53 protein-coding genes, 1 tRNA gene, 2 rRNA genes and 1 pseudogene (2 of these 57 only partly in view) are annotated in these 55,996 nt (G+C 54.4%); 25 read left to right on the plus strand and 32 right to left on the minus strand.

Annotation, left to right across the window (positions count from 1 at the left end; translation table 11 throughout):
• The 4 genes from ACK4IR_RS00580 to ACK4IR_RS00595 all read left to right on the plus strand — a co-directional run.
• Positions 1-1,860 (plus strand): 23S ribosomal RNA (locus ACK4IR_RS00580); it begins 1,756 nt to the left of the window's first position.
• Positions 1,861-1,985: 125 nt separating this feature from the next.
• Positions 1,986-2,102, plus strand: a 5S ribosomal RNA gene (gene rrf / locus ACK4IR_RS00585).
• Between the two features lie 168 nt (positions 2,103-2,270).
• A complete protein-coding gene (locus ACK4IR_RS00590) occupies positions 2,271-3,605 on the plus strand; it encodes a S41 family peptidase (RefSeq protein ID WP_409871198.1) in 1,335 nt (444 codons plus the stop codon).
• Entirely contained in the window at positions 3,605-3,829 is a 225-nt protein-coding gene (locus ACK4IR_RS00595) for an ArsR/SmtB family transcription factor (RefSeq protein ID WP_409871201.1), read from the plus strand. The genes ACK4IR_RS00590 and ACK4IR_RS00595 overlap by 1 nt, the downstream gene beginning before the upstream one ends.
• A 149-nt stretch (positions 3,830-3,978) precedes the next feature.
• On the opposite strand, the gene ACK4IR_RS00600 is transcribed toward ACK4IR_RS00595, so the two are convergent.
• The 13 genes from ACK4IR_RS00600 to ACK4IR_RS00660 all read right to left on the minus strand — a co-directional run bounded on the left by ACK4IR_RS00600 (position 3,979) and on the right by ACK4IR_RS00660 (position 18,415).
• Positions 3,979-5,112 (minus strand): cob(I)yrinic acid a,c-diamide adenosyltransferase, encoded by a 1,134-nt coding sequence (locus ACK4IR_RS00600; protein ID WP_409871204.1) that lies wholly within the window; start codon positions 5,110-5,112, stop codon positions 3,979-3,981.
• 34 nt (positions 5,113-5,146) lie between these two features.
• Entirely contained in the window at positions 5,147-5,326 is a 180-nt protein-coding gene (locus tag ACK4IR_RS00605) for a hypothetical protein (RefSeq protein WP_409871207.1), read from the minus strand.
• A gap of 12 nt (positions 5,327-5,338) precedes the next feature.
• On the minus strand, positions 5,339-6,061 hold the full coding sequence (locus ACK4IR_RS00610; protein ID WP_409871210.1) for a Stp1/IreP family PP2C-type Ser/Thr phosphatase: 723 nt from the start codon (positions 6,059-6,061) through the stop codon (positions 5,339-5,341).
• A gap of 24 nt (positions 6,062-6,085) precedes the next feature.
• Positions 6,086-7,795 (minus strand): ABC1 kinase family protein, encoded by a 1,710-nt coding sequence (locus tag ACK4IR_RS00615; RefSeq protein WP_409871212.1) that lies wholly within the window; start codon positions 7,793-7,795, stop codon positions 6,086-6,088.
• 60 nt (positions 7,796-7,855) lie between these two features.
• Positions 7,856-9,082, minus strand: coding sequence for an MFS transporter (locus tag ACK4IR_RS00620; RefSeq protein ID WP_409871214.1), 1,227 nt, complete (start codon positions 9,080-9,082; stop codon positions 7,856-7,858).
• Positions 9,083-9,262: 180 nt separating this feature from the next.
• Positions 9,263-11,893, minus strand: coding sequence for a DNA mismatch repair protein MutS (gene mutS, locus ACK4IR_RS00625; protein WP_409871217.1), 2,631 nt, complete (start codon positions 11,891-11,893; stop codon positions 9,263-9,265).
• 75 nt (positions 11,894-11,968) lie between these two features.
• Complete coding sequence (locus tag ACK4IR_RS00630) at positions 11,969-12,358, minus strand: hypothetical protein (RefSeq protein ID WP_409871221.1); 390 nt, start codon at positions 12,356-12,358, stop codon at positions 11,969-11,971.
• Between the two features lie 63 nt (positions 12,359-12,421).
• Positions 12,422-13,825: a PP2C family protein-serine/threonine phosphatase gene (locus ACK4IR_RS00635; RefSeq protein ID WP_409871224.1), complete on the minus strand. Its 1,404-nt coding sequence runs from the start codon at positions 13,823-13,825 to the stop codon at positions 12,422-12,424.
• A gap of 91 nt (positions 13,826-13,916) precedes the next feature.
• Entirely contained in the window at positions 13,917-15,218 is a 1,302-nt protein-coding gene (locus ACK4IR_RS00640; RefSeq protein ID WP_409871226.1) for an MFS transporter, read from the minus strand.
• Positions 15,215-16,060 (minus strand): DNA repair protein RecO, encoded by an 846-nt coding sequence (gene recO / locus ACK4IR_RS00645; RefSeq protein ID WP_409871229.1) that lies wholly within the window; start codon positions 16,058-16,060, stop codon positions 15,215-15,217. The genes ACK4IR_RS00640 and recO overlap by 4 nt, the downstream gene beginning before the upstream one ends.
• Entirely contained in the window at positions 16,029-16,445 is a 417-nt protein-coding gene (locus ACK4IR_RS00650; protein ID WP_409871231.1) for a nucleotidyltransferase family protein, read from the minus strand. Before ACK4IR_RS00650 ends, recO begins: the two co-directional genes overlap by 32 nt.
• Positions 16,442-16,855, minus strand: coding sequence for an HI0074 family nucleotidyltransferase substrate-binding subunit (locus ACK4IR_RS00655; RefSeq protein WP_409871233.1), 414 nt, complete (start codon positions 16,853-16,855; stop codon positions 16,442-16,444). Before ACK4IR_RS00655 ends, ACK4IR_RS00650 begins: the two co-directional genes overlap by 4 nt.
• A gap of 33 nt (positions 16,856-16,888) precedes the next feature.
• Entirely contained in the window at positions 16,889-18,415 is a 1,527-nt protein-coding gene (locus ACK4IR_RS00660; protein WP_409871236.1) for a UbiD family decarboxylase, read from the minus strand.
• 64 nt (positions 18,416-18,479) lie between these two features.
• Here ACK4IR_RS00660 and lpxA point away from each other — a divergent pair, with 64 nt between their 5' ends.
• The 3 genes from lpxA to ACK4IR_RS00675 are packed head-to-tail and all read left to right on the plus strand — an operon-like array spanning position 18,480 to position 21,306.
• Positions 18,480-19,283, plus strand: a complete 804-nt coding sequence (lpxA, locus tag ACK4IR_RS00665) for an acyl-ACP--UDP-N-acetylglucosamine O-acyltransferase (RefSeq protein ID WP_409871238.1) — start codon at positions 18,480-18,482, stop codon at positions 19,281-19,283.
• Positions 19,284-19,337: 54 nt separating this feature from the next.
• Positions 19,338-19,871: a hypothetical protein gene (locus ACK4IR_RS00670; protein ID WP_409871241.1), complete on the plus strand. Its 534-nt coding sequence runs from the start codon at positions 19,338-19,340 to the stop codon at positions 19,869-19,871.
• Between the two features lie 7 nt (positions 19,872-19,878).
• Positions 19,879-21,306: a serine/threonine-protein kinase gene (locus ACK4IR_RS00675; RefSeq protein WP_409871244.1), complete on the plus strand. Its 1,428-nt coding sequence runs from the start codon at positions 19,879-19,881 to the stop codon at positions 21,304-21,306.
• Positions 21,307-21,313: 7 nt separating this feature from the next.
• Here ACK4IR_RS00675 and ACK4IR_RS00680 read toward each other — a convergent pair whose 3' ends face one another.
• Positions 21,314-22,006: a DUF1995 family protein gene (locus tag ACK4IR_RS00680; RefSeq protein ID WP_409871247.1), complete on the minus strand. Its 693-nt coding sequence runs from the start codon at positions 22,004-22,006 to the stop codon at positions 21,314-21,316.
• A 5-nt stretch (positions 22,007-22,011) separates the two neighbouring features.
• Entirely contained in the window at positions 22,012-22,341 is a 330-nt protein-coding gene (locus ACK4IR_RS00685; protein WP_409871250.1) for an Hpt domain-containing protein, read from the minus strand.
• 526 nt (positions 22,342-22,867) lie between these two features.
• On the opposite strand from ACK4IR_RS00685, the gene argC reads away from it, so the two are divergent.
• Positions 22,868-23,920, plus strand: coding sequence for an N-acetyl-gamma-glutamyl-phosphate reductase (argC, locus tag ACK4IR_RS00690; protein WP_409871253.1), 1,053 nt, complete (start codon positions 22,868-22,870; stop codon positions 23,918-23,920).
• A gap of 3 nt (positions 23,921-23,923) precedes the next feature.
• On the opposite strand, the gene ACK4IR_RS00695 is transcribed toward argC, so the two are convergent.
• From ACK4IR_RS00695 to hemH, 3 genes are all read right to left on the minus strand, one after another.
• Positions 23,924-24,094, minus strand: a complete 171-nt coding sequence (locus ACK4IR_RS00695; protein ID WP_409871255.1) for a hypothetical protein — start codon at positions 24,092-24,094, stop codon at positions 23,924-23,926.
• The gene (locus tag ACK4IR_RS00700) at positions 24,094-24,384 is read right to left on the minus strand and encodes a hypothetical protein (protein WP_409871258.1); all 291 of its coding nucleotides are present in this window, start codon (positions 24,382-24,384) and stop codon (positions 24,094-24,096) included. The genes ACK4IR_RS00695 and ACK4IR_RS00700 overlap by 1 nt, the downstream gene beginning before the upstream one ends.
• 82 nt (positions 24,385-24,466) lie before the next feature.
• Positions 24,467-25,633, minus strand: a complete 1,167-nt coding sequence (gene hemH / locus ACK4IR_RS00705) for a ferrochelatase (RefSeq protein ID WP_409871260.1) — start codon at positions 25,631-25,633, stop codon at positions 24,467-24,469.
• 120 nt (positions 25,634-25,753) lie between these two features.
• Between hemH and ACK4IR_RS00710 the strand changes: the two genes are divergently transcribed.
• The 3 genes from ACK4IR_RS00710 (at position 25,754) to ACK4IR_RS00720 (ending at position 27,887) form a co-directional block, all read left to right on the plus strand.
• Positions 25,754-27,340, plus strand: a complete 1,587-nt coding sequence (locus ACK4IR_RS00710; RefSeq protein ID WP_409871263.1) for an Hsp70 family protein — start codon at positions 25,754-25,756, stop codon at positions 27,338-27,340.
• A 15-nt stretch (positions 27,341-27,355) separates the two neighbouring features.
• The gene (locus ACK4IR_RS00715; protein WP_409871266.1) at positions 27,356-27,619 is read left to right on the plus strand and encodes a DUF3146 family protein; all 264 of its coding nucleotides are present in this window, start codon (positions 27,356-27,358) and stop codon (positions 27,617-27,619) included.
• 64 nt (positions 27,620-27,683) lie between these two features.
• Positions 27,684-27,887 (plus strand): hypothetical protein, encoded by a 204-nt coding sequence (locus ACK4IR_RS00720; protein WP_409871268.1) that lies wholly within the window; start codon positions 27,684-27,686, stop codon positions 27,885-27,887.
• Positions 27,888-28,069: 182 nt separating this feature from the next.
• On the opposite strand, the gene ACK4IR_RS00725 is transcribed toward ACK4IR_RS00720, so the two are convergent.
• Positions 28,070-29,053 (minus strand): bestrophin family protein, encoded by a 984-nt coding sequence (locus tag ACK4IR_RS00725; protein ID WP_409871270.1) that lies wholly within the window; start codon positions 29,051-29,053, stop codon positions 28,070-28,072.
• A gap of 186 nt (positions 29,054-29,239) precedes the next feature.
• Here ACK4IR_RS00725 and ACK4IR_RS00730 point away from each other — a divergent pair, with 186 nt between their 5' ends.
• The gene (locus ACK4IR_RS00730; protein WP_126987406.1) at positions 29,240-29,449 is read left to right on the plus strand and encodes a chlorophyll a/b-binding protein; all 210 of its coding nucleotides are present in this window, start codon (positions 29,240-29,242) and stop codon (positions 29,447-29,449) included.
• Between the two features lie 380 nt (positions 29,450-29,829).
• Here ACK4IR_RS00730 and ACK4IR_RS00735 read toward each other — a convergent pair whose 3' ends face one another.
• On the minus strand, positions 29,830-31,113 hold the full coding sequence (locus ACK4IR_RS00735; RefSeq protein WP_409871272.1) for a hypothetical protein: 1,284 nt from the start codon (positions 31,111-31,113) through the stop codon (positions 29,830-29,832).
• A 25-nt stretch (positions 31,114-31,138) separates the two neighbouring features.
• Positions 31,139-32,194, minus strand: a complete 1,056-nt coding sequence (galE, locus tag ACK4IR_RS00740) for a UDP-glucose 4-epimerase GalE (protein WP_409871275.1) — start codon at positions 32,192-32,194, stop codon at positions 31,139-31,141.
• Between the two features lie 44 nt (positions 32,195-32,238).
• On the opposite strand from galE, the gene prfC reads away from it, so the two are divergent.
• Together prfC and recR are read left to right on the plus strand one after the other, a co-directional pair.
• The gene (gene prfC / locus ACK4IR_RS00745) at positions 32,239-33,864 is read left to right on the plus strand and encodes a peptide chain release factor 3 (RefSeq protein WP_409871278.1); all 1,626 of its coding nucleotides are present in this window, start codon (positions 32,239-32,241) and stop codon (positions 33,862-33,864) included.
• Between the two features lie 7 nt (positions 33,865-33,871).
• Complete coding sequence (gene recR, locus ACK4IR_RS00750; RefSeq protein ID WP_409871281.1) at positions 33,872-34,480, plus strand: recombination mediator RecR; 609 nt, start codon at positions 33,872-33,874, stop codon at positions 34,478-34,480.
• Positions 34,481-34,646: 166 nt separating this feature from the next.
• Here recR and ACK4IR_RS00755 read toward each other — a convergent pair.
• The 3 genes and pseudogenes from ACK4IR_RS00755 to ACK4IR_RS00765 form a co-directional block, all read right to left on the minus strand.
• Positions 34,647-35,186 (minus strand): annotated as a pseudogene (locus ACK4IR_RS00755) (response regulator); the annotation flags it as partial.
• A gap of 348 nt (positions 35,187-35,534) precedes the next feature.
• On the minus strand, positions 35,535-35,741 hold the full coding sequence (locus ACK4IR_RS00760) for a hypothetical protein (RefSeq protein ID WP_409871284.1): 207 nt from the start codon (positions 35,739-35,741) through the stop codon (positions 35,535-35,537).
• Positions 35,742-35,998: 257 nt separating this feature from the next.
• A complete protein-coding gene (locus ACK4IR_RS00765; RefSeq protein WP_409871287.1) occupies positions 35,999-37,201 on the minus strand; it encodes a phosphoglycerate kinase in 1,203 nt (400 codons plus the stop codon).
• A gap of 154 nt (positions 37,202-37,355) precedes the next feature.
• Here ACK4IR_RS00765 and ACK4IR_RS00770 point away from each other — a divergent pair, with 154 nt between their 5' ends.
• Positions 37,356-37,745: a universal stress protein gene (locus ACK4IR_RS00770; RefSeq protein ID WP_409871290.1), complete on the plus strand. Its 390-nt coding sequence runs from the start codon at positions 37,356-37,358 to the stop codon at positions 37,743-37,745.
• Positions 37,746-37,846: 101 nt separating this feature from the next.
• Entirely contained in the window at positions 37,847-40,405 is a 2,559-nt protein-coding gene (locus ACK4IR_RS00775; RefSeq protein ID WP_409871293.1) for a DUF3536 domain-containing protein, read from the plus strand.
• A gap of 41 nt (positions 40,406-40,446) precedes the next feature.
• On the opposite strand, the gene ACK4IR_RS00780 is transcribed toward ACK4IR_RS00775, so the two are convergent.
• Positions 40,447-40,605 carry a hypothetical protein gene (locus ACK4IR_RS00780; protein ID WP_409871295.1) on the minus strand — a complete coding sequence of 53 codons (159 nt, stop codon included), beginning with the start codon at positions 40,603-40,605 and terminating at the stop codon, positions 40,447-40,449.
• 103 nt (positions 40,606-40,708) lie between these two features.
• Here ACK4IR_RS00780 and ACK4IR_RS00785 point away from each other — a divergent pair, with 103 nt between their 5' ends.
• Complete coding sequence (locus tag ACK4IR_RS00785; RefSeq protein WP_409871298.1) at positions 40,709-41,443, plus strand: DUF2993 domain-containing protein; 735 nt, start codon at positions 40,709-40,711, stop codon at positions 41,441-41,443.
• Here the strand turns inward: ACK4IR_RS00785 and ACK4IR_RS00790 are convergent.
• Positions 41,393-42,085, minus strand: coding sequence for a phosphoribosylanthranilate isomerase (locus ACK4IR_RS00790; RefSeq protein WP_409871301.1), 693 nt, complete (start codon positions 42,083-42,085; stop codon positions 41,393-41,395). The two genes, ACK4IR_RS00785 and ACK4IR_RS00790, sit on opposite strands and share 51 nt — an antisense overlap.
• 95 nt (positions 42,086-42,180) lie before the next feature.
• Between ACK4IR_RS00790 and psaK the strand changes: the two genes are divergently transcribed.
• Positions 42,181-42,432, plus strand: a complete 252-nt coding sequence (gene psaK / locus ACK4IR_RS00795) for a photosystem I reaction center subunit PsaK (protein WP_409871302.1) — start codon at positions 42,181-42,183, stop codon at positions 42,430-42,432.
• Here the strand turns inward: psaK and ACK4IR_RS00800 are convergent.
• The gene (locus ACK4IR_RS00800) at positions 42,409-43,362 is read right to left on the minus strand and encodes a serine hydrolase (protein WP_409871304.1); all 954 of its coding nucleotides are present in this window, start codon (positions 43,360-43,362) and stop codon (positions 42,409-42,411) included. The two genes, psaK and ACK4IR_RS00800, sit on opposite strands and share 24 nt — an antisense overlap.
• Positions 43,363-43,371: 9 nt before the next feature.
• Complete coding sequence (gene pyk, locus ACK4IR_RS00805; RefSeq protein ID WP_409871307.1) at positions 43,372-45,156, minus strand: pyruvate kinase; 1,785 nt, start codon at positions 45,154-45,156, stop codon at positions 43,372-43,374.
• Positions 45,157-45,341: 185 nt separating this feature from the next.
• Here pyk and ACK4IR_RS00810 point away from each other — a divergent pair, with 185 nt between their 5' ends.
• The 3 genes from ACK4IR_RS00810 (at position 45,342) to ACK4IR_RS00820 (ending at position 47,773) form a co-directional block, all read left to right on the plus strand.
• Positions 45,342-46,394, plus strand: coding sequence for a CobW family GTP-binding protein (locus ACK4IR_RS00810; protein WP_409871309.1), 1,053 nt, complete (start codon positions 45,342-45,344; stop codon positions 46,392-46,394).
• The gene (locus tag ACK4IR_RS00815) at positions 46,395-46,550 is read left to right on the plus strand and encodes a DUF2256 domain-containing protein (protein ID WP_409871310.1); all 156 of its coding nucleotides are present in this window, start codon (positions 46,395-46,397) and stop codon (positions 46,548-46,550) included.
• Between the two features lie 104 nt (positions 46,551-46,654).
• Positions 46,655-47,773 carry a geranylgeranyl reductase family protein gene (locus ACK4IR_RS00820; protein WP_409871313.1) on the plus strand — a complete coding sequence of 373 codons (1,119 nt, stop codon included), beginning with the start codon at positions 46,655-46,657 and terminating at the stop codon, positions 47,771-47,773.
• Here ACK4IR_RS00820 and ACK4IR_RS00825 read toward each other — a convergent pair.
• Positions 47,770-49,734, minus strand: a complete 1,965-nt coding sequence (locus tag ACK4IR_RS00825) for a CHASE2 domain-containing protein (RefSeq protein WP_409871316.1) — start codon at positions 49,732-49,734, stop codon at positions 47,770-47,772. The genes ACK4IR_RS00820 and ACK4IR_RS00825 overlap by 4 nt on opposite strands.
• Positions 49,735-49,787: 53 nt before the next feature.
• Here ACK4IR_RS00825 and ACK4IR_RS00830 point away from each other — a divergent pair, with 53 nt between their 5' ends.
• Complete coding sequence (locus tag ACK4IR_RS00830) at positions 49,788-50,288, plus strand: hypothetical protein (RefSeq protein WP_409871318.1); 501 nt, start codon at positions 49,788-49,790, stop codon at positions 50,286-50,288.
• Positions 50,289-50,359: 71 nt separating this feature from the next.
• Positions 50,360-50,441: transfer RNA gene (locus ACK4IR_RS00835), tRNA-Tyr, on the plus strand.
• A 1-nt stretch (position 50,442) separates the two neighbouring features.
• Here ACK4IR_RS00835 and ACK4IR_RS00840 read toward each other — a convergent pair.
• Both ACK4IR_RS00840 and ACK4IR_RS00845 read right to left on the minus strand, forming a co-directional pair.
• The gene (locus ACK4IR_RS00840) at positions 50,443-52,365 is read right to left on the minus strand and encodes a sigma 54-interacting transcriptional regulator (protein ID WP_409871321.1); all 1,923 of its coding nucleotides are present in this window, start codon (positions 52,363-52,365) and stop codon (positions 50,443-50,445) included.
• Positions 52,362-52,910 carry a cyclic nucleotide-binding domain-containing protein gene (locus tag ACK4IR_RS00845; protein WP_409871324.1) on the minus strand — a complete coding sequence of 183 codons (549 nt, stop codon included), beginning with the start codon at positions 52,908-52,910 and terminating at the stop codon, positions 52,362-52,364. The genes ACK4IR_RS00840 and ACK4IR_RS00845 overlap by 4 nt, the downstream gene beginning before the upstream one ends.
• 136 nt (positions 52,911-53,046) lie before the next feature.
• On the opposite strand from ACK4IR_RS00845, the gene typA reads away from it, so the two are divergent.
• Both typA and ACK4IR_RS00855 read left to right on the plus strand, forming a co-directional pair.
• Entirely contained in the window at positions 53,047-54,837 is a 1,791-nt protein-coding gene (gene typA, locus ACK4IR_RS00850; protein WP_409871327.1) for a translational GTPase TypA, read from the plus strand.
• On the plus strand, positions 54,837-55,121 hold the full coding sequence (locus tag ACK4IR_RS00855) for a DUF3593 domain-containing protein (RefSeq protein WP_409871330.1): 285 nt from the start codon (positions 54,837-54,839) through the stop codon (positions 55,119-55,121). The genes typA and ACK4IR_RS00855 overlap by 1 nt, the downstream gene beginning before the upstream one ends.
• Before the next feature lie 4 nt (positions 55,122-55,125).
• Here ACK4IR_RS00855 and ACK4IR_RS00860 read toward each other — a convergent pair whose 3' ends face one another.
• Positions 55,126-55,996 carry the 3' portion of an ABC1 kinase family protein gene (locus ACK4IR_RS00860; RefSeq protein WP_409871333.1) on the minus strand. It continues 773 nt past the right edge of the window, so only the last 871 of its 1,644 coding nucleotides appear in the window; the start codon falls outside the window, past its right edge — the gene reads right to left on this strand; the stop codon is at positions 55,126-55,128.

Here is a 55,996-nt window from a genome sequence, read left to right on the forward strand (position 1 = left end):
AAACACAGGTCTCCGCTAAGTCGTAAGACGACGTATGGGGGCTGACGCCTGCCCAGTGCCGGAAGGTTAAGGAAGCTGGTCAGCGCAAGCGAAGCTGGCAACCGAAGCCCCGGTGAACGGCGGCCGTAACTATAACGGTCCTAAGGTAGCGAAATTCCTTGTCGGGTAAGTTCCGACCCGCACGAAAGGCGTAACGATCTGGGCGCTGTCTCGGAGAGAGGCTCGGCGAAATAGAAGTGTCTGTGAAGATGCGGACTACCTGCACCCGGACAGAAAGACCCTATGAAGCTTTACTGTAGCCTGGAATTGGGTTCGGGCTTTGCTTGCGCAGGATAGGTGGGAGACGTTGAAGTATCCCTTGTGGGGGATATGGAGTCGCCAGTGAGATACCACTCTGGCAAGGCTAGAATTCTAACCTTCTGCTGTTAGCCAGCGAAGGAACAGTTTCAGGTGGGCAGTTTGACTGGGGCGGTCGCCTCCTAAATGGTAACGGAGGCGCGCAAAGGTTCCCTCAGGCTGGTCGGAAATCAGCCGTAGAGTGCAAAGGCATAAGGGAGCTTGACTGCAAGACCCACAAGTCGAGCAGAGACGAAAGTCGGCCTTAGTGATCCGACGGTTCCGCGTGGAAGGGCCGTCGCTCAACGGATAAAAGTTACTCTAGGGATAACAGGCTGATCTCCCCCAAGAGTTCACATCGACGGGGAGGTTTGGCACCTCGATGTCGGCTCATCGCAACCTGGGGCGGTAGTACGTCCCAAGGGTTGGGCTGTTCGCCCATTAAAGCGGTACGTGAGCTGGGTTCAGAACGTAAATCATTGCGTCACTCCACAGTAATGTGGAGCAGCAAACCGACTAAAATCGGTAAAATCTTGATCAGTGACCGAACGGCTGGTTAAGACAATACCGAGGGTAAGCAAGAGTCTCGTGACAAATGATTTGATTTTGAGTTATATTGCTGGTTTCCTAGATGCTGATGGATGTATCAATTTACAACTAGTGCGACGTAAGGATTACATCCTTGGTTATCAAATTCGCGCTAGTATTACTTTCTTTCAGTCTTCCTCTCATCGTTCCTTTTTGGAGTGGCTGAAGTCCATTTTCCAAGCAGGGTTTGTGAGAGATCGAAAAGATGATCTGAGTGAGTATGCAATTGTTGATGCACCATCAGTTTTGAAGGTGTTGCTAACTTTACGCAGTTACCTTCGTCTAAAAAAACCGCAATGTGAACTAGCTATTACTGTTCTAAAGGAAGTTGTTCAATCAAAGCGGTTGTCACCTGAACAATTCCTGAAGCTTGCTCAGAAGGTGGATCAATTCGGTGAGCTAAATGCTTCCCGAAAGCGTTCCATTCGCTCTGATCAAGTAGAACAGTTCTTGAGATCACGACAACTCTTGATCCCGTAGAGACTGAAGCCTAGGCTTGAGTTAGCCATCAAGCGTAAGCTGAGATGCTCTGAGCTTGTCAGAGACATCAAATGTCGGCTCCTGATTCGTTAACGGCGAGAGTCAGGATGAAGATATAGTCCATGCTCGTAGTGATACGAGAACAACATGCGTGAGACAGTTCGGTCCATATCCGGTGCAGGCGTAGGAGCATTGAGAGGAGTCCTCCTTAGTACGAGAGGACCGGGAGGAACGCACCTCTGGTGTACCTGTTATCGTGCCAACGGTAAACGCAGGGTAGCCATGTGCGGAGTGGATAACCGCTGAAAGCATCTAAGTGGGAAGCCCACCTCAAGATGAGTGCTCCCATGGCATAAGCCAGTAAGGTCACGGGTAGAACACCCGTTAATAGGCTCTCGATGGAAGTCCAGCAATGGATGAAGTCTAGGAGTACTAATAGACCGAGGGCTTGACCTCATTAATCAACAGGTGTCTGAGTTGACTTACTGTACTGACAATCGCTATTTAGTTGAAAGGTTATTTACGCTGAACTCATCTAGCAATTCTTTGGTCTAGGTTCTTAATCCAAAATTAAGGCTTTGCCTAGTGCCTATGGCGCGGCGGAACCACGCTGATCCATCCCGAACTCAGAGGTGAAACGTCGCAGCGGTGAAGATAGTTGGAGGGTCGCCTCCTGCAAAAATAGCTCGGTGCTAGGCAAAATATTCAAACTACCCCATCTAGGCTTTCTAGGTGGGGTCTTGATTTTTAAGAGATATTTAAGGGATGATCAGTTTTGGATAGGGGAGTGACATTGATGGGTAGTTCATGGGTAGTTCGGTTCATATTGCATCAAATATCGCTCTCCTCAAAAGGTTTTTAGGGTCATGCCTCAATTCATACATTTGATGGGTCTTCGGCACTGGGTGCTGGTGGGTTCTTCGTTGGTTGCAGCGGTGCTGGCGGCGGCGTTACCCAGCTACGGACGAATGCAGGACAGTCCAAAGATGTTGGTGGATGAGGTGTGGCAAATTGTGCAGCAGGAATATGTGGATGAGTCGTTTAATCATGTGGATTGGCTGGCGGTACGACGGCAACTGTTGGCGCAGCGGTACACCTCACGGGAGCAGGCCTATGCGGCTATCCGAGGAATGTTGCAGCAGTTGAATGATCCCTACACGCGCTTCATGACGCCGGAGGAGTTTACGGTTTTGCGCACGCAAACCTCGGGGGAAGTCTCGGGGATTGGGATTCGCTTGACGGTGGATGAAAAGACACAACAGTTGACGATCTTGGAGCCACTGGAAAATTCACCTGCAACTAAAGCGGGAATTCGGGCGGGCGATCGCCTGCTGGCCATTGATGGTCATTCTACCCGTCGGATGTCGATTGAGGAGGCATCACGGCGGATTCGTGGGCGGGTGGGTACTCCCATTGAACTTCAATTGTTTCGCCCCAATCTCGGTACATTTCGCCTAACTCTAACACGGGCATTGATTGAACTCTCTGCGGTGCGATCGTTGGTCAAGGAGGAAGGCGGTGCCCGCATTGGCTATATCTATCTGAGTGAATTTACTGCCCATGCGGCAGATCAGTTGCGCGCGGCAATTCGCAAGCTAGAGGCGGAGAAGGTGGAGGGGTTTGTTTTGGATTTGCGGGGGAATCCGGGGGGACTCTTGCAAGCTGGAATTGACATTGCCCGCATGTGGTTGAATCAAGGTCTCATCGTTCGCACGGTCGATCGCAGTGGTCATAGTGAGCAAGTACGTGCGAATCAATCGGCCTTGACGAATTTGCCTTTGGTGGTTTTGGTGGATCACCGCTCTGCCAGCAGTAGTGAAATTCTCACGGGGGCATTGCAGGATAACGGTCGTGCGATTGTTGTGGGCACACCAACCTACGGTAAGGCCTTGGTGCAATCCATTCATCAATTAAGTGATGGCTCAGGCTTATCAGTGACTGTTGCCCATTACTACACGCCCAATGGCACGGATATTAACCGTACGGGAATCACGCCGAATATGATGGTGAATTTGCCCAAAGAAGTGAGTACCAATCCCCATTTGTGGACAACAGCAGCCGATACCCTCTACCAAGCAGGAGTGGCTCAATTGCGCCAAGCCATTTATCGGAGTCAAGCGCCTAAACCTGTGAATACAGCTCAAACAGGGGAGCAGGAGCAGTTTCGCCAGCCCCTTGGTGTCCCTTGTCCGGTGCAGTGATGGTTGCTTCAGAGATTCATCAGGAATACCTCCCTGAGATTCAATTGGCCTTCCATGCCCTTGGAGAGCCGTTGCGGTCGAAGCTAATTGAGATTCTGCATCGCGAGGAGCTGTGTGTCTGTGATTTGTGCGATCGCCTGCACCTCACCCTTTCAAAGCTCTCGTTTCATCTGCGGGCACTGCGGCAAGCGAATCTTGTCCTATCGCGGCAAGAGGGGCGGTGAGTCTATTACACCGCTTAAATCGGCTACAATTTGAAGTTCTAATGGCCTATTTGCAACAGTTTACGGTCGGGGAAACGGTACTGGCTTGCATCTGTTCGTGACTGATTTGCTGAACACAATTCGCCGTGCTGAGCTGCCTGCCGATAAAGCTAAAAGTCAACGCCGCGCTTCAGATCAACGCCCTTCTCGGCATAGTGTTTGTGGCAAATCATCTCGGAGTGGACACTGGCCAGTTCAAAGTAGGCGGGGGGATATTTGCAGCGACCGGTAATAATAATTTCAGTGGTGCGGGGCTTGCGCAGGAGCGTTTGCACAATGGGTTCGACGGGCAGCAGCTCGAGGTCAACGGTGGGATTGAGTTCATCAAGAATAATCGTTTTGTAAAGGCCAGAGGCAATGGCCGCTCGGGCAATTTCCCAGCCGCGTTCGGCTTCGATGTAGTCAATTTCCTGCTGCTGACCGCGCCAGACAATGGCATCGCGACCACAGCGGTGGTGATCTACTAGGTGAGGGTAGCTTTCCTTGAGGGCGGCGATCGCCGCATCTTCGGTATAGCCTTGCCCCCCTTTGAGCCACTGGAGAATCAGGACACGGTGGGATTGATCGCGGCTAATTCCTTTGCCGATCGCCTGCAGGGCTTTACCGAGGGCACTGGTGGACTTGCCTTTGCCGTCGCCGGTATAGATTTCAATCCCTTCAATGCCCTGTTCTTGAGCCGTAGCGTGTACCAGGGGACGCATTTCCGAGTGGAGGTCAGCAATTTGCAGGAGTTGGGCAGGGGCACCCCGGCCGGTGGCAATAATTTCTAGGTGTTCGGGCTTCCGACGAAGGGTGTTGACAACTTCATCAATGGGCAAAAGGCCTAAATCTAAAACGGGGTTGAGTTCATCTAAAACAATGACGGAATAGAGACCAGAGGCGATCGCCCCCTTGGCAATATCCCAGCCCCGCTGGGCTTCTTGGCGATCGAACTTGGTGATCTGCTCGGCGGTAAAGTATTCGGCGCGGCCAGTGCGCACTTGATCAATGAGATGGGGAAACCCCCGCTGTAGGGCTTCAATGGCGGCATCTTCGGCATAGGCACGGCCAGGCCCTTTGAGAAAGCGCAGGAGGAGCACCCGAGTTGGCCACGCAGAAGCAATACCCAGACCAATAGAGCGCAGGACAACGCCGAGAGCGGCTTGGGATTTGCCTTTACCGGCACCGTCATAGACGTGGAGTTGACCGCTCACCCGTCCGGGACGCATTTGGGCGGTTTGAATGCCAATACCTGCACGGGTCATAGGGGCGTGAATAAAAGAACCTAAAGGGATTGTATCAAGGGCGGGGTTGGCTTTTGAGAAGAACTGCTTCAACCGTTAGCTCAGTGGGGGTGGTGGCAGTAATCGCCCAGCGCAGGGGCTGACCATGGGCTTGCAGCGCCTGTTCAATACAGTCATAGAAAGGGGGGGAAAGGGCGTGACGAGGTAGGGTAAGACGGACAAATTCGGTTTGCATAGGCCTGAGGTCTTAAACCCTAATGATAACGACGGTGACATTGTCGCGCCCGCCGTGGGTTTTGGCCGCATTCACAAGTGCAGTCGCGGCTTTTTCAACATCGGGTTCGCTGAGGTAGATGCTGATGACATCATCAGTGAGTTCTTCGGTCAAGCCGTCGCTGCACAGAAGCAGGCGATCGCCGGGCTCTAGATCAATAGGCTGAATATCAATTTGGGTCAGGTCTTCGCGGCCTAGGCATTGGGAGAGTACATGGCGCCATGGGTGTTGCCGTGCCTGCTCAATCGTCAAGCTGCCTAACTGTACGGCTTGGGCAATCCAAGTGTGATCGCTGGTAATTTGCTGAAGTTTGTCTTTGCGCCAGCGATAGATGCGGGAGTCCCCCACATGGGCACACCAAGCGCGATCGCCAGTTTCATCAATGAGAACCACAACAGCCGTCGTACCCATATCGGCACGGGCGGTATTTTGACGTTGTTGTTCAACAATGGCGTAGTTGGCTGCGAGAAAGGCTTGGCGGAGTAGGGTTACTGGATCATGTTGAAGTTCTTCAAGATGGGTTTCTAGGTAGGCCTGAATCTGTTCGACGGCTAAACGACTGGCTTCCTCACCCCCAGCATGCCCCCCCATGCCATCAGCAACAATAAAAAAACGCTGATGCTTTTCGTCAATATAAAAAGCATCCTGATTGCTTTTGCGAATCAGACCACAGTCCGTTAAGCCGGCAACGTCCATGACCCCCCTGTTTTGGGATGCTTGTTAAAACATTTTTTCATACTTATCGAGTTTAAGCATCAATCGCCAATAGAGGATACCAAACCATACCGCTAATGCGGCTGCCACACCTGCTAAGAGCAGATACTGGTTGACGAGTAAAATGGTCGCCACCAAGGAAAAACTGCCAATGAGGACGACATAATTTAGCCCTAAGTTAATGTTACTCAGGCGCCGCAGAATGCGATCGCTCTCACTGGAACGGACGCGCAAGCGCAGATCACCATCTTCCAGTTTATCCAGAACTTCTTCAAGGCGGCGGGGCAGACCAATGGCACTACTGCCCACTTGAGCCGCTTGACGACTCAATTCAGAGAAAAGACTGCCATTACTGGGATCGGGGAAGTTTCCGTTAGTCATAAGTTCAGTCGCAAATGGCTGGGCAACTTGCAGGAAGTTAAAGTCTTTATCGAGTCCCTTGCCCACCCCCTCTAGGGTGGAAAATGCCCGCATCACAAAGGTAAATGTGGCGGGAAAACGGAAGGGTTGGTCATAGGCAATTTCGTAGAGGTCATCGCTAATTTGAGCCACAGATTGGGCTTCAAAGGACTGGTTCATGAAATTGTCGAGGAGATACTGAATCGAGCGACGTACCGGCCCTAGATCGCCTGTGGGTACCAACGCCCCTAGCTCTACAAGGCACTGTACCACCTGTTCGGCGTCCCGTTGGGCAATGCTGAAAAATGTTTTCAGCAATTTATCGCGGGTAACAGGTTGAATGCGCCCCATCATGCCAAAGTCGTAGAAAATCAGTTGACCGTTGGGGCTGACGGCAATGTTGCCTGGATGGGGGTCAGCGTGGAAGAAGCCGTCGGTGAGCACTTGATAGAGGTAGGCCTTAGCACCCAGTTCGGCAAGGCGTTTGCGGTCTAGGCCGGCCGCTTCGAGGGCTTCGTAGTGGCTGATTTTAATCCCGGGCAGGTACTCAAGGGTGAGCACCCGCCGAGAGGTGTAGCGCCAATAGACGCGGGGAACACAGGCCCACTCGCGATCGCGAAAATTGCGGCGGAAGGTGTCGGCATTGCGTCCCTCATTGAGGTAGTCAATTTCTTCGTAGAGAATGCGGCAGCACTCGTCGTAGATGCCCATCCAATCGCGGCCTTTTCCCCATTTGGGATGGTTTTGAAAGTATTGGGCAATGCCTTTGAGAATTGCCAGATCAATATCAAACAACTGCCGCAGGCCGGGGCGTTGGACCTTGACCACCACTTCTTCACCGGAGAGAAGCTGCGCTTTGTGGACTTGGCCAAGACTGGCAGCGGCCATGGGAATGGGGTCGAAACTGCGAAACAGCTCAGGGATACGGCGGCCAAAGTCTTCGTAGATGATTTTTTCGACAAGCTCGTAACTAAAGGCGGGGACGCGGTCTTGCAGTTTGCTCAGCTCTTCGACGTATTCGCTAGGGAAAAGATCGGCGCGGGTGGAAAAGAGTTGTCCCAGTTTGATGAAGGTGGGGCCAAGGTCGAGGAAGGTTTCGCGAATCCAAATGGCTTGGGCACGGCGGCGGGCGGCACGTTTGGCATCGGTCATGCCCCCCCAGTAGCTCCAAGATTTGGTGAGGAGCCAGCGGCCAAAGAGAAATCGCCAGACAAAAAACCAAATGTCAAAGAAGCGCCGCGTTTTCGAGTACCGCTCGCGATTCCAACGGTAGGATTTGCCGGTGGGGGTCAAATTGGCCGAAACTGGTGTGGACACGCGCTCTTCCGTAGTGAGTGATCTCAACAAATTGTAACGAATCCCCAAGGAATCATAGGGCTACAGGGCATAGCGATCGCGCCCCATGCCGAGGGCAAAACGCAGGGAATCGGGCAGGCTTTTGCTACTGGCGGTTAAAAAGAACGTCAGCCCCACGAGGCTAAAGACTGCTGCCATGCGAAAGATCAGGCGATAGCCCAAAGGATCAATTAGCCCCCCCAGCAGTGGCCCGGCCAAGGCCATCCCTAGATCAAAGCCGCCTAAACTGAGACTGAGCACCCGTCCTCGCTCCTCAGGACTGGAGCGATCGGCCATCAGAGCTGCCACCATGGGAATAATCACACCCCCCGCTAAGCCTTCCAAGATTGCTGCCCAGAGAACCTCAAGGGGAGTACGGGCCTGAGCAAGCAGGATCATTGCCAAAACGTAGCCGGCTAAGCTGGCGGAGATAAAGATTCCCCGCCCCCAGCGATCGGAGGCAGAACCCGTGGCCACACGACCCATAAAGCTGGCGATCGCCGCTACGGAGTAAAACAGCCCTGCGGAAATGTCAAGCCGCTCCGCAGCAATAAACAGGGGAATAAAGGTGGCGATCGTGCCAAAGGTCAGCCCCACGCTCAACATCACGAGGCTCGGAATCCGCAGTCGCTCTGAAAGCAACAACCGCCAAAAGAGGCTTTTCTCTGGGTGAGGTATCTCTGAGTCCTGCGGGATATTCACTGCCCGCACCCCTGCGGCAGCCATGAACCCAAGGGCAGCTAAGCTGCTGGCAACGATGAAGACCCAACTGTGACTGTAGTTTATTTGTAGCCAACTGCCGAGACTGGGTCCGAGGGCAACCCCAATGGGATGCACAAGACTGGTGTAGCCGATGATTTCCCCACGATGCTCAGGGGGGGCAATATCCGTCACCAGCGCCATGTAGCCGGTGGTAAAGCCGGCAATGCTCACGCCATGGAGAAGGCGCACTGCAACAAGAAGGGGCAGGTTGTGGCTGACGATATAAAAGAGGGGGGCGATCGCCGCCACAGTGAGGCCAATAAGCAGGGTAATTTTACGCCCCCGGCGATCGGCCAGAGGCCCTAACCAAGAGCGGGAGCAAATGAGTCCAACGGCAAAGGCACCCATCACAAACCCCACCTGATGGGGCGTCCCCCCCGTTTCAGCAATATACAAGGGTAAAGTGGGTAGCATTGCAGCGATACTTGACCAAAATAATAGACCAGCCAGTACCAGCCTGAGTAGCGTTTGCCGTACCGATGGGGGTAGTTTCAACAGGACAACCACAAATCCCCCTTGTTAACAAAACGTTACATTCCTTATCTATCATAACTTTTTGCTGGTCGTCAGCCATGCACCTGAATTTCATAAAGATTGCCGGGAAAACCCCATCAGGGATAGCTGGAGATCTAGATTACTTATTCTTTCTGACTGGCTTCCCTTCGAGGAAGCAGAATGAACGGAAACTTAAAAGGGTAATTCTCCCTGATCAATTTCGGGAGGTACTGTTTTTGGGATGCCATTCATTTGGCTTTTGCATAGCCCTACGGCAATTTTGCTGTGCTTTTCAATTTGGCGCATCACTTCACGGGCACGCTGAATGACTACCGGCGGGAGTCCCGCAAGACGACCGGCTTCAATGCCGTAGGAGCGATCGGCACCGCCGGGTTTGACTTGGTGTAAAAAGATAATCTCGTCGGGAAGTTCCTTGACAACGACTTGGTAGTTGGCCACATTGGGCAGGAGTGTTGCCAGTTGATTCAGCTCGTGGTAATGAGTGGCAAAAATGGTGCGGGATTTCAGCGTGGTGGCCAAATATTCTGCCACCGACCAAGCGATCGCCAGCCCATCAAAGGTGGCCGTGCCGCGCCCGATTTCATCGAGGAGGACAAGGGAGCGATCGCCTGCATGGTTGAGGATATTGGCCGTTTCGTTCATTTCCACCATGAAGGTGGATTGGCCTGTGGCCAGATCATCAACCGCGCCCACGCGGGTAAAGATGCGATCGCAGATTCCCAACGTGGCACTTGTCGCAGGCACATAACTGCCCATTTGCGCCAGCAGTTGAATCAGACCCACCTGCCGCAGATAACAACTTTTGCCACTGGCATTGGGGCCTGTCAACACCATGAGATCGGCACCGTTGCCAAGGCAGGTATCATTCGGGACAAAAAATCCTGCAGGTAACATCTGCTCCACCACCGGATGCCGCCCGCCTTGGATTTCCAACCGCCGATCGCTTGTCAGCGTTGGGCGACAATAGCCCTGATACAGTGCCACCTCCGCCAGTCCCAAAAGGGCATCCACTGCCGCCACCGCCGCGGCAATCTCACGAATCGTGGAAGCCTGAGCAGCGACCTGCTCTCGCAATTGGACAAAATACTGGTACTCCAGCTCAAAAAGATGGCTCTGGGCCGCCAATAGCCGGGCTTCCCGTTCCTTGAGTTCAGCCGTAATAAAGCGCTCTTCGTTGGTGAGGGTCTGCTTGCGGATATAGTCCTGCGGCACTTGGTTCAGCTTAGCGCGGGACACGCTGATATAGTAGCCAAAGACTTTGGTATAGCCCACCTTGAGGGTGGGAATGCCGGTGCGCTCCCGCTCTTGGGCCTCCAGATTGAGAATCCACTGCTGATCCTGCTCAATTTGCCGCCGTTGCTGGTCTAGCTCTGGATAGGCGCCCGGCCGCAGGAGTCCCCCTTCGGTGAGACTAATAGGAGGCTGATCCACAAGGGCAGCACTGAGGGTGTCGGCCAACTGCTCAATCCCGGGTGGTAGGTGAGCCAAGGCTTGAAGATAGGGCGATTGGGTTGCTGTAACAACTGTGGCAAGGGAAACTAATGTCCGAAAGGAGTCCCGCAGTGCGGCTAAATCACGGGCATTGGCCGTCCCCGAACCCGCCCGACCGGCGAGGCGTTCGAGGTCATAGATTTCCTGAAGGTGGCGGTGCAGGCTCTGGCGCAGGCTACTATTGGCCATCAATTCGGCAATGGCCTCTTGGCGCGCGGTAATTTGTTCAATGTCAAGGAGGGGCTGCAACAACCAGCGGCGCAATAGACGCCCTCCCATGGCCGTCGTGGTGCGATCGATCGCCCACAGCAGTGAGCCTTGGAAGCTGCCATCGCGAACGGTTTGTGTCAATTCCAAATTGCGGCGGGTTTGCGGATCTAGAAAGAGATACTGGGCAAGGGAGTAGGTACTGAGGTTTTGCAGAGGCACCGGTTGTTGGCGATGGGTTTCATCCAAATAGGCCAAGAGGCCACCGGCTGCCCGCATGGCAAGGGGCAGATGCTCACAGCCAAAACCCTCGAGGGATTTGACCTGAAAGCGTTGACACAGCCGCCGGCGCGCCTCCGCTGCCTGAAAATCTTGGGGCGATCGCAGGGTATAGCACCACTGGGGCGGCAATTCTGCCGGTAACCGATCCTTGGCTTCGCCGGGGCGCAGAATGCGATTAATGTCCGGTGCTTCACTGGGAAGGAGAATTTCGGCAGGCTGCAAGCGATTGAGTTCCGCCACCAACTCGGCGCGATCGCTCCCTTGGGTGGTACAAAACTCCCCTGTCGAGACATCGGCATAGGCCAACCCCCAATGATTCCCCGACAGCAGAACGGCCGCCAAAAAATTATTGCGGCGCGGCTGGAGCAGCTCCGTATCCAAGACCGTTCCCGGCGTAAAGACTTGGGTGACCTCCCGCTTCACCAATCCTTGGGCTTGGGCGGGGTCTTCCACTTGATCACAGATGGCAATGGCATAGCCCTTTTCAATGAGGGTACGGCAGTAGCGTTCAAGGGCATGGTGAGGAATGCCGGCCATTGCCACTCGACCCACTTCTTTACCCCCCTCTTTGCCGGTGAGCACCAGTTCCAGTTCGCGGGCCACAATACAGGCGTCCTGAAAAAAGGTTTCGTAAAAGTCCCCCACCCGATAGAGGAGCAGGGCTTGGGGATAGGCATCCTTGATTTCAGCGTAGTGCTGAAGCATTGGGGTCAGGAGCGATCGCTCCACTTCATCATGACGCACCTGTAGCCCGGGGTTGCGTCCTAACCGCAGGGTAGGAGACTCGGTGTCAGAATGGGGCAACAGGCGATCCTCAGACATGGCAGGGTCACAACTTCCTATGGTGTGTTCCTAGGAATTTCATATTATAGTGTTCTCTATTGTGAGTCAGAGTGCTTAATACTCATCCCCCGTCGTCTCCATAAAGAGCCACTCTGCGAGTCCCGAACTATTTTCCCCAAGGATGGAAACTGCCTCTTGAAAGCGGCTGCGTTGAACATTGGCCTTACTGATGCGCTCGGCATAGGTGGTCATCAAAAGGTAGGGTTTGCTTTCACTTGATTGGACAAAGGTTTCTACACCAGCAACAAGGGGATGGATTTCAAAAAAATGGTGCAGGGCGATCGCTTGGCTAAGCATTTTCGCTTCGACAAAACCCAAATAACGGGTGAGGGTATCCCAAATCGCCTCATCATCGCAGCGAAAGCTGACCTCGACAAAGTAGCGCATCCCCACCTCACACATCCCTGTCGTTATCTTAGCTGCTTCTATTGCCACCATTGTCATGATCTTTGGGCTTGCTCCCGGAGAGCAGGCGGCACACGTAGTTAGGGAGCGTAGCTGTTTCTCCTATTGATCAATGACCCGCAAAATGACCAACGTCATATCGTCGCTCCGCCGCCCATTGGCAGCGGTGAAGACCTCAACGGCGTCAAAGATGTACGCCAATAGTGCCTGTGCCCCTAACCCTTTGGCGCAGCCCTCCTTGACAACTGCGGCGAGACCTTCCTCCTCAAGGCGTTTGCCCTTGGGATTATCCGCTTCGGTGATGCCATCGGTGTAGTAAACAACAGTATCGCCGGGTTGAAGCCGCACTTCTGCTTCTTGATATTGGCTGCGGGTATCCAGGCCAATGAGCATACCGTAGGTGTCCAGCCGATGGATAATCCCGGTTTCAGCCCGCCACAGGAGGGGGGGAAGGTGAGCCGCATTACTGTAGGCGAGGAGCCGAGTTTGGGGATTATACTCCGAGTAAAAGAGGGTCACAAAGCGGTGGGAGCTTTCTAAATCCGGCTGCATGGCACGGTTGAGGTGCTGCAAAATACGGCTGGGACGGTGACCATTCAGAGCTTCTGCCCGTAGCATTCCCCGCGTCATGGTCATGATCAGGCCGGCGGGAACCCCTTTGCCCATGACATCGCCAATGGCAATCCCCCAACGACCCTGCTCAATGTCCTTTTGATCGCCAAGACCATAGGTAATGGGAATAAAGTCGTAGTAGTCCCCGCCGACCCAACTGGCGGTGCGACACTCGGCGGCCAGCTCTAGGCCATGGATCTTGGGACAGTGGTGGGGCAAGAGGCGCCGTTGAATTTCCGCACCGATTTCCAGTTCTCTGTCTAACCGCTGGCGATCGCGCAACTTTAAGGCCAGTTCATCGTTGGCAATGGCGACCGCTGTTTGATCGGCAATAACCTGCAAGAGTTGCTGCCGCGTTTCGTTCCACTCGTATTCGGGTTGCTGACTAAAAACGTACAGCCTTCCCCGCTCAATGAGTCCAGAATCCTTGACGAGAATGGCGGTGCCGAAAAATTGAATGCCTTGGGGGAGGCGTTCTCGCAGTTGTTGATCCAAAAGTTGCTCAAGACGAGGCTGGCCGCTCTCGCGATCGCTCCCCACATCAATTGCCGCCATACCAACGCTATTGGCGAGGGTGCGGGTGGCCGTTTCTAAGGCAGCGCGGATATTCGGGCACTGATCGCTGGCGTGACAGTGGAGTTGTTCAAGGCGGGCTTGACCATCGGCGCGAAACAAGACTAGAGCCGCTGCCTCCGCCTCCGTAACCCGACAAGTAATGAGCGGGATCAGTTCAAAAAATTGATTCAGATTGTTAAAACTGCGCAGCGCAAAGCTGAGGGACGCCAGTAGCTCCTGAATTTTACTGTTTTCCCGCTGTAACCGCGACACCATTTCCTTGAGGGCGATCACAGGGCTAGAGGAAGTCATAGAGGATGAGGGCAAGGCAGGTGACATGGTAAGTTACGCCAGCAAAAGCGTCAATTGACTCTACAGCGTAGCGCAAAAAACGTCAAGATGAAAGGATTTAAGATTTTTTATAGAACTTTTAGAGGATACCGCCCGTCACCATGCTGTTGCGATGGCTGAAGGTCATCAGGGTTCCCCCAAGGGCGATCGCCCCTCCCAAGCCGAGGAGTACTGGTTGCAGTCCCCAGCGGGTTTCGGCCAGACCGGCCACTGCCAAGGGCACACTGAGGGCAATATTCACGAGGTTATTTTGCAGCCCAAAAATCATCCCCCGCTGTTCGGCGGGTGTCATGAGTTGAATTAAGGTTTGCATTGGAATGGCCACAAAGGCCGCAAAGAACCCTAAGCCGATGATATAGCCGATACTCCAAGCCAAGGAATCGAGACTCAGAGACAGGCCAAGGAACATCCCCCCCATGCCCCAACAACCCAGCAACCCCGACCAGTCGTAGGAAAAGCGCTTGCCCACCGTATTCAAAAGCAGTGCCCCTAGACCCAGTCCGCCGGCAGCAGCCGCCAAAAGAAACCCAAATTGATCCGTATCGAGGCCGGGTAGAACCTCGGCAAGGCGCACCACTAAAACAGACATGGCCGCCACAATGGCAAAGAGCAGGATGAGTTGCAGCAGTGCAAACCGCAAAGCCGTATATTCCTGCAAGAGCTGAAGTCCTTGGCGGAGTTCTTGCCACACTTGGCGATAGCGGCTTGGCGGTAGATGACACTGATCCGGTGGCCGCAGCAGCATCAATAGAAGGGCTGCCCCACCATAGCAGGCACTGACAAAGACAGCCCCACCCCACTGAGAATGCCAGTGGCCTGCGAGATTCAGGAGCGGCTCACCGGCAGCAAACCCCACGACAAGCGCAGCCATCATCGTCAGCGTATAGAGGGAGTTGGCGGACATCAGATGGGACTTATCCACCAAGAGAGGAATTGCTGCTTGTTCTGCGGGGGCAAAGAATTGCGTTAGACAAGAAATTGTAAACGTGATCAGTAACAGGGCGACAAACCCAAACCATTGCCCGGCGCCAAGAAGAATCGTGATGGGAATCCCTAAAACAAGGAGGGCACGGTAGAGATTGGTTACAATGAGCACCTGTTTTTTTGACCAGCGATCCACGAGCACCCCTGCCACCGATCCGAGGAGGATGGCCGGAATCGTAAAGGCAATCATGATAGCTGACACCCAGCCACTAATACTCTGGTTTGCCGTTTGGAAAAACTCCGTCGTGAGGGCAATGACAAAGACAAGGTAAATTTTGTCGGCCAACTGCGAGCAGATCTGCGCCAACCAAAGGGCAATAAAATTGCGGTTTTGCCAGAGGGGAGGCACCGGCGGTAGGGGGAGATCCAAGCGAATGTCTTGCTGCTCAATGGTCATGGCTGGGACACCACAACAGGTGAAAAACAACTATCAAGGAGGGGGGGCACCCGCAACGTTTGCTCTAGATGAAATTGCAGGTACTGCCGCAGCACTCGCTCAAGGGAAAGCCAAACACTGAGGGGATAGGCCTCGGCTTGGGTAAGGAATTCATCCCGTGCCAAGGCTTGGGTGGCAGGCAAGGCAAGCCATTGCCCCAGACGCACTTCGCCGGCGGTTAGTTGGCGATCGCCCTTGGAAAAGCCACCCGAAACATAATTGTTCTCCGCTGTGTGCTCTGCTTTGATGGTAAAAACGCCACCCCTAGCAAAACTGAAGCCTAATCGCCAGTCGGTATCCGCCGCAGGGACAGCAATTTCGCAGCCACTGTCATAGCACTGGTACCATTCCGGGGCAATACCCCCCAATCGCAGGATGCCACACAGGCCTCGCACTAATAGCGCCAGCGCCGCACGACTCGAGGCTCCCTGAAGCTGATCTAAGGTGGTACAGAGCCAATCAAAGAGATCCGGCTGGGGTTGCTGCGGATGGACTTGGTAGAGCACTACCTCACCGAGATATTGAGCAGCCGTCAGGATTGTGAGATGGCAATTGAGGCCTTGGTATGTTGCTACCGTTTCTGCTTGGAGAATGCGATCCAGATTGCGGCCAGGGCTAATGAAGAGGTCATTGACCACAAACAAGTCCACTCGTCCACCCAGTTTCGAGCGCAAGCCACGGCTATGGGGGGCAACTAACTTCAACAGCCCGCGATCGCGACTAAAGACACTGAGCAGGCGATCGCTTTCCCCTAGGGGCATCGTCTTGAGATTAATGCCGATAGTGCGGTAGGTGCGACCCATTCCCGGTATCCAAGTAGTGGCGGCAAATTTTTTGCCTATCTTTTAGCCTATCGCGCTCAGTCCCCTCAGCAGTGATCAACTTGTTGCGGGCAAACCATTCCACGCCATGGTTCTCAATCTGCTCCCGCAGGTCTGCATTCTCAATATCGTGATAAAGGAGGAGATCCACCCGTTGGGCAATGGGCAGTTCGGCGATCGCCTCAGCAAGGGCAGCTTGATCCCTCAAGGTGAGGTTCTCACCAAAGAGGACAATATCTATGTCAGAAGTTGTTCTGAAAGTGCCGATCGCCCGCGAGCCAAAAAGCACGATGCGTTCTACCTTCGGATTGGCTGCCAAGGTGTCAATAATGGCTTTGCGTTTTGCAGGGGTGAGTCCATCCGTCATTGCTGATATTTTTGCTGCAAGCAATTGTACAGTGTCCGAAAAACAGGCGTAAACCTGTGTTTAATCAGTCGTTCTGCCTCCTTTGCCATTTGCTCTTCGTAGGTATGGCTCAATAAATTACGCTTTGCCAAGGCATCTAGCAGTGTTTCCGTATCTTCCTCAGTGAGATAGCCTGTCTCAAAGGCCTTGCGAATGGCCTCTCTGGGGGTTTTCACATCCAGCCCTTCATAAAAAAGAAGGTCTTTCAACGTTTTCCATGCCAGTTCTAGGGTGAACTCAAACATTTGCACCAGACCCGCTCGCTCCAGTTCAGAATACTCCTGCTGAGCACAGGCAGTTTCTAGGCGGATCAGGGCGCGGCTGAAGTTCTGCAACCGCTGTTGCCAACGCCTCCCATCTCTACCTGTCATGTTTGCAAACCGCCGCTTTTCTGAATGATCGCCTTATCGCCAACGAAAGGCTGGGTCTAGCTCATAGCCAAACCGCGTTGGCTCTACGGCCGTTAGGTCAATATCGCCTAAGCCGTATTCCTGCCAGCGTGCTGTGACCCGCCGTGCCACCTCAGGATCAGAAGTCAGCGGATCACCCCAAGGATGGTCGGTTTCAGGAGGGATTTTGGTGGTGGCATCAATGCCCATACGTCCGCCAAGGCCGATTTTTTTGCTGGCAAAGTCAAGGGAGTCAAAGGGGGTCTCTCCCAAGATAAACACATCGCGGCTGGGATCCACCTTGGAGCTAATGGCCCACACCACCTGACGCGGATCGCGGATATTGATCTCTTTGTCCACCACAATTACAAACTTGGTGTAGGTAAACTGGGGTAGGGCGCTCCAAAAGGCGAGGGCAGCGCGGCGGGCTTGGCCGGGATAGGCTTTGTCAATGGCAATAATCGCTACCTTGTAACTCAAAGCCTCCATGGGCAAAAAGAAGTCCACAATCTCCGGTACCTGCTGCCGCAAAATCGGCGTGTAAATGCGGTTGAGAGCAAGAGCAATCATCGCCTCTTCCTTGGGCGGGCGGCCACTAAAAGTGGTGAGATAGATGGGATTGCGGCGATGGGTGAGGCAGTGGAAACGAATGACCGGTGAATCTTCCACACCACCGTAATATCCCATGTGATCACCACAGGGGCCATCGGGCAAGACTTCACCCAGCGTAATCGTACCTTCAAGGACAAATTCCGACTGGGCAGGCACCTCTAAATCAACGGTTTTGCACTTGGCCAAAGGGATGCCGCCCCCCCCATAAAGTCCGGCAAAGAGCCATTCGGACAAATCCACGGGAATTGGCGTTGCTGCCGCCATGATGAGCAAAGGATGCACCCCCAAGGCCACGGCGACTTCCAGCTTTTGACCACGGGCAGCAGCTTTCCGGAGATGGCGTGCCCCACCCCGCACCGAAAGCCAGTGGACGGTCATCGTGGTTGGGGATTGTAGTTGCAGGCGGTAAACCCCCACGTTGGGAATGCCGGTCTCACAGTCTTTGGTAATCACCAGCCCAAGGGTAATTATCTTGCCCGCATCCTTGGGGTAGGGGCGGATCAGGGGCAGTCGCCGTAAGTCCAGATCGGGCGCCTTGATCACCACCTGCTGGCAGGGGGGGAAGAGATCTCGACTCGGCTTGGCCCGGATCACATCAAAGAGAAGTTTGCCAAAATCAAGGGCTTGACTCAGGGTTTTGGGGGGCTTGGGTTGTTGCAGCTTGGCCAACTTTTCACCGAGGGCTTCCAGTTCAAGGGGGTGCTCCATGTTCATGGCCCAACACACCCGCTCTAGGGTGCCCAGCAGGTTAATGGCCACAGGATAGGGGGAGCCAATGACGTTTTCAAAGAGCAACGCCGGCCCACCGGCCGCCAACAGGCGGTTACAGATTTCGGCAATTTCTAGGTCGGGATCCACAGGTACGCTGATGCGTCGCAGTTGTTGCCGCTGCTCTAAAAGCCGGAGATATTGCCGCAGGTCGTTCGTCATCGGGGCTGAAAATCACGTAATCTCTTTTATGTTAAGAGGGTCGAGACCAGCGTGCAGGAAATTCATGGCGGTTCATCCCACGGCAGTGATTGAGGCGGGTGCCCACATCGGGGAAGATGTAGAGATTGGTCCTTTTTGCTATGTGGCGGCAACGGTGGAGATTGGGCGCGGTACTCAGTTGGCTCCCCATGTCACGCTGTTGGGATACACCCGTCTTGGCGAAAATTGCAAAGTGCATAGTGGGGCGGTGATTGGCGATCTGCCCCAGGATGTGGCCTATCAAGGGGGCATTAGCTATGTCCACATTGGCGATCGCTGTATCTTGCGCGAGGGAGTGACGATTCATCGGGGAACGCAACCGGAGACGGTGACCCATGTCGGGCACGATTGTCTGCTAATGGCCCACAGTCATTTAGGCCACAATGCCTACGTGGGGAACCATGTGACGATCGCCAACAATTCTCTCATTGCAGGGTATGCCCAGGTGGGCGATCGCGCGTTTATCAGCGGCAATTGCCTTGTGCATCAATTTACCCGCATTGGTCGCTTGGCCATGCTCTCCGGCGGCACCGCCATTCAAAAAGATGTGCCTCCCTTTTGTATGACCCGTAGCCTTAGCACCAACACGATCATGGGCTTAAATGTGGTGGGGTTGCGGCGAGCAGGCTTTTCGGCCCAAGAGCGACAGCTCCTCAAAAAAGCCCTAGATATTCTCTACCGCTCCCACTTCACCACCTCCCAGGCGGTTCAACACCTACGGGAACAGTTTGTGCATCCCCTCATTCAAGAGTTTTGCGATTTTATCAGTGCTTCAGAACGGGGCATTTGCCACTTTGTCCGCCGAGGGGAAGGAGGTGATTTGTCCTGAGGAGGCTCAACTTTTCGAGTACGATCGCCCAACAGACTCTTGCCTCTGCTCCCCATGGCTGAAGTGTTGTTATTATCCCTCATGAGTGGCAGCCTCGGTGTGTCGGCGTTGCTTTACTATCAGTGGTGGGCTTGGCAAAAACAACTCAGCCAACAACAAAATGAAGAAGAGGAACAGTTGACGACCTACCCCTCCAAACAAGAACCGCATCAAGCATCCCCCAAGCTGGGAGGTTGGGAATTCAAAATTCTGCGATCGCGCCGCAACCGATTTCATGATCCCGATGTGCTGCGCAAAGTCTGCCAAGAGGAAGCCCAAGGGGGCTGGATTTTATTTGAGAAGCTTGACGATCGCCGCCTGCGCTTTAAGCGCCCCATGGCTCTACGGGAAAAAATTAAGCCTACCCCCACCTATGACCCTTACCGTAGCTACTATGGCTCTCGGTTTGAATGGGAATCTTTGTTGTCCGTGATACTCTTGATGATAATGGCAACCTTACCTGCATATTTGGGCTATCGCTTGGTTATTCTCACTCAACGGTCAGCCCCGCTGCCAACCACTGCTCCGCCTGCTCCATTGCGTCCCTAAGGTGCCTATGTCCTCCCTCAGTTTGCTTAGTGTGGGCACAACCCTCCAAGGGGGCAAATATCGCCTCGATGCCCTTTTGAGTCAGGGGGGCTTTGGTGTCACCTATCGCGCAACCCACACCCTGCTCCATCAGCCGGTGGTGCTCAAAACATTGAACTTGCAGCAGGAACCCCCGAAGCGGATTCATGATCTGGGGGAGCGGTTTATCCAAGAAGCCCAACGCCTTGCCCAGTTCAATCATCCCCACATTGTGCGTGTCAGCGATTGCTTTATTGAGGGGGGACGTCCCTTCATTGTCATGGACTATATCCCCGGCCGAACATTGGCTCAGGTGATTCAGGAGGAAGGCCCTCTACCGGAAAAAACAGCGCTTCACTATATTCGCCAAGTGGCCAGCGCCCTTGAATTGGTGCATGAGCACGGTCTGCTGCACCGCGATGTTAAGCCCGATAACATTATGCTGCGGGACGGCACCGATCAGGTGGTACTGATTGACTTTGGCATTGCCCGTGAATACACCGCCGGGGTAACGGAAACGAATACAGGGCTGCTCTCGGCAGGTTATGCGCCCGTGGAGCAGTATTTACCCCGCCACCAATGGACGCCGGCAACGGATGTCTATGCCTTGGCAGCAACCCTCTATGCCCTCTTGGCGGGACGTCCGCCTGTGGCCTCGGTGTTGCGCGATCGCGTCCCTCTTGAGGATTTACGCCAGTTTCAGCCCAATCTCAGCCAGCGCACGATTGATGCCATTGAAGCGGGAATGGCTTTGGATGTGCAAGAGCGTCCCCAAACAGTGCGGGCTTGGCTGCAACTACTCATGGGTCAACCGGTGGCGCGTCAAACCACAGCAACCGTCGCAGTGATGCCGCAGCGCCGATCCACTATCTTGGCAAACACTCAACCGGAGGGGACAGTCGTCGTTGCTCCCCCCAGACAACGCAATTTTTCGCCGTGGCTATGGCTTCTCGGCACAGCAATCTTTGGTAGCTTAGCGGGCATTGGCCTAGGGCTATTTCTGCGCCATCAACCGGTGGACACAGTGACCCCTCCCCTCCCGCGTCCTCAGGATCAGGAATTTCCACCAACCCTGCCAACCATTGTGCCGCCCGTAGAGGTGACGCCCACCCCTACCCCGACACCCACCCCAGAGCCAGAACCCACTCCTACGGAACCGACACCCACCCCAGAGCCGATGGAAACCCCCACCCCCAGTCCGAGTCCTGAGGAAGCATCGCCAGAGCCAACGCCGACTCCGCCTTTATCTTCATCTCCAAACCCCCCAAAGCCCCCAAGGGACGCAGAGCCTCCCGTCGCCCCCACCACCACCGCTGAGCCATCTCCACCGGCACCTGCACCCTCGCCGACACCGCTAGACATAATGCCTGAGGCGTCACCTCCGCCAGCCAGTAACACTGAACCGGCCACCCCTTAAAGGTTGGCTAATTCTGAAGTGCGCGCAAAAAGGCACCCAAGCGACTAAAGATTCCCTGACCACGGGGTTTACTTTGGCGGGTGAGGGCACGCTCAATGTCTTCACTACTGGGGCGTTGCTCAAATTCGGCTAGGCAGGCGGGGGCTGTTTCAGCGTATTGCCAAATTTGCCAAGGTTGCGGATAACAGCGCCAGAGAATGATTGTTTCTGCGAGGGGACGGAGGTAATAGCAGGGTTCGAGGGTGTTCAGAAACCGTTCGCGCAATCGCCGACCGGCGTAGCCAATGCCAACAACGGCCACATCCTGAAGCCTTGGGTTCAAGAGAATAAAGGGGCGATCGCCGGCAATTGCACACATCTGCTCAATCGCATTGACTTCCACGGGGGTTGGAGCAACGATGACAATGGCGCGATCGCTCGCCGCAATGGGTGTCAGTAGTTCATTCACTCCCCGCACACTATAGGCCGTTTCACCCCACTCTCGACGGGCAAGGGCAGCAGACCCGGCATCGGCAAAAAAGACTTTCAAATCGCTCCCGAGTTCCTCAAACAAGCAAAGGTAGCCCGCAGCAAGATCCATTGCCTTGAGATCCGGCAGCAGGATTTCGATTTGCAGACGGCTTTTGCCCTCTTGGAGTGCCGCTTGGGTGGCCTGTTGGGCTTGACTGAGGGCAGTCTCCAGACTATCGGGGGGCAACATAGAAGCTAAGCAGAGACCTCACTAGCAACAGTGGCAAACAGGCGTTGTAGCTCTTCCACCAGTGTTTTCGCTTGGGCAAGCGTTTCCGGGGTCGTGGACTGTTCTAGCTGAGCAGCGATAGCTTGCATCGCAGTAATGCCGACATTGCCACTAGCTCCCTTGAGGTGGTGGGCATCCCGCTTGATTTGCTCAATGTTGCCTTGATTGACAGCGTTAGCCAATGTCTGGAGGCGCTGCTGGGCATCCTCGACAAAGGTTTGCAGCAATTCCATTTCAAACTCGCGATCGCCCCCCGAAAGAGCAGCGAGATAATCCCAGTCAATCGGCGATGTCATCAACGCATTATTCCCAACAGGTTCCTCGTCGTTATTGTAGCCTGTTCCGGCTCTGTAAGCCTTATACAAATCTATGCAGTCAAATCAAATGGACTCAATTGTTTAGATTTGCTGCTTACTTCCTGCTCCATCGAAGTCTCAAGAGCAACGCTCTCAAGGGGGGTTACTTCTCCACAGGCTTCAATTCCCCCAGAGCTTGGGGTACTTACAAATTTCAACAGATGGAGCCTCCCACCGCCGCAGGGTTTGGGTGGACACACCCTTTGATTGCGCCGCTTGAGAAATTGATAGTTTGCTCATAAGAGTGACTATACACCATAAAAGTATAAGTTTATGTAATTTTGGTTAATTTATCGGTTACTGCTGTTACCCCCTAGGGCTGTTCAAGGACTAGGAGAGAAAACCTAAGGGCAGATTTGTAATAATTCTTAACTTCTTCACCGTGGTCTGCCCCCTTGGCGAAATAAGGGCTTCAATGGCACTATCGCAGTGGTTAGGCCAACAACAGCGGCAATAGCGGGGAACTATGGGCGATCGCGTGACGGTGGGGATTGTGGGAGCCTCCGGCTATGGGGGAATTCAACTGGTGCGCTTACTCCTTGACCATCCTCAAGTAGAGATAACCTACCTTGGCGGTGAGGGGAGTGCGGGTCGTCCCTATACAGAGTTATATCCCCACTTACAGGGGCGGGTGAATCTCACGGTGGAACCCGTATCCGTGGAAGTCATTCGCGATCGCGCCCAAGTGGTGTTTCTCTCACTGCCCAATGGCCTTGCCTGCAAACTTGCGCCGCAACTCCTTGAGGGCGGCTGTAAAGTGCTGGATCTCTCGGCAGACTATCGCTTTCGCGATTTAAAGACCTACACCCAATGGTATGGGCAAGCCAGAGAAGATCTAGCCACAGCTCAACAGGCGGTTTATGGCTTGCCAGAACTCTATCGCGATCGCATTCGCCAAAGTGCCCTCATTGGTTGTCCGGGATGTTATCCCACCGCTAGCCTGCTGGCACTGGCACCCCTGATGAAGCAGGGGCTGATTGAACCAAATACGGCAATTATTGATGCCAAGTCCGGTACTTCTGGCGGCGGGCGTCAGGGCAAAATCAATCTCCTTCTTGCGGAAGCCGACAACTCCCTTGCTGCCTACAATGTGGCGCGCCATCGCCACACTCCGGAAATTGAAGCCATCTGTAGCGAGTTAGCCGGCCAGAGGGTTCTTGTTCAGTTTACGCCCCACCTTGTGCCCATGTCACGGGGAATCTTGACCACTGTCTATGCCACGCTGCGGGATCCGGGGCTGGTGCGCGAGGATTTGATCACGATTTACCAAGCCTTCTATCGCCATTCCCCTTGGGTGAATATCCTGCCCCCTGGCCTCTATCCGCAGACCAAATGGGCATGGGGCACAAATGCCTGTTTCATCGGCCTTGAGGTAGATGAGCGCACCGGTCGCGTCATTGTTATGTCTGCCATTGATAACCTGATGAAAGGGCAGGCCTCTCAAGCCGTGCAGTGCTTGAATTTAATGATGGGTTGGCCGGAGACGATGGGCTTACCGCAGGTGGCCTTTTATCCCTAAGCTTCAGGTCTCGTCTGGCTCCATCAGGGGGAGGCGATCGCCCCGTAACAGCTCAGTACTGCTGGCACTCAAGCACAACCCCATCTGCCATAATCCCTGCCCTAGGTACAAAGCCGCTAGAAAGGGAGCGGTACTTAAGCTTAACAGTAGCGTTGTCGGTGCTAAGCGAGCCATCAGAACTCATCACTGTCTGAACTATCTGCATCCTCATCAGGAGGAACATTGGCAAAGAGCAAGTCACGCGATTTCTTCAGTTGCTTCCAAAGTGCCTTAATTTGATTGTAGGCCTCCTCAGACGTGATCTTACCACCTGTTTCCAGACCACAAATATAGCTCACCCGTTGAGCAAATTCCTGTAAGTTGGCATTAAAGGCCAAGTTTTGCGGCGTAAATGTACCATGGTAGCGGCTGGTGGGGAATAGGAATTTTTCTTTGTCAAATTTTGATTTGGGCGATTCAGACACAAGGGTAGCCCTTTGCCAGTGAGGTTACTCCCTATTCTATCGAAAACTTTTAGGCTTCCATCGCAAGGGAGCAACAATTTTTTCAAAGCAGTCCCAGCATATGCAATGGCCCTTGGCCACTAATCAACTCGATGATCAAGGCTAAAAATCCTAGCATTGCCAAGCGCCCATTCCAGCGTTCGGCGGCGGAGGTCATGCCCCATTCCCAGCGCTCCTGAGGATAGAGCTTCACCCGCTTGCGGGACTTATTCACCTCGGCAAAGGTGCGCGGTGGTGCGGCAAGGGCGTCCCTCACCAGTTGGGCAAGGGCACGGATAAAGCCACTGTGATCGTTGAGGGCAGGGACGCGGCGAAAAACTTCAATCCCCGCTTTTTCCGCAATCTCGCGGTACTCAATGTCAATTTCTTGCAGGGTTTCAATGTGCTCTGAAATGAAGCTAATGGGCACAACGACAAGGGTTTTCACCCCTTGAGCTGCCAGCTGCGGAATGACATCTTCGGTGTAGGGTTGCAACCACTCCACTGGCCCCACCCGACTTTGGTACGCCAGCACATGGGCATTGGGGCGATTCAAGGCGGCCATGATCAGCCTCACGCAGGCTTCGACTTCCTCTTGGTAGGGATCGCCGGCGTCGGTGACATAGCTTTTGGGCACGCCGTGGGCACTGAAGAAAATCACCGCCTCCTCGGGGTTGGGACATTGGTCTAATTCTTGGCGAATCAGGTCGGCCATGGCGGCCACGTAGCCGGGGTGGTTGTACCACGAGGGGATCAGCGTATAGCGAATTTTTTGCAATTCCGGGTCTTGCTGCCACAGACTCTCTAGGAGGCGAAAACTGGAGCCGCTGGTGCTAATGGAAAACTGGGGGTAAAGGGGTAAAATCACCAGATCGCGAATGTGATCCGCTTTGATTTGGGCGATCGCCTCCTCTGTAAAGGGGTGCCAATAGCGCATCCCAATGTACAAATTGGCTTCAATGCCAATGTGGCCTAGGGCATCTTTAAGGGCACGGGCTTGCTGTTCGGTAATGCGCCGCAGGGGAGAACCACCACCAATTTGGGCGTAGTTGGCTTGAGAGCGACGGGCACGACTCGTGGAGATAAACCAAGCAAGGGGCTTTTGTAGCCATCGGAAGGGCAGGCGAATAATTTCGGGATCGGAGAACAGGTTGTACAAAAAGGGGCGCACATCTTCGGGGCGATCCGGCCCCCCTAAATTGAGAAGTAGTACACCTGTTTGGCTCGCCATTCCCAAAATCACCTAAATCTTTTCGCGATCGCTTTCTTATTGTGACATACTCCTAGGATCTCAGAGGGAGAAAATCTCGGTAAGGTAAGGATTAGAGACTGCTGTTGACGTGTTCAAACGGTGACCTACGCAATTGATTTTGGGACCAGTAATACCTTGGTAGCACGGTGGAATTATGCCACCCAAGCAGCCGAAGCAGTAACACTCTCTGGACTCTCGGTGGGGTTTGGTGAGGTGCCTGCTCTCATTCCCAGCTTGGCCTATGTGGAGGATGCCAGTGTCCCCCTTGTGGTGGTGGGGCAGCAGGTGCGCGATCGCGGGTTTGATGCGGCAGGCGATCGCCGCTTTTTCTCCCGCTTTAAGCGGGGGATTGGCGCCACGGTACAGGGCTATTTACCGGCCCTAGATGGCTGTGCTTTGAGCTTTGAAACCATCGGTAGGTGGTTTTTGCAGGCGCTGTTGAAAGAGCTTAAACAAACCAGTGGCGGCGACATCGAACAGGGGCTGATCTTCACGGTGCCGGTAGATAGTTTTGAGACCTATCGCCGTTGGCTGTTACAGGTGTGTGAGGGTTTTGCCGTTGAGCACATTCGCCTTTTGGATGAACCCACGGCGGCGGCTTTGGGCTATGGCGTGGCCGATCGCCCGCTGATTTTGGTAATTGACTTTGGCGGGGGCACCCTCGATCTCTCCCTTGTGGAACTGAAGACCGCTCAACGCCAAAGTTCGCCCTTGGGATTTATTCTCAAGTGGGGCGAGTGGATCGCAAGTGACACCCCCCGTCCCCGCACAGCGCGGGTCCTTGCCAAGGCGGGCTTAAATTTAGGGGGCACGGACATTGACCACTGGATTGTGGATGAGTGGGTAAAACGGGGCATGAGCGCCAATAGCCTGCTGCTGCGCCTTGCCGAGCGCCTTAAAATTCAGCTGTCGCGGCAGCCCTATGCCCAAGAAGTGTACTTTGACAGCGAAACATTCACTACCCTTGAACTGCGGCTGGAGCGAGCCGAACTCGAAGAGATTCTCCGCCAACAGCAATTTTTTCAACGTCTCGATCAGACCCTCGGCCAAGTGCTGCAACAGGCTCGCCGCCAAGGAATCACCCCCGACACGATAGATGCCGTGCTCTTAGTGGGGGGAACCACGCAAATTCCGGCAGTGCAAAAATGGGTGGCCGAGTATTTTGAGGCCACAAAGATCAACGCCCAACAGCCTTTTACAGCGGTGGCCATGGGTGCTTTGGCGCTGACCCAAGGGCTGCACCTCAAAGATTTTCTCTACCACAGCTACGGCATTCGCTTTTGGGATGCCAAACTCAATCGTCACGGCTGGCACCCAATTATCCAGCGGGGACAACCTTACCCCATGGGTGAACCGGTGGAGTTGATTTTAGGCGCTTCGACAGAAGGGCAGCCCAGTATTGAACTGGTGATCGGCGAGCTGGGGGACGAGCAAGGGGGTGTGGAGATCTTTTTTGATGGCGATCGCCTGATTACCCGCAACGCCGGTGAACGCACGGTGCAGCCCCTCAACGACACTCCCCAGGGGAAAACTCTCGCCAAACTGGATCCCCCCGGCTGTCCGGGGAGCGATCGCATTCGGGTTCTGTTTCAAGTGGATGGCGATCGCCAACTGCGGGTTACGGTTGATGACTTGCTCACCCAAGAGCGTCTCGTTGATAATCAAATCGTCACTCAATTGCGTTAACCAATTGCCTCAATTGTGACTAGCCATTCTCTACCCCAAACCATTGCCCGCGTGCACATCATGACCCAAAGTTGGCAAGAGGGGCATATTCGGGGGCATGTCTGCGCCAGCGAGTACCGCTGGGAATTTTGCTGGCAATTTAAGGCGAAGAAACTCCACATCTCCCCCGCCCTTGGGCGTGCCCTGATCAAAGAACCCTTGGGGCGGTTTCTGGAGGCGCAGGACTACCAACTGGAGCCGGGAGGCGATTATGAATTTGTGGTTCGTGCCCAATTTTAGGCTGTTTCTTTGTGCCTAAGCTACAATCAATGAGGAAACCTGTGCTGATATTGCCAGATAGCCTATGTTCTTGAGCGAATTAGCACCCCTTGTCAAAGAGTTGAGACAAAAACCCGTTGCCTTTATGGGAGGCTTTGTCTCCGGATTGTTGGGGTTGAGCCTTGATCAAAAGCCGGTCAGCGACTGGCTCAAGCAGTATGGCGACTATCAGCCCCCTAGCCCGCCACCCTCACCCCCCGCCGACTTCAAGAGCATCCCCATCCAGTAAGCAGCCAGCTTGCCGGGGATGCCGTATTGTCCCCCTGCGGCAGCGGCAGCAGGGAGGTGGAGCGCCAAAATCGGTGATTGACCCCTTGGCCAATGCTTGGAAGGGGAGCAGAGATCACAACCTAACCCCCCTGACCTAGAGAGGTCACATCCACCGCCGTTGCCGCACAAGCACAGGAGGGGCTAAGGGAAGGGCGGGGCAGAGCGATATCGCTGTGGGGGCGTACTAATCAGGTCATGGATGTTCTGCTGCATTGTTAGGCAAATTGCATCTAAGGGCAAATCATTGAGATCACGGCCAAAGGGATTTTCAATTTCAATACCAATTTCTTCAACGCCAAAGAGGGTAAAGGCAATGAGTCCCACCATTGCACCGGTCCACCACCCAAGGTTATCCACCAGTTGAAAGGGCAGCAGCAAGCAATAGAGGAATAGTAGCTGCTTGAGATGAATGGCGTAGGCAAGGGGCATCGGTGTTTTCAAAATGCGCTCGCAGGCACCCATGGCATCCACCAGCTGTACCAGCAATTCATCCATGTAGGTGAGTTGATAGAGCGTTAGCTTGCCGGCGTGGTGCTGCTGGTGCAGATAGTCCTCAATCCAAAGGGCAATGCGCAAGGGGACGTTTTGGACGGTTTGCAGTTCTTTGTATTGATGGGGCTTTAGCAGCGGTTCCAGTTCGGCAAGGGATTCGCCTCGCAGGTGTTGCTTGGTGGCGATCGCGAATGCTCCCACTAAATGGACAGCGTCAATTTTGCCTTGACGATCTTTTAGGTCATTTTCATCAATGGCAGTCCACATCAACCGCGTCAAACTACGGGAAGTGTTGACAATGTTGCCCCATTGGCGGCGGCCTTCCCAAAAACGTTCATAGGCCGTATTCGTACGAAAGACTAAAAGCAACCCCAGCACAATCGAAGGGATAAGACTGCCGAGCACAGGCCAGTGGACATTGATGAGGTATAGATCGACCACGGTGACCAGCAGACCAAACCCGCCGCAAAAAAGCACTTCTGAGAGAATCGCCGGAATGACAGAGCCACGCAGGCGCAAAGCAAGGGATAACCATCGTGGGGGTTGCAGCAGAAACTTGGCAACGCCAGAGCGATGCTCCCCTACCTGACGTTTAGGAGCTTGAGAGAAACGGAGAAAAGAGAAACGACGCATGACACCAGTGGGTAATTCCCACCCCCATCTTTAGCACACTGCTGTCCTAAAACACGCCTGTGCCCAGCGAGAGCAGCTGAAGCAGTCGCAAATCTTAAAAAAATCCGTTAGCCCTTGCCATTCCCCAGTAGAAGTGTTAACTTATATTAAGAAAGTGAAATACTTTGTAACAAACGGAGTACCGATATGAAAGGTGGCAGCATTATTGACGATCAAGGCAAAATGAATAACTTTGCCATTGAACCCAAAATGTACGTGATGAGTGAGCCACAAGCTGGGTTTACTCCCTACGCGGAACTCTTTAATGGTCGCTTGGCGATGATTGGGTTTATCTCCCTATTGGCCTTGGAAGTAATCACGGGTCACGGTCTGATTGGCTTTTTGAATAGCCTCTAGATCTTTCTTGCCCTCTTAGGCATATCAGTTCCTCAGCAGCCCTTGCGCCGTTAGAGAGAACAAAAGTTCATGGAATGGGTCAGCCTACCTATCGGGGTGGGCTTTTTCCTTTTGGCATTTTGGGGGATGATTAATGAGTCATTATTGTTTACATTTTGTTGTTGTTGTCGGGCACGTAGCCATGGTACCCTAACCCAAAAATCATTGGCTTAACCTATGCTGCGAGAAAAACTTCGGCGCGTCCTAGGATACTCGACCAAATGCAGTTTCACGTCCTTATAACAAATTAGCCAATCCACGCAGCTTGGAAAATCATCTGAGTGGCGATCGCGGGGGATTTCAAGTGATCACAATCATCGCACAAGAACCGCACCATCCACCTAATTCAAACGCTTCAGTGCCTTCTCTAGCTCACAATCAATTAAGTGATTCAGATGCTTGAAGGGATTGCATTGTAGTTTCTCTTGAGGCAATACTTGGCTCAAGACCTTTTCTAGAGCATTCAGCACTTGTTCCTGTAAATTCTCAATATTGGCGAGTCCAGCAAGTTGATGTAAGACATCATTCCGTTGTTGATAGTAAGCTTCAATTTGCTCAAAATACGCAGCAAGATCTGGCGTTTGGGGGGCATACTGCAAAACTGCCAGCAGTAGATCCCGCGTCACGCTATCAAGGAACAGGCGATCGCCATTTTTGCGCTGGTACTTCCCGAGGTATTCCCAAAGCTGACCCTGATTGTGGTTTTGCAGCAAGCTCAAGCTGCGTTCCCGCGCCGCTCTATCCGTCGTAATGTCAAGACCCACCTTTTTTTGAACAAAGTGCTGTAATAGATTTTCGTACAAGCTCATGGCCAAGATCAGGGCTTCTGCGTAGCGCCCCACCGTAAATAGTCCAACAACTTGAAAGTAGGTGTCCCGAAAGAGGGCAGAGCGATTATTCTGCCGCAGTTGGGCAATTTCCTGAAACCACTGCTTATCAATTTCGGTGCAGTAGGGGTTGATGGCATTAAAGGCTTGATCGTAGTTGCGGGCAAGACGATATTTGCCATAGCGGATCAGTGCCAATGCCAAGGGTGCCTCAATGGAGCTATTGCAAAGGGAAATTTCAGCCCCTTGGTAGTTGTAGCTGTCTAATTGCTGTTGAATGCCTTGGCGATCCAACTCTTGGCGAAAGACATTCAAATCTACCGTAAACACTCGCTCTTGACCGGGTCGAATTTCCTCAGGGTTGCGTACTTGCCATAACCGAAGTCGGGGGCGTGTCTCAATTGCCTGTAGAATGGCCCAAGCAGCTTTCATGACCGGCGTGCCAGAAGAACCATTTAGGTCTAGCCAGTCTGTGCTGTCTTGCTGATACTTGGCTAGATTGAGGGCGCGTCTTGCTTCTTGAACGGCAAGGACAGGATTAATGGGATCCGCGGAGAGATCACGGCTGACTACTTCTAGGTGGATTGCCTCATCGGAAATTTGCAACTCACTGTGGAGCCAGTCCTTGGTGTCGATCGCCCGTTGTTGAAAGTCCTCCGTATAGAGCAATAGAACCCGTTTGAGCGGCTGCTCCTGGGCTAAAAATTTTGCCAGTGAAACAATCGAGCCTTCTTGGTTAGTTTTCTCAGAGTAGGGATCCTGATGACCCACAAAAGAAAGGAGAATGCTACAGGCCATAGCAACTTGTTTCAGGGGCTACACCTTATATCTTGCCTAATATATTGCCTACTATTGCTGCAGCCGTTGCCGAGCCATGGCGGTGTTGGTGCCACAACCAAGCGTGCTGAATAAGTTGCTCAATGTCGGGGTACTGGGGCTGCCAACCGAGGATACGGCGGGCGCGATCGCTATCGGCAATGAGAATGGCAGGGTCTCCTGCGCGGCGATCGCCCTCCACAACGGGAATGGGGCAACCGGTGACTCTCTGAGCCGTTTCCACAATTTGCCGCACCGAAAAGCCTTGGCCATTCCCTAGGTTAAAAATTTGCGAGTCACCGCCGCTCAATAGGTACTGCAACCCCAACACATGGGCTTGAGCCAAGTCCACCACATGGATGTAGTCGCGGATGCAGGTGCCATCGGGGGTGGGGTAGTCTGTGCCGTAGATAACAACATGGGGCCGTCGTCCCATGGCTGCTTGCAACACAAGGGGAATCAGGTGGGTTTCGGGATGGTGATCTTCCCCCAAACGAGACTGGGGATCGGCGCCAGCGGCATTGAAATAGCGAAAGACGACCGACTTGAGGCCATAGGCATTGCCCATATCCGCAACAATTTGCTCCACCATCCACTTGGAGCGACCGTAGGGATTAATGGGGGCACAGGGACAGCTTTCTGGAATGGGCACCTGTTGGGGCAAGCCATAGACTGCTGCGGTGGAGGAAAAAACCAAATAGGGAATTCCGGCCGCCACCATGGCCTGCAAGAGGGTGAGGGCACCATGGACATTATTTTGGTAAAAGTGATCGGGGTACCGCACGGACTCGCCCACTTCAATGTAGGCAGCAAAGTGCATGACTGCCGTCACCGCATAGGTTTGAAAAATCCAGTCTAAGAGGGGGCGATCGCCAATATCCCCCACAATGAGTTCTGTTTTGAGAACAGATTCTACGAAGTCCCGATGCCCGCGCTCAAGGGTATCTAAAACCAAGACCTGAAAGCCGGCCTGCCGAAGTGCCAAAACGGTGTGGCTACCGATATAGCCAGCTCCCCCTGTAACCAGAACCAAGGGTGGGCGATAATCATTATTAGTTGTCATCAAGGCTCATCTGTTACACTAGGAAAACTGCTACCGATTCTGCCATGACCAGTGACTTGCACCATGAAATCACCCAAGAGGTGAAACGACGTCGTAATTTTGCCATTATCTCCCACCCGGATGCCGGGAAAACGACGCTCACAGAAAAGTTGCTGCTCTACGGTGGCGCTATTCACGAAGCAGGCGCCGTCAAAGCACGGCGGGCACAGCGGCAGGCCACCTCCGATTGGATGGCCATGGAGCAACAACGGGGGATTTCGATTACCTCGACGGTGTTGCAGTTTGAGTACCAAGGCTATCAGATTAACCTCCTGGATACCCCCGGCCACCAAGACTTTAGTGAAGATACCTACCGCACCTTGGCTGCTGCTGACAATGCGGTAATGTTGGTGGATGCCGCCAAGGGTCTAGAACCCCAAACCCGCAAGCTCTTTGAGGTTTGCCAGCTGCGGGGGCTGCCGATTTTTACCTTCATCAACAAGCTGGATCGACCGGGGCGTGATCCCCTTGAACTGATTGATGAAATTGAGCAGGAACTGGGGCTAATTCCCTATCCTGTAAACTGGCCGCTGGGGATGGGCGATCGCTTTCGCGGCGTATATGATCGCCTGCGGCAGAACTTTCACTTTTTTGAGCGTACCACCCACGGTAGCCGGGCTGCGGCTGAAACCGTTATTGCTCTTGGTGATCCTGCCATTGACCCCTATATTGAGCCGTATCGCTTGGAATATAACCAACTCAAGGATGAACTGGAACTGCTCGATGGCGTGGGTGCGGAGCTAGACCTTGATCTCGTGCATCAGGGGAAAATGACCCCTGTGTTCTTTGGCAGTGCCATGACCAACTTTGGCGTGTGCCTGTTTCTGGAGCACTTTTTGACCTATGCACTGCCGCCCGTGGCATACAAGAGCGATCGCGGAGCCATTGATCCGACTCAGGAGCATTTCACCGGCTTTGTGTTTAAGCTTCAGGCCAACATGGATCCCAAACATCGCGATCGCGTGGCCTTTGTGCGCGTCTGTAGCGGCAAATTTGAAAAGGACATGACCGTGAGCCATGCTCGCACTGGCAAAACGATTCGCCTGTCGCGCCCCCAGAAACTCTTTGCCCAAGACCGTGAGTCCCTTGAAGTTGCCTATGCGGGGGATGTCATCGGTCTCAACAATCCGGGGATGTTTGCCATTGGCGATACCCTGTATGTCGGCCCCAAATTGGAATACGAGGGCATTCCCTGCTTTTCCCCGGAACTCTTTGCCTATTTGCGCAACCCCAACCCCTCCAAGTTCAAATCCTTCCAAAAAGGGGTGAAAGAACTGCGAGAAGAGGGTGCCGTGCAAATTATGTACTCCACCGATGAATCCAAACGGGAACCCATCCTTGCGGCAGTCGGCCAACTCCAATTTGAAGTGGTGCAATTTCGCCTTCTCCATGAGTACGGCGTAGAAACCCGCCTTGACCCTCTCCCCTATACGGTGGCGCGCTGGGTTCTCGATGGCTGGGAAGCGCTTGAAGCCATTGGCCGCATCTTTAATGCTGTGACCGTCAAAGACAGTTGGGGACGGCCGGTGCTCCTCTTTAAGAACGAGTGGAATCTGCAACAGGCCATGGCGGATCATCCCAAACTGCGCCTGAGCGCGATCGCCCCCCTTGCTGCTGCTGTACCTGCCTAATGGTTCCATGAGTAGTGTCTATACCCGTCCTTTGGCTCGTCTCATTGAGCAGTTGCAACGCTTACCGGGCATTGGTCCGAAGACCGCCCAACGGCTTGCTCTACACCTGATCAAACGTCCTGAAGCGGATATTCAAGCTCTCGCTCAGGCTCTGCTAGATGCCAAACAGCAGGTGGGACTCTGCTCAGTGTGCTTCCACCTCTCTGCGGAACCAGTGTGTGACATCTGTGCCTCCCCCCAGCGAGATAATCATATCCTTTGTGTGGTGGCCGACTCCCGTGATGTTATTGCCATTGAAAAAACTCGCGAGTACCACGGCAAGTACCATGTCTTGGGGGGACTCATTTCTCCCCTAGAAGGGATTACACCGGAACACCTGCACATTCAACCCCTGATTCAGCGGGCAAGCCAAGCACAAGTCAAAGAAGTCATTTTGGCGATCAACCCCAGTATCGAAGGGGAAACCACCACCCTCTATGTGGCGCAGCTTCTGCGGCCTTTTGTTAAGGTTACTCGCATTGCTTTTGGCCTACCGGTGGGCGGTGATCTCGATTATGCCGATGAAATGACCCTTGCCCGTGCCCTTGCCGGTCGCCGCGAGATTGAATGGCAGTAGGTTAGTGCCCGCCCTGTAATCGCCGCAATGCCGTTACAATTTGGTGGATGGCTCGCTTTAGTTGCTCGACCTCATGGTGTAAGCGTTGGTTTTCAGCTTCCAAAACGGCAAGGCGATTTTCATCCCCACCACTGCCAGTTGCCGCAGGTTGCTGTTGCAGTTGAGCAACTGTTGCTTGGAGTTGAGCAAAGTCATTTGCATTGACAGATTGTGCCTGCAAGGCTTGAATGGCGCCTTCAAGGGCGGCCAGTTTGTCATAGATCGGGCTGAGATCCACAGCAACGGGAGCCGCTACATCCGCAGGTGCTGCCGCTTTAACGGGTCTGGGCTTACGGGCTTTGCGAAAGGCCTCTTGAATTGCTACTTCGAGTTGTTCCTTTTCAAAGGGCTTCTCAATAAATTCAAACCACTCAAAGGGTTCTTGGAGCTTTTCGGTGACTTCTTCCTTGCGCCCCGACATAATGACGAGGGGAATTGCCCCTAAAAGATTTTTTTTCTCCAGTTCCTGATAGACTTCCCAACCGCTTACCCTTGGCAGGAGAAAATCTAGCATGATCAGCATTGGATCAGAGTCCTCGATGAGTTGCAAGCCCTCGCGGCCGTCCTTGGCCTCCAGAATTTCATAGTCGCCCTCTGGCAACATCTCACGGACGCGCATCCGGATTACTTTACTGTCATCAATGACAACAACTTTGCGGTTAGTCACGGAAACACTCCATTCCGATACAAGATTCCTATGGCAAGAGATTGTGAATAGAGGGCGGTAGTGGCATGAGCACTATGTGATTCCAACCTTAGCATAGCCCTGTCTTTGCCAGTTGACCACAGGCGATCGCCCCCTGACCGTCGCACAGCAGTTATGAAGCTCACACCCCCTGCTGAGGCGAGGTGGTGGTGTCAATGCTAACCTGAGACTTGAGAATCCACAGGTCACACAAACAAGCCCAGCTTCTAGGCGAGCATCGGGAACTGCTGCCTGCATACTCCTCACTTTCGGCCAGTGAGCTGAAGAATCCCTCCGGCAGCGATGTTTTGACTGCCATTCAGATCGCAGTTAGTGTTTGCCAGAGGGGAAGGTTGCCAAAGCATCGTTTTTGGAATCCCGCTTCACCACGCCAGAGCTGTCATAGGCCAGTTTTGAAGTGTCAGCGGCACTCACCTCAATCACCTTGCCGCCAACCTCTTGCCGTTTCTGTTCGGTGAAGGTACGAATCATCGCCTTTTGAGCGGTTGTGGCAGCATCTGCGAGCGGCATGGGCATGGCAGTCCTTTGAGACGCTCGACACGCTGCAGCAGAAGCTGCAAGATGTATTATCACAGATGACGGTGGAGGTCATTCAGTCTCTGACGGGTTGGTCGTTCATTACTCAGCCTCTATTAGCGCTATCTTCAAATTAAATTGGTATTAACCCCCACCTGCTACGTGAGGATGGGGGCATGCAGGCTAAATTTGCTCAATTGAGATCATTTGATCAATCAACTGTTGATCAATCAACTGTATTGGCAATGATCCATCCCCTAAGCATCATCCAAGGCGGCAATACCGGGAAGTTCTTTGCCTTCGAGGAGTTCAAGGCTGGCTCCGCCGCCGGTGGAGATGTGACTCATGCGATCGGCGACACCCACTTTTTCAACCGCCGCCACCGAATCACCGCCGCCGATAATCGTCGAGACGCCCTCACCGGTCAGGTCGGCCAAATAGCGGGCGATCGCCTCGGTGCCTTTGGCAAATTGGTCAAACTCGAATACCCCCATTGGGCCATTCCAGATCACCGTTTTGCAATCCTTGAGTGCCTCTTGGAAGCGCTTGACCGAAGCAGGCCCAATATCCAGACCCATCCATCCCTCAGGAATCGCTTCAATACTCACCACTTGGCTATTGGCATCGGCAGCAAAGTTATCCGCCACCACGACATCTGTGGGCAAGAGCAACTCCACGCCTTTTTCTTGGGCTTTGGCCTCGAGGTGCTTAGCTAGCTCCAACTTGTCTTCTTCCACGAGGGATTTACCAACATTCAGCCCCCGCGCCTTATAAAAGGTGAAGATCATGCCGCCGCCAATCAGTAATTTATCCACTTTTTCTAAAAGGGCTTCAATGACACCAATTTTAGACGACACTTTCGATCCGCCGACAATGGCAGCCAAGGGACGGCGGGGATGCTCAATGGCATGTTGCAGATATTCCAGTTCTTTCTCAATCAAAAAGCCGGCCACACAGGGGCGGAGGTATTGAGTCACCCCAGCGGTTGAGGCATGGGCACGGTGGGCAGTGCCAAAGGCATCGTTGACATAAACTTCCGCACAGGCGGCCAGTTGCTTGGCAAATTCGGGATCATTTTTTTCCTCTCCCGGATGGAAGCGCACATTCTCGAGCAGGCAGATATCACCGTTGGCCATGGCTTGGGTATGGGCAACCACGGCATCGCCAATGCAGTCATCCAGCTTGACGACAGGCTTGTGGAGCAGTTCCGAGAGCCGCTGAGCCACGGGGGTGAGGCGCAGTTTATCATCCACGCCCTTGGGACGGCCAAAGTGGCTGACCAGAATCACCTTGGCACCTTTGCTGATCAGGTCTTGAATCGTCGGCAGTGCGGCGCGGATGCGGGTATCATCGGTGATGACCCCATTCTCATCAACGGGAACGTTAAAATCAACCCGCACGAGGACACGTTTTCCTTCTAAGTCGGCAGTAGATAACTGCGCCACGGATTTTTTAGACACGCTAGAGCCTCCTAAATGCGTTAAAACGTAGATGATAATACTAGGGGCATAACAATCCCGGCTAGCGATGGAGTGATGCGCTACAAATCCCTCACCTGACCCTCATTCTACCCAAGGGCGTGCCCTTCCACTTGACTCCAATGAGGTGAACTCTATGTTCAAAACGATTCTTTTTCCCATTGACCGTAGCCGTGACACCCAAGAAGCCATGCCCACCGTGGTTGAGATGGTGAAGCTGTTTCAGAGTCAGTTGTTTCTGCTGTCGGTGGAGGAAAGCCCCGAACCAGATGCGGAGCTAGAGACGGCGATCGCTGAATTTTTGAATCGCGCCAAAGAGGCCTTTGCTCAACATTCCATTGCGGCGGAAACCTTGCTGCGGCGTGGCAAACCGGCCTTTGTGATCTGCGATGTGGCCGACGAGATCAATGCCAGTTTGATTATCATGGGCTGCCGGGGAACGGGTCTCACTCCAGAGGGGTTCCAAGAAAGCGTCAGCAACCGTGTGATTAATTTGGCGCCCTGTCCGGTCTTAGTGGTGCCCTAGCGTAACTGAATCTTGCGGAGCTTAAAGTTTCGTCACAGGCGGCCTAGCCCTTGGGGCGATCGCCGATGATCAAGGAACCTGTTGTCTTGTGGTTGATCTCCATGCTTGAGTCAACAGAGGTTACTTCCGCCGCTTTTTCCCCTGCTGCCGATCAACTGCAAGCCTTGGGGGTCTACGTGGCCATCCATGGCCATTTCTACCAGCCCCCCCGCGAAAATCCCTACCTCAATGCCATTGAATATCAACCCAGTGCCCAGCCCTTTCACGATTGGAACGAGCGGATTTACTACGAATGCTATCGCCCCAATGCCTTTGCCCGCATTCTCAACGATCGCGGAGAGGTTATTGACATTGTCAACAACTTTGAATACCTGAGCTTTAATATCGGCCCCACCCTCTTTAGTTGGCTGGAACGCTACGGTCTGGAGGTCTATCAGCGCATTATTGAAGCGGATCGCCACAGTTGTCAGCGCTTCAACGGCCACGGCAACGCGATCGCTCAAGTGTATAACCACATGATTTTGCCCTTGGCCAACTATCGCGATAAACTCACCCAAATCCGCTGGGGCAAGGCGGATTTTCGGCGGCGGTTTGGCCGCGAACCGGAGGGGATGTGGCTTGCCGAAACGGCCATTGACTATGAAACCGTAGCTGCCCTGATTGAGGAGGGGATTCGTTTTACAATTTTGGCGCCCTCCCAAGCCCAACGCTGTCGGCCTATTCTTGCCGACGGTGAAAGTGAGTGGATTGAGGTGAGCGGCGGTCAAATTGACCCGACTCGTCCCTATCGCTGCTATCTGCCGGGGGGCGATCGCCGGCGGGATTACCTCGACATTTTCTTCTACGATGGCCCCATTTCGCGGGATATAGGCTTTAGCGACCTGCTCACCAGCTCCCAATTTCTTGCAGGACGGATTGGACAAGCGGTGCGCGGTGATCATCGCCCCAGTCAAATGATTGCCATTGCCACCGACGGGGAGACCTTTGGCCACCACAAGCAGGGGGGTGAAAAAACCCTTGCCTATGCCTTTAAGGTGGAGTTTCCAAAGCGGGGCTGGCAGATTACTAATTTTGCCTACTATCTCAGCCTCTTTCCGCCCACTTGGGAGGTAGAACTCAAACCGGTCACTGCTTGGAGTTGTGCCCATGGGGTGGATCGCTGGCAGGACAATTGTGGCTGTGGGGGCGGGGGAGATTGGCATCAACGGTGGCGACGGCCGTTGCGGGAGACCCTGAACTGGCTGCGCGATCAGTTCATTGAGATTTATGAAACCCTTGGGGGCGAGCTATTTCAGGAGGTTTGGGCGGCCCGTGATGACTACATTGAGGTGATGGGCGATCGCTCCCCGGAGACAATACACCGCTTCTTGGCACAACACCAACGCCGCCCCCTGAGTCAAAGCGAGCAAATTGATGCCCTGCGCCTGTTGGAGATGCAGCACCATGCCCTGCTCATGTTTACCAGTTGTGGTTGGTTTTTTGATGAACTCTCGCGGCCTGAGGGAGTGCAAATTCTTCGCTATGCGGCACGGGCAATCGAACTGGCGGGGGATGTGGCCGGCGTACAGTTGGAACCTGAGTTCATTCGGCGGCTGGCCGCCGCCCCTAGCAATATACCCCAGTTTGGCGATGGAGCAGGGGTCTATCACCAGTTGGTGAAAACAGCGCAAATAAGCTTGCAGCAGGTGGCCGCCCACTATGCCATCGGTTCCCTCTTTAATAGCTACCCCCGCCAACACCAACTCTACTGCTATGAGATTGAGCAGGGGGATTATCATTTGCAACGCATGGGCAGCCTGACGCTGGCGATCGGCCAGATTCAACTGACTTCGACACCGACAACCGAGTCCCAATCCCTCATCTTTGCGGTGTTGCACTTGGGGGGCTGGGATTTCCACTGTGCCATTCAACCCTTCCCAGGGCGGCGCGAATATAGCCAGATTAAGACCCATCTCCTGCAAGCCTTCCAACAGGGCAGTGCGGCGCGAATGGTGATGGCCATTACGGAACGCTTTGGGGGAGTGGCCTATAACTTAGACGATCTCTTTGCCGAGGAACGACACCGCCTCATGGGCGTGCTGGCGCGGGAAACCCTCACCCGTTTGGATCAGCTTTATACCCAAGTCTATCGCGATAACTATGGCCTCCTCATGGGGTTTCAGCGGGATGGTCTGAGTGTGCCCCAAGAATTGCAGGTGGCGGCAGCGGTGGCGCTGACCCATCGTGCCGTTGGCCATTTGCGGCGTTTAGAGGAAGACCTCAGCGATCTTGCCGATTTGCCCTTGGCGGATCTGCAAAGCCATTTGGCAGAATTGGCGGCGATCGCCCGTGAAGCCCGCCTATTGGGCTGCCACCTCAGCCTTCAAGAGCAACGGCGCCCCCTAGAGCAGCAGATTTGCGCTGCCCTGCGTTACCTTGCCCATCACCTCAACAGTGACACCCTGAGCCGGTTGAGTTCACTGCTTCAAGAGCTGGTGACCATCGGCGAGGCCTTGGGGCTGACCCTGAATCTGGATCGAGCCCAAGAGCAGTTTTATACCCTCATGGGGGAACTGCGGCAGACCGGCATCCAGCTGAGCGAGGAGGATCGCCGTCACCTCCAAGCCTTGGCTACCCGCCTCAAGGTGGATCCCCATCCATTGGCTGCCCTCTCTTCCTAGGGAAAAATGCTGGCCAAACCCAGCACAAATCCGGAGAGAAGTTAGCGATCGCTCCAGCCACAGATGAGGGTTTTGGCGGCAAACCGCTCATCCGCCCCTCCTAGCCCAGAGGGGAGGGCGATCGCCCCCATGGCTGAGCAACACATCATCGCCTTTTCATTACTTTCGTTCTCACCAATCAGGAAAGTTGCCTTTGGCAAGACTAAATCGGCAGCCAGTTTCGTTAAAATCGGCGAATCAGCTCCATCGGCTGGCCTAGGTATCCTAGGAGGAGTGCATCTAAAAAGTGTGTGAGGAGTTCATATGTCGTTAACATCGCCACAAATGGCTGAGGCGGTCGGTACTGCTTCTGAACAAGGGCTAATTCCACGCATCCTGCAACCGGCCTTGCACTGGTGGCTATCCTCACAGTTGGAAGGGGTAACAGGTCTAGAAATTCAGATTCAAGGGGGCGATCGCCAGATTGTGCGCGGGTACTTGCCCCACCTGCGCGTTGCGGCCACAGAAGCTAGATATCGTGGCATTCAAGTGCGCCATGCAGCCCTCCAGGCACAACGGATTCAGGTGAATCTGGGGCAAGTTTTGCGGGGTAAACCCCTCAAACTATTGGCACCCCTGCCGGTGTGGGGTGAGCTGGTGCTTAGCCAAGCGGATCTGAATGCCTCCTGCGCCTCGCCCCTGCTGCAATCCGGCCTAGAGGAACTGCTGAGACTACTGGATCGGCAGGGCATGGGAAAAGCGGGGGTCAATCTTCAGGAGTGGCAATTGCAGCGGGTGCAGGCAGAAGTGGGTAGCGGTTGCCTTGCACTGGTGTTCTCAATGGTGAATGCCCAAGGGGAGCAGGCAGATTGGCACCTCTCAACCTATGTGCGCTTGCAGGATGAGCGAACGCTCTGCTTAGAACAGGTGCACTGGCAGGGGGAACGGAACCCTCACCCTGGGCTGGCCATTGATTTGGGAGAGGGGGTGGCTCTTCAAGCGTTGCGGCTAGAGGTGGGGAGCCTCAGGGTGCGGGGGACGATTTGCATTTATCCCTAGGTTACTCAGTAGCGCTGCCACCCGTCCTAAATCCTTGACCCCCGGTCGGCTTTCTACACCACTGGCAAGGTCAATGCCTTGGGGTTGGGTTTGGGCGATCGCCTGCCGACAATTTTCTGGTGTAATGCCCCCCGCCAGCCACCAAGGACAGGGGAGGCGCAGGTTTTTCAGCAATCCCCAGTCAAAGGACCGACCGGTGCCCCCCAATTGCTGCGGATGATAGGCATCCAAGAGAATGCGATCCACGACCGGGGCGTAGGCGGGAATCTCCGCGAGGGTGGCTGCCGATCGCACCCGCAGGGCTTTGATCAGCACAATGTTGGGCAAGGCCTCGCGCACCCGTTGGCAAAAGTCGGGCGATTCGCTGCCATGAAGCTGGAGGGCTTGCACCCCTGTGGTTGTGACTAAATGGGCTAATGCGTCTAAATCGAGATTGGCGACCACGGCAACGGTGAGCACCGCGGGGGGCAAGCGGCGGCAAATGTCTGCAATGGTTGCTACGGGGACATAGCGTGGGGAATAGGGTACGGTAATAAACCCTAGGGCACCGACGCCCATTTGGGCGATCGCGATCGCCTGCTCCGGCAGGGTCAAGCCACAGATTTTGACGCCGATTTTGGCAGGGAGGGTTGAGTTAAGCATTTGTAACGAGATGCACCATTTTGTAACGAAGCGGCGGTGGGCACTCAGGCTCTTCCGTATAATCCATGGGCAATTGTACCCATTCAGGAGGAACCATGGTGTTAGCCACGCTCCCCGATACCACTTGGACGCCGTCTGTGGGCTTGGTGGTGATCCTCTGCAACCTGTTTGCGATCGCCATTGGTCGCTATGCCATTCAATCCCGGGGAAAAGGCCCCGCTTTACCCATTGCCTTGCCTGCCCTCTTTGAGGGCTTCGGCGTGCCCGAATTGCTGGCGACCACCAGCTTTGGTCACCTTTTGGCGGCGGGAGTTGTCAGCGGCCTACAGTACGCCGGCGCCCTCTAGGGTCGGAATACCAGCGGCAATTTGACGGGAAATGAAGGGCAAGACCTCTGTATTGGTACCGGCGGTGCGATTTTCGATAAACACCACCAAGGTATAGGGGCAATGATGGGGTAGTTCGATATAGGCGGCATCGTGGCGCACCCAACTGGTGAGTCCCGCCTTTGACCACAGCTTGGCCTCCAGAGGTAGCCCTTCCCCCAAAAAGCCCTGCACTTGGTTTTCTGGATCCTCGGCCAAAAGCTCTGGATCGAGAGAACGCGCCAGCAATTCCATCATGGCTTGACTGGCCTTGGCAGAAACGGCCACACCGCCAACAATACTGTGGAGCAGCCTAGCGGTGGCATTGGTGGTCAGCCGATTTGCATTCTGGCGATCGCGCCCGACAAATTCCTGCTCTCGCCCATAGGGACCATCGCACCACGTTTTTTGGTTCACGTTGATATGGGCTAGCTCTGGCCACCCCAACGACTGAAAGTAGCGATTGACGATATTACGCTGATATTGCCACGTGCGAAAGGGTTCCGGCGGCAGCACAGGACCACTGGTCGTCCCCGTCAGCATATCCACCACCAAGCTCGTGGCATCATTGCTGGAGTCCACAATCATATCCCGCATGGCGCGTTCTAATTCTGCCTCCGGCCGGAGCATACCACTGTGGAGCCATTCCTGACAGGCGACAAGATAAAACAGCTTCACCACACTGGCCGGGTACATCGGCACATCGCCGCGATAAGTTGCTCCCGGAATCCGGTATTGCCAAAATTCCGCGGCGGTGAGGGCACCCCCCGTATTCACGGGAATGGGCGGTGGATACACCAGTAAGGTCAGGGCAATGTCCTGTTGTCCCAGCCAAGGAAACTGCTGCCAAGTGGCCTGGAGCGTTTGCGTCACCAAATCCGCAAGATAGGGACTGACCTGAAAAAAACTCATCGGCCTCGTTTACTCCGGCGATCGCTCGACCCCATTGCGGGCACCGGAATAGATCAAGCCCCGCTCCACGTCCATTGTCAGAATCGTGCCTTCTCGGATCAGGCGGGTGGCATTTTTAACCCCCACAATCACGGGAATTCCCAGCCGCAATCCCAAAACTGCCGCATGGCTGGTCAGGCTGTCTTCTTCGGTAATAATACCTGCCGCTTTGCGAATGGCTTCCACCAGTTCAGCACTGGTGCGCTCGGCCACCAAAATCTCGCCACTATTAAACGTGCGCACCGGCATTCCTTCACGCACCACCCGCGCCGGACCACTCACCGACCCATGGCCAATGCCACAGCCCCGTCCCATCACCGAGGTGACAAGTTCCACCTTGATCATGTCTGTGGAACCGGAGACCCCTTGGAGTGTGCCGGCAGTCATCACCACCAGATCTCCCTCCTCTAGGAACCCTCGCTCTTGCGCCGCATTGATGGCTGCCTGAAACGACTGCCGCATCGAGGGATGATCCAAGGTCAGCAGTGGTTCTACCCCCCAGACTAACTGCAAGCGCCGTGCCACCTCGATATGGGGTGTGGCTGCCAAAATCGGAATTTGGGGACGAAACTTGGAGACATTACGGGCTGTAGCGCCGCTCTTGGTTTGAGTAATGATGGCTTTGGCATGAAGCTGTGCCGCCACTTGTCCCACCGCTTGACTAATGGCATTGGGAATCGAACGCACCCCCACAGGATCCGCAAGGGGCGGCTGCCGCAGTTGGGGTTGGTTGTCAATGCGGGCGGCAATGGTGGCCATCATCTTCACCGCCTCCACCGGATAGTCTCCCATCGCCGTTTCATTGGAGAGCATCACCGCATCGGTGCCGTCGAGAATGGCATTGGCCACATCGGAAATTTCTGCCCGAGTGGGGCGGGGGCTTTTCACCATGCTGTCGAGCATTTGGGTAGCGGTAATCACAGGGATGCCTAAGCGGTTGGCGGCAGCAATCAGCCGTTTTTGCAGAATGGGAACCTCTTCGGCGGGCAATTCGACCCCCAGATCACCCCGTGCCACCATGACGCCATCACAGAGGGAGAGGATGGCATCCATTTGCTCGATCGCCTCATGCTTTTCAATTTTGGCAATCACCGGCACCTGTTTCCCGGCCTTGGCAATGAGTTCTTTGATTTCCAGCACATCTTGGGGATTGCGCACAAAGCTGAGAGCCACCCAATCCACCCCTTGATTGAGGCCAAACATCAGGTCTTCACGGTCTTTCTCGGTGAGCGCCTTAATCGAGAGGTAAACCCCCGGAAAGTTGACACCCTTGGCATTGGACAGCGTGCCCCCCACCACAACTCGGCAGTGAAGTTCGCCGGCCTCCTTGTCCACTTCTTCCACGACCATCTCAACCCGGCCATCATCGATCAAAATTGTGGCACCCACCGGCACCTCCTGCGCCAAGGGAGGATAGGTAATCGCGCTAATGTGTTGATTGCCTAGGATCGGGCGGCTGGTGAGGGTAAAGCGATCGCCCCGCTTCAAGGAGATGGAGCCATGTTCAAACTTGCCGAGGCGAATTTTGGGGCCTTGCAAGTCCTGCAAAATGCCCACCGGTTGACCCAATTCGTAGGAAATTTGGCGAATCAGGCGAATGCTGCGCTGGTGATCCTCGTGGGTACCATGGGAGAAATTCAGGCGCAGGGTGGTTGCTCCCGCTTGGATAATGGCCCGCAGTTTATCGGGATGACTGACGGCCGGACCGATGGTGGCCACAATTTTGGTGCGTCGTTGTAAGGGCTGATTAGACATAGGAGCTTTAATCGCTAGGCTGCAACAGGTTACCGTATTTGGGGAAACGCTCGATCTTGTTGAGCGACGGCAACAGCTGTTGAGGAAAAGGCACTCTTGTTTCTAGCCTACAGCGATCGCTTGCTCCTTGAGCGAGTTGCAGGGGCTATAATTTGAGAACAATTCTCGCTCGTGACACACCGCCTATGACGACCTCTCCCCTTGCTGCAAGCACTAATATGGAGGCACTGAAGCACGGTCTGCCGGTGACGATTATTACCGGATTTCTCGGCAGCGGCAAAACAACGCTTCTCAACCATATCCTGACGAATCAAGAGGGGCTGAAAACGGCCGTCTTGGTCAATGAATTTGGGGAGATTGGCATTGATAACCAGCTCTTGGTGGCCAGTGAAGAGGATATGGTGGAACTCAGCAACGGTTGCGTCTGCTGCACCATCAACAACGATCTTGTTAACGCCGTGTATCGGGTTCTGGAACGCCCCGATAAGGTGGACTACTTGGTGGTGGAAACGACCGGCCTTGCGGATCCCCTGCCTGTGGCTTTGACCTTTTTAGGCACTGACTTGCGCGACCTGACCCGCCTGGATTCGATTATTACGGTGGTGGATGCGGAGAACTTCAGTCTGGATTTGTTCAACAGTAGCGCTGCCCAAAGCCAAATTGCCTACGGTGACATTATTCTTCTGAATAAAGCCGATCTGGTCACCGAAGAACGGCTCCAGGAATTGGAAACCCGCATTCGCCAGATGCGGGAAGGGGCACGGATCATTCGCACGGTGAAGGCGCAGGTACCGCTGCCCTTGATTCTCAGTGTGGGGCTGTTTCAAAGCGATCGCTACTTCCATCCCGAAGCCGAGCACGAACATCATGATCACCACGATCACGACCACGACCAGGGGTGTGACGAACATCATGATCATCACCACCACCATCACGCCAATCACCTAGAGGAGGATGGCTTTACCTCGGTTTCTTTCCAGAGCGATCGCCCCTTTGAACTGCGGAAATTCCGGTATTTTCTTGACCACCAATTACCGGACACCGTCTTTCGCGCCAAGGGCATCCTTTGGTTTAAGGAAAGTCCCCGCCGCCACATCTTCCACTTGAGTGGTAAGCGCTTTAGCCTCGATGATGAGGACTGGAGAGGCGATCGCAAAAATCAACTGGTTCTCATTGGCCAAAATTTGGATCATCAAACGCTGCTGGCGCAGTTGGCTGCCTGTGTAACCGATGCCTAGATGGCCAAGCAACGACGCAAAGCCGACTTCCCCAGCAAAATTTGCCCGGTCTGCGGGCGTCCTTTTCGGTGGCGCAAAAAGTGGGCCGATTGTTGGCAGGAGGTCAAGTACTGTTCCGAGCGCTGCCGGCGCCGCCGTTCCCGGCCCTCCCAGTAACTGCTGGTAGTCGGGTTGAAACAAGTTGAAATAAAGGGAAGCAAATTCTGATACGCTAGCGGCAGTTTGTATCCATTTAAGCAAAGGGAGGCGCCATCGCAGGAATGTACGACTGCATTATCGTTGGGGGTGGTGCGGCAGGCGGTGCGGCTGCCTATCATCTGGCACGGCGCCAGCGTTCGGTTCTAGTCCTCGAAAAAGCCGCCCTCCCTCGCCTTAAACCCTGTACAGGGGGCGTTTCACCGGCAGTTGGCCAATGGTTTGATTTTGACTTTCAACCCGCCATTGCCGATACCACCCGCACGGTGCGCTACAGTTGGCAGCTCAAGGACGCCGTGGAAGCCGAGTTGAGCATTCCCGAACCTATCTGGATTGTCGATCGCGCCGTGTTTGATCACTACCTCTTGCAGCAGGCACAACAAAAAGGTGCGGTTGTAGCGGATCAGACGGAAGTTACAGGAATCACGTTCCAAGAAGATCACTGGCAGGTTCACACGGCAACCGCAACCTATGGCGGGCGGTATCTTATTGCTGCCGATGGTGCCAAGAGTCAAACCGCTCGGTGGCTGGGGTTTAAGCCCAAAGTCGGGCGCACGGCGGCGGTGATGACTGTGCCCAACCCCCCCGGCGATCGCGCGGCGCATTTTGAATTTGGCCTTGTGAAAAATGGCTACCTCTGGAGTTTCCCCAGGGGAGATCGGCGCACGGTGGGGGTTGCCGTTGTGCGGGGAAGCGATCGCCCTAACTGGGAACCGATTTTGCAACAGTATTGCGCTGCCTATGGGCTGTCCCTTGCCGACTGTACCGTTCACTCCCATCCCCTGTGTGTGTGGGAAGGGCAGCAGCCCCTGCATACCTCCCATGGCCTTTTAGTAGGTGAAGCAGCTGGCCTAGTAGATCCTTTGTCCGCCGAGGGAATTCGTCCTGCCCTCTACAGTGGCATGCGTGCTGCTGAAGCTATTGATGCAGCCCTTGGGGGGGAAGCGGATGCCTTGGCCACCTACAGCAAAACCTTGCAGGAGGAATGGGGAACGGACTTAGTCTGGGCACAGCGCCTTGCCGGTCTCTTCCATCGCATGCCGGGGGTGGGCTATCGCCTAGCTCTAAAACGTCCCTCCGCCACCCAGCGGCTGGGTCAAGTTCTCTGTGGTGAATTGCGCTATCGCGATATTGCCGGCCGCGCCATCCAACGCCTGAGCCGCTCCCTAATTCCTGGGCGCTAGATCTCCAGTTCAATGGCCGTCGGCTGGGTGGGGGCGATCGCCAGCCCTTTGCGGACGCCGAGAATACGAAACACTTGAATCTTGCGCTCTTTGCCCTTGAGTTCCAACGGCCCCCATGCCTCGACCTCGTAGCGATCGCCCAAGTACTCTAATGTTTCCTGAGCCACTAAAATGCGACAGAGGCTAGGCTGACGGTGCTTATCCACACTCTCAAGGCGCGAGGCCGTATTCACACTGTCACCGATCACTCCGTACTCGAGGCGGTTCTTGCTACCGAGACTGCCCACAACAATTGGGCCTGTATAGATGCCTGCCCGCATCATCACCTGGGGTAGCCCTTGAGCCGCCCATTCGCGATTGAGTTCCGCCAGCAGTTCTCCCAAAGCTAGGGCACAATCCACCGCATTGCGGGCATCAATGGCAATACCTTCGCGGCTGGTGCGTTTAATGGGCACGCCAAACACGGCCATAATGCCATCCCCGGTGAACTTATTAATCACGCCGTGGTACCTTTGCACCACATCCGCCACTCGTTCCAGATAGGTGTTGAGCCAGTGAAAGAGTTCCTCCGGTTCCATGCCTTCAGAAATGGTGCTAAACCCCTTTAAGTCGGTAAAAAGCAGCGTGGCAATCAGGCGCTGGCCGGGCAACTTGCCATCCTTGAGGAGTTCATCGCGCCGTTCCCACATGGCGGCAGCAATTTCCGGGGAGATGCTTTGACCCAAGAGGCGCATCACCATTTGCTGTTGCTGTTGGGCTTGCTGGGCCCTATAGGTGACTACCCCACCACTGGCAAGGAGGAGTGTCAATACCGGCGGCACAAGGGGAACCCACCCCAATTTGAGGAATAGGCCATAACAGGTGAGCAGCAGCATCAACAGCGCTGTTCCCACCGCCGTCCCTAGGGCAACAGGATGACGTATTCGCCAAGCCAAGATGGCACCAATCAATGCCCAAAGAATAATCCAAGCATTCTCAACACCGTCGGGCCAAAACCAAATGACGGCGCGATCGCCCAAGCCCGCATCAATGAATTGCCCCACCATTTGGGCGTGGATAAACACCCCCGCCATGCGCTGATTGTCCCGCAGCCCGGAACTAAAGGGAGTGTAGAAAAAGTCCTTGCCGCTTTCGGCAATGTTGCCGATGAGAATCACGCGATCGCGAATCAATTCCGGCGGCACTCTCTCCATCAGCACATCCTCAAGGGGCACCCACGTCACCGCCCGCTGATCGCCGCGATAGTTGAGCATGACCTGGTAGCCTGCCGTATCGGCCCCTACGTAGCCGCCATCATTGGGTTGCAGGGGCGTAAAGACACTTTGCCCCAACTGCATCACATGCGGATCTGCCTCACTGCCCTGCGGCTCAATTCCCTCATCCGCCAGATAGCGCAGTGCCAGCCGCAAGGAGAAGGAGTAAAGCGTATTCCCCTGATCGTCTGGTAAAAACAGTAAACTGCGGCGGACAATGCCACCGGCATCAACGGTGATATCGTTAAACCCCACTTGATCGGGGCTGAGGGCAGCGGGCGGGCGAATTGTCGGCTGAGTACCATCCCCCAGTTTGGTGACAGCAAAGAGGCGATCGGAATTCAGCCACAGGCGGTTTAGCTCCTCATGTCCCGGCGGGACGGGAAAATCGCGGTAAATATCCAAGCCAATGGCGCGGGGCTGATGTTTAAGGAGTTTTTGGAAAACTTGGGCATAAACCCAATCCGGCAGTGAGAGGGTGCGGTAGCGTTGAATATCGTCTTCGGTCACTGCCACCACCAATAGTCGCGGATCCGGGCCGGGCATGGGACGCAGTTGCATCAGGCGATCGTAGGCACCCAATTCCAAAGGCTGTAGCCCACCGACTTGACGAATTGCAATCACAACGGTGCTGGCTACAGCACCGGCCACGACAATTAGGTTTAGCTCCGCAAAGGTGCGGCGAAAGTGGGACAATAGGGGGAGCATAGCTTTGCAGGCAAGCCGAAGATTTCCTTCATCCTATCGCTATGAAAAATTACTTGGTCGCGACATTGGGCGATCGCCTCCAGGCCGAGGCCGTTTATACCCAGCTTGAAAAGGACGGTTTCCCCATGGAGAAAGTAGCCCTTTTGGGTCGAGGCTACAAACAGTGGTCAGAGTTGGGACTCATCGATCCCTTTCAAGTCGCCCGCCGGCAAATGCAACGCATGCTGATCTGGCTGGTTCCCTTTGGCTTCTTTGCCGGTTTTACCTTTAACCAAGCGACTCAAATTGACATTCTGCCAATGCTGGATCGCCTGAATAATAGTCTTTTGGGGGGTCTGTTGGGGGCGATCGCCGGCGCTCTAGGTAGTCTCACCGTAGGTGGTGGCCTGCAAGTGGTGATTACAGGCAAGTCCGGCATCCCCTTTGAAAAGCGATTGCAGCGAGGCAAATACTTAATCCTGATTCAAGGCAACGATAGCGAGATTCGCCGTGCCGAACGTCTCCTCAAAGCACAACCCCTCGAAAACCTGCAAAGCTACACCCTTGAGGAGTAGAAAATGGCTTTCTGCAAACGGGAAGCGCAAGTCCCCCTCTTGATGTGATATACTGAAGAACCGCAGTGAAAGGGTCGGTGCCCGAGTGGTTAATGGGGGCGGACTGTAAATCCGTTGGCTATGCCTACGCTGGTTCGAATCCAGCCCGGCCCATCTAGAGCAAATAGGCAATTCCCCAAGCAAGAGCGATAATGCCTAGCCAAGGATGCCACATCTGTCGCAGGGGCGATCGCGTAATCTTTTGACTGAGGAGCAAACTGGCAAGGGTACTCACGACCAGTGTGGTCGTTTGTAGGAACCCGATCACCGCTGGATGGGCTTGCCAACTGGGTAAACCGGTGCCATCGAGGCCAAAGGTTGCAAACGTTACGGGCAACAACCGACCTGCCTCCCCCAGACCAAGGGGCAAATAATAGGCCAAATTGGCACCCAGCACCAAGGGCAAATACCCATAGGCCAAGCGCACAAAGGGCACTGTACCTTGTCGTTGTATCTGATGCCAATCCCATGCCAAAAGTCCCGGCAGCGCTAGCGCCACCACCGCAATCATTCCCTGCACGCCAAAATTGGCCTCTGCAAGTCCTAGCCATGCCAAAAGCAGCGGTAAACGGTGCAACACCACCGCCCCCAAGAGCAAAAAGAGTAGGCAAACTTCCGCCGCCGTAGCTTCATGACTTGTCCACAGATCGATGGCTGGGGGACGCAGATTCACTTCCACCGAGCGATGGGGACAGGCCTTAAGACAGGTCATACACAAAACGCAATTACGGTTATCCGTGAGTTGAGCGGGATGGGAATAGACGGGACAGCCCCCCGTTTCTTGACCTTCCCCAAGGGCGGGGCCTCCTTTGTAGCACTGATAGGTCTGGCAACTGGCAGCACAGACTCCTTGTTGCGCTCGCAATTCAATGATAGAGAGCTTGCCAAAGAGGCCATTCATACCCCCGATAGGACAGAGATAGCGGCACCAAAAGCGACGCTCATAGAGCTGGGAAAAAATTACCGCTCCCGCTGTAATCAAGATCAGCAGCCAACTGGATAGATAGGCAGTATTGGGTAAATCCCAGAGTTCCTCCCACAACAGAATCACAGCAAAGAGGCCAAAGATCACCCAGCCCCCCCAGCGTTCGGCCAGTTGACGCGGCCAAGAGCGCAGCTTCCGAGGCCAAATCTTCAAAGACAGTGTTTGCAGCACTTCGCCGTAGATCATAAAGGGGCAAACCGCACACCAAATGCGCCCCAAAAAGGGAAAGATCAACAATGAGACCGGCCACCACCACGCCCAGAAAAGGTTCAGGGTAAAATTATGTTGGCGATCCTGTGGCTCCCATAGGCCAATGGCGACAACTAGGGGAAAAAGCCAAAGGGTCAGGCCATAGTTCAGGCGATCGAGCCACCACGGACTGCGTAACAAGGCACGCAATTGGGGATAGGCATTGAGCAGGTTCCACCGAAATCGCCGTTGGCGCGATCGCTCCGGCCAAAAGACTTCTTCTGTGAGCAATTCTGCGCCCTCTGCTTGGACAAGGGCACGCTCCACCAGACTCGCCAACTCCCGCAGATTGCCAGGAAAATCATAACTTTGCAGCCGTCGAAGGGCTTCGGGGGTAACGCGAGGCTTAGGAATGCCCCGTTGCCGACAGTAGAGGGCAATATAGTAATTCACTAGGGCTTCAATATCGGCTTTTGTCACCCGCGACGGCGGCACTTTAATTTGATAGCGCGCCAAATCTTGGCAATCACAGTCTTTCTTTTCGGCAATTAGGATCAGTCGCCCCGGAAAGCGGCGCGGAGGGACAGGGGTCTCCGCCACGGGTTCATAGGTCTGTTCGGCCACAAGGCGACGCAGTTGCGGATAAAGGTGAGTAGGCCATTCATGGACATTGTTGAGGATCAAGGTGCCCTCTGCCAGCCAGTCGAGGAGGCCGGGTTTCGTGAGTTTGCCAAAGAGTTCTGCCCCATTGGCGGATAAGGTGCCACAGTTAAAGCGAATCAGGGGTTGGCGGCGATCGCCAGAGCCATAATGAATGAGAGCAGCAATGTTATCTTTTTCCAGCCCCGGTTCACCAAAAATCAATACCGGCGGCGATCGCTTGCGGCCTCCTTGATCCCTTGGCGTAAGCGCACGGCATAGCGGCTACTGCCGACAATTCCCTGTTTCACGCGCGGCACAAGATAGGGACGCAACACCGCTTGCCGCTCCTGCTCATGGGCAAGATCACTGAGGGCACTTTGTAACTGCTGCGACACCTGTTGACGGAGTCCAGGAAATTGAGCTGCCAGTGGGGCAAACACCTCACGTGGCAGTGTCCACAGTTCACAGTCTGTTAGGGTAATTACCGTTTGCGGTGCCCGTTGCTCCAGTACCAATTCTGGCCAGTGCAAGACCGTTCCCGGTAGAAGGGTTGTCACTGGAGCGGGGCGATCGCGGGTAGTGTGGTAGGCCTCCAATTCTCCTGATCGCAGGATGATGAGCTGTGTTACCGGCGTGTCCTCAAGGACAATACGGCGATTGGCAGCAATGGCTTCTGTGCGCAGGGCAGCAGCGATCGCCTCTAATGCTGCCAAAGAAAGGGATCTCAGGGGAGTATGGGTTTGCAGCCAACTCAGGCGATCGGCCATGGAGGGCACCCCCCAACAAAACGGGTTAATAGGAAACACCTCCTATCCTACGGCTCAGTTCCTTTACCAACCTGCGCTAGGATTGTAAAGGTTTGTCACACTCCTCAATGCTCTATAAAAAACGCAGGAAGTCCCTATGAGTCTGCCGATTCGTAATGTTGCCATTATCGCCCACGTTGATCATGGGAAGACCACGCTGGTGGATGCCCTATTGCGCCAGTCGGGTACCTTTCGTGAAGGGGAGGACATTCCCGAGTGCGTGATGGACTCCAACGATCTGGAGCGGGAGCGTGGCATTACGATTCTGGCCAAGAATACGGCGGTTCGCTACAAAGACTTGACGATCAACATTGTGGATACCCCCGGCCACGCCGATTTCGGCGGTGAAGTGGAGCGCGTCCTGGGCATGGTGGAGGGCTGTCTGCTGATTGTGGATGCCAACGAAGGGCCGATGCCGCAAACGCGCTTTGTCCTCAAAAAAGCTCTTGAAAAAGGTCTGCGCCCGATTGTGGTTGTGAACAAAATTGACCGGCCGCAGGCCGAACCCTACAAGGCCATTGATAAGGTGTTGGATTTATTTATTGAACTGGGGGCGGATGACGATCAGTGCGAGTTTCCCTATCTGTTTGCCTCCGGCTTGGCGGGCTATGCCAAAACCGATCTGGATGAGGAGGGCAAGGATATGCAGCCCCTCTTTGAGGCCATTGTCCGCCATATTCCGCCGCCGGTGGGCAATCCCGATGCGCCCCTGCAACTTCAGGTGACGACCCTAGATTATTCAGACTACCTAGGGCGGATTGTCATTGGCAAAATTCACAACGGTACGGTGCAAGTCGGGCAGCAGGCGGTTTTAGTCAAGGATAACGGCCAAATTGTTAAGGCAAAGATTACTAAACTCTTGGGCTTTGAGGGACTAAAGCGGATTGAATTGGACGCGGCCAGTGCCGGCAATATCGTGGCGATCGCCGGCTTTAGTGATGCCAACATTGGCGAAACCATCACCGACCCCAACAACCCTCAAGCTCTGCCCCTAATTAAGGTGGATGAACCGACGCTGCAAATGACATTTGCGGTGAACGACTCCCCCTTTGCCGGACAGGAGGGCACCTTTGTCACCTCGCGGCAATTGCGCGATCGCCTGTTTCGGGAACTGGAAACCAACGTGGCGCTGCGGGTTGAGGAAACCGACTCCCCCGATCGCTTTGCCGTTTCGGGTCGGGGGGAATTGCACCTTGGCATTCTCATTGAAACGATGCGCCGCGAAGGCTACGAATTCCAAGTGTCTCAGCCCCAGGTGATCTATCGGGAAGTCAATGGCCAGCCCTGCGAACCCTACGAATGCTTAGTGCTTGATGTTCCCGATGAAGCGGTGGGCGGCTGTATTGAGCGCCTCGGCCAGCGACGCGGCGAAATGCAGGATATGCAGGTGGGGAGCAATGGTCGGACTCAACTGGAGTTTGTGATTCCGGCGCGGGGTCTCATTGGTTTCCGGGGCGAATTTATGCGCCTAACGCGCGGCGAAGGGATTATGAACCACAGCTTTTTGGACTACCGCCCCTTGGCAGGGGAAATCAGCACCCGGCGCAACGGTGTCTTAATTGCCTGTGAGGAGGGCACGGCCACCTTCTATGCCCTGAAAAACGCCGAAGATCGGGGTGTCTTTTTCATTACCCCCGGCACCAAAGTCTATAAGGGCATGATTGTCGGTGAGCACAACCGTCCTCAAGACCTTGAGATCAATGTCTGCAAAGCCAAACAACTCACGAACTTCCGCTCCTCAACAGGGGATGAACTGGTGCAGCTGCAAGCACCGGTGGAAATGAGCCTAGAGCGGGCACTGGAATACATTGGTCCCGATGAGCTGGTGGAGGTGACGCCTAAATCCATCCGACTGCGGAAAATGAGCAAGAAGCTAGTCCGCCGCTAATGCTGACGGATGTCTTTTTTGCCCTCTCGCTGTTTCCCTATTTGGGGTTCTTGTACTTCATGACCCGCAACCCCAATACGCCCCGTTTAGCCCTCATTGGCTTCTATGGGACGCTGCTATTTGTGGCTGTCACCATTCCGGCAGGACTCTATGCCCAAAAGGTTTATGGAACAAACTTAGCCAATGTGGATGTGCTGCATGGGGGAGCAGAATTCTTCCTCACCTTGGCCAATATCCTCATTGCCTTGGGCTTTCGCCGTGCCCTCAGGAACCCTTCCCCCTAGTTTTCTATCGGTAGCGGCACAACCAAAGAAAGCGCACCAAACTGCGCAGCAAGGCCAGCCCCGCTAGGGCTGCTACGGTAAAGAGGGCGATCGCCCCCCCCAGGGCGTTGGCTGACCACAACATTGCCCCTGCCAAAAGGGTAAAACCGGCCACTCCCAGATATACCAAACAGACCAACAAACGCTCAATGCGCCGCAGTTGCCGCTCCAGTGTAGGATTGCGCACCGACAATTGCAGTTCCCCACGGGCCAAGCGACCCTCTAACTGTTGCAGCCGCACTTCCACTCGACTCGGCTGCTGGAGCCGCCGGTTGAGGAGGGTTTGGGTGTGCTGAAGGAAGTCTCGCCAGCTTCCCCGTGAGTGCTGCAGCAATTGCTTAACAAAAGGTTGGGCCGCCGCACTGAGGTTGTACTCAGGGTCTAAGCTGCGGGCAATGCCATCGAGGGTGGTCAGTGACTTGAGAATGTAGGTCATCTTCGCAGGTAAGCGAAAAGGCTGCTGCTCAAAAAGGGCATAGACCTCCTGTTGCAATTCCTTAAAGGCGGTTAAATCCACAGGCCGCTCAGTAAATCGATCCAAAATCAACTGCATAATCCGTTGGAGGGGCACTCTGTCGGTGACGGGGATTAACAGCCCCAGTTCCATCAGAGCCGCAATCACGCGATCGCTATCCTTTTGGAGCACAGCAAAAAAGGTTTGCACCATCTGCTGCCGACTAAGGGCAGGGATTTCCGTCATCATGCCGTAGTCATAGAAGATGAGATCGCCTTCCTTGCTTACCGCCAAGTTCCCCGGATGCGGATCGGCGTGGAAGAAGCCATCAATCAATAACTGCTTCAAATAGCAGCAAATCCCCCGCTGGTTGATCACTTGG

This window comes from Thermosynechococcus sp. (genome assembly GCF_046299635.1).
GTDB lineage: Bacteria > Cyanobacteriota > Cyanobacteriia > Thermosynechococcales > Thermosynechococcaceae > Thermosynechococcus.

Excerpts from the sequence above, each read along its gene's own strand:
- ACK4IR_RS00590 (WP_409871198.1), top strand. The coding sequence starts at position 2,271 with ATGCCTCAATTCATACATTTGATGGGTCTTCGGCACTGGGTGCTGGTG.
- ACK4IR_RS00595 (WP_409871201.1), top strand. The coding sequence starts at position 3,605 with ATGGTTGCTTCAGAGATTCATCAGGAATACCTCCCTGAGATTCAATTG.
- ACK4IR_RS00600 (WP_409871204.1), bottom strand. The coding sequence starts at position 5,112 with ATGACCCGTGCAGGTATTGGCATTCAAACCGCCCAAATGCGTCCCGGA.
- ACK4IR_RS00605 (WP_409871207.1), bottom strand. The coding sequence starts at position 5,326 with ATGCAAACCGAATTTGTCCGTCTTACCCTACCTCGTCACGCCCTTTCC.
- ACK4IR_RS00610 (WP_409871210.1), bottom strand. The coding sequence starts at position 6,061 with ATGGACGTTGCCGGCTTAACGGACTGTGGTCTGATTCGCAAAAGCAAT.
- mutS (WP_409871217.1), bottom strand. The coding sequence starts at position 11,893 with ATGTCTGAGGATCGCCTGTTGCCCCATTCTGACACCGAGTCTCCTACC.
- ACK4IR_RS00630 (WP_409871221.1), bottom strand. The coding sequence starts at position 12,358 with ATGACAATGGTGGCAATAGAAGCAGCTAAGATAACGACAGGGATGTGT.
- ACK4IR_RS00635 (WP_409871224.1), bottom strand. The coding sequence starts at position 13,825 with ATGTCACCTGCCTTGCCCTCATCCTCTATGACTTCCTCTAGCCCTGTG.
- ACK4IR_RS00640 (WP_409871226.1), bottom strand. The coding sequence starts at position 15,218 with ATGACCATTGAGCAGCAAGACATTCGCTTGGATCTCCCCCTACCGCCG.
- recO (WP_409871229.1), bottom strand. The coding sequence starts at position 16,060 with ATGGGTCGCACCTACCGCACTATCGGCATTAATCTCAAGACGATGCCC.
- ACK4IR_RS00650 (WP_409871231.1), bottom strand. The coding sequence starts at position 16,445 with ATGACGGATGGACTCACCCCTGCAAAACGCAAAGCCATTATTGACACC.
- ACK4IR_RS00655 (WP_409871233.1), bottom strand. The coding sequence starts at position 16,855 with ATGACAGGTAGAGATGGGAGGCGTTGGCAACAGCGGTTGCAGAACTTC.
- ACK4IR_RS00660 (WP_409871236.1), bottom strand. The coding sequence starts at position 18,415 with ATGACGAACGACCTGCGGCAATATCTCCGGCTTTTAGAGCAGCGGCAA.
- lpxA (WP_409871238.1), top strand. The coding sequence starts at position 18,480 with ATGGCGGTTCATCCCACGGCAGTGATTGAGGCGGGTGCCCACATCGGG.
- ACK4IR_RS00670 (WP_409871241.1), top strand. The coding sequence starts at position 19,338 with ATGGCTGAAGTGTTGTTATTATCCCTCATGAGTGGCAGCCTCGGTGTG.
- ACK4IR_RS00675 (WP_409871244.1), top strand. The coding sequence starts at position 19,879 with ATGTCCTCCCTCAGTTTGCTTAGTGTGGGCACAACCCTCCAAGGGGGC.
- ACK4IR_RS00680 (WP_409871247.1), bottom strand. The coding sequence starts at position 22,006 with ATGTTGCCCCCCGATAGTCTGGAGACTGCCCTCAGTCAAGCCCAACAG.
- ACK4IR_RS00685 (WP_409871250.1), bottom strand. The coding sequence starts at position 22,341 with ATGACATCGCCGATTGACTGGGATTATCTCGCTGCTCTTTCGGGGGGC.
- argC (WP_409871253.1), top strand. The coding sequence starts at position 22,868 with ATGGGCGATCGCGTGACGGTGGGGATTGTGGGAGCCTCCGGCTATGGG.
- ACK4IR_RS00695 (WP_409871255.1), bottom strand. The coding sequence starts at position 24,094 with ATGGCTCGCTTAGCACCGACAACGCTACTGTTAAGCTTAAGTACCGCT.
- hemH (WP_409871260.1), bottom strand. The coding sequence starts at position 25,633 with ATGGCGAGCCAAACAGGTGTACTACTTCTCAATTTAGGGGGGCCGGAT.
- ACK4IR_RS00720 (WP_409871268.1), top strand. The coding sequence starts at position 27,684 with ATGTTCTTGAGCGAATTAGCACCCCTTGTCAAAGAGTTGAGACAAAAA.
- ACK4IR_RS00725 (WP_409871270.1), bottom strand. The coding sequence starts at position 29,053 with ATGCGTCGTTTCTCTTTTCTCCGTTTCTCTCAAGCTCCTAAACGTCAG.
- ACK4IR_RS00730 (WP_126987406.1), top strand. The coding sequence starts at position 29,240 with ATGAAAGGTGGCAGCATTATTGACGATCAAGGCAAAATGAATAACTTT.
- ACK4IR_RS00735 (WP_409871272.1), bottom strand. The coding sequence starts at position 31,113 with ATGGCCTGTAGCATTCTCCTTTCTTTTGTGGGTCATCAGGATCCCTAC.
- galE (WP_409871275.1), bottom strand. The coding sequence starts at position 32,194 with ATGACAACTAATAATGATTATCGCCCACCCTTGGTTCTGGTTACAGGG.
- prfC (WP_409871278.1), top strand. The coding sequence starts at position 32,239 with ATGACCAGTGACTTGCACCATGAAATCACCCAAGAGGTGAAACGACGT.
- recR (WP_409871281.1), top strand. The coding sequence starts at position 33,872 with ATGAGTAGTGTCTATACCCGTCCTTTGGCTCGTCTCATTGAGCAGTTG.
- ACK4IR_RS00760 (WP_409871284.1), bottom strand. The coding sequence starts at position 35,741 with ATGCCCATGCCGCTCGCAGATGCTGCCACAACCGCTCAAAAGGCGATG.
- ACK4IR_RS00770 (WP_409871290.1), top strand. The coding sequence starts at position 37,356 with ATGTTCAAAACGATTCTTTTTCCCATTGACCGTAGCCGTGACACCCAA.
- ACK4IR_RS00775 (WP_409871293.1), top strand. The coding sequence starts at position 37,847 with ATGCTTGAGTCAACAGAGGTTACTTCCGCCGCTTTTTCCCCTGCTGCC.
- ACK4IR_RS00785 (WP_409871298.1), top strand. The coding sequence starts at position 40,709 with ATGTCGTTAACATCGCCACAAATGGCTGAGGCGGTCGGTACTGCTTCT.
- ACK4IR_RS00790 (WP_409871301.1), bottom strand. The coding sequence starts at position 42,085 with ATGCTTAACTCAACCCTCCCTGCCAAAATCGGCGTCAAAATCTGTGGC.
- psaK (WP_409871302.1), top strand. The coding sequence starts at position 42,181 with ATGGTGTTAGCCACGCTCCCCGATACCACTTGGACGCCGTCTGTGGGC.
- ACK4IR_RS00800 (WP_409871304.1), bottom strand. The coding sequence starts at position 43,362 with ATGAGTTTTTTTCAGGTCAGTCCCTATCTTGCGGATTTGGTGACGCAA.
- pyk (WP_409871307.1), bottom strand. The coding sequence starts at position 45,156 with ATGTCTAATCAGCCCTTACAACGACGCACCAAAATTGTGGCCACCATC.
- ACK4IR_RS00810 (WP_409871309.1), top strand. The coding sequence starts at position 45,342 with ATGACGACCTCTCCCCTTGCTGCAAGCACTAATATGGAGGCACTGAAG.
- ACK4IR_RS00815 (WP_409871310.1), top strand. The coding sequence starts at position 46,395 with ATGGCCAAGCAACGACGCAAAGCCGACTTCCCCAGCAAAATTTGCCCG.
- ACK4IR_RS00820 (WP_409871313.1), top strand. The coding sequence starts at position 46,655 with ATGTACGACTGCATTATCGTTGGGGGTGGTGCGGCAGGCGGTGCGGCT.
- ACK4IR_RS00825 (WP_409871316.1), bottom strand. The coding sequence starts at position 49,734 with ATGCTCCCCCTATTGTCCCACTTTCGCCGCACCTTTGCGGAGCTAAAC.
- ACK4IR_RS00845 (WP_409871324.1), bottom strand. The coding sequence starts at position 52,910 with ATGGCCGATCGCCTGAGTTGGCTGCAAACCCATACTCCCCTGAGATCC.
- typA (WP_409871327.1), top strand. The coding sequence starts at position 53,047 with ATGAGTCTGCCGATTCGTAATGTTGCCATTATCGCCCACGTTGATCAT.
- ACK4IR_RS00855 (WP_409871330.1), top strand. The coding sequence starts at position 54,837 with ATGCTGACGGATGTCTTTTTTGCCCTCTCGCTGTTTCCCTATTTGGGG.